This window comes from Pseudomonas sp. 8(2025), from assembly GCF_052665325.1.
On record NZ_JBQOIE010000025.1, the window covers coordinates 1 to 57,671 of the forward strand.

The 57,671-nt window shown below is 65.7% G+C and carries 45 protein-coding genes (1 of these 45 running past the window's edge); 26 read left to right on the forward strand and 19 right to left on the reverse strand.

The window, feature by feature from the left end; all coding sequences use genetic code 11:
- The first annotated feature begins 213 nt into the window (after positions 1 to 213).
- Both rhtA and ACUXVH_RS29390 read left to right on the forward strand, forming a co-directional pair.
- Positions 214 to 1,101 carry a threonine/homoserine exporter RhtA gene (gene rhtA, locus ACUXVH_RS29385; RefSeq protein WP_019092955.1) on the forward strand — a complete coding sequence of 296 codons (888 nt, stop codon included), beginning with the start codon at positions 214 to 216 and terminating at the stop codon, positions 1,099 to 1,101.
- A 158-nt stretch (positions 1,102 to 1,259) separates the two neighbouring features.
- Positions 1,260 to 1,541, forward strand: coding sequence for a hypothetical protein (locus tag ACUXVH_RS29390; RefSeq protein ID WP_011062423.1), 282 nt, complete (start codon positions 1,260 to 1,262; stop codon positions 1,539 to 1,541).
- Between the two features lie 9 nt (positions 1,542 to 1,550).
- On the opposite strand, the gene ACUXVH_RS29395 is transcribed toward ACUXVH_RS29390, so the two are convergent.
- Positions 1,551 to 2,120, reverse strand: coding sequence for a TetR/AcrR family transcriptional regulator (locus tag ACUXVH_RS29395; protein ID WP_065365511.1), 570 nt, complete (start codon positions 2,118 to 2,120; stop codon positions 1,551 to 1,553).
- Positions 2,121 to 2,213: 93 nt separating this feature from the next.
- Here ACUXVH_RS29395 and ACUXVH_RS29400 point away from each other — a divergent pair, with 93 nt between their 5' ends.
- Together ACUXVH_RS29400 and ACUXVH_RS29405 are read left to right on the forward strand one after the other, a co-directional pair.
- Positions 2,214 to 2,954 carry an SDR family oxidoreductase gene (locus tag ACUXVH_RS29400; protein ID WP_019092954.1) on the forward strand — a complete coding sequence of 247 codons (741 nt, stop codon included), beginning with the start codon at positions 2,214 to 2,216 and terminating at the stop codon, positions 2,952 to 2,954.
- 37 nt (positions 2,955 to 2,991) lie between these two features.
- Positions 2,992 to 3,588 (forward strand): 2-hydroxychromene-2-carboxylate isomerase, encoded by a 597-nt coding sequence (locus tag ACUXVH_RS29405; RefSeq protein WP_011062426.1) that lies wholly within the window; start codon positions 2,992 to 2,994, stop codon positions 3,586 to 3,588.
- Positions 3,589 to 3,672: 84 nt separating this feature from the next.
- On the opposite strand, the gene ACUXVH_RS29410 is transcribed toward ACUXVH_RS29405, so the two are convergent.
- From ACUXVH_RS29410 to ACUXVH_RS29430, 5 genes are all read right to left on the reverse strand, one after another.
- Positions 3,673 to 5,481, reverse strand: coding sequence for an aminopeptidase P family protein (locus ACUXVH_RS29410; protein ID WP_065365509.1), 1,809 nt, complete (start codon positions 5,479 to 5,481; stop codon positions 3,673 to 3,675).
- A gap of 55 nt (positions 5,482 to 5,536) precedes the next feature.
- Positions 5,537 to 6,706, reverse strand: coding sequence for a cysteine desulfurase family protein (locus ACUXVH_RS29415; RefSeq protein WP_065365508.1), 1,170 nt, complete (start codon positions 6,704 to 6,706; stop codon positions 5,537 to 5,539).
- A 210-nt stretch (positions 6,707 to 6,916) separates the two neighbouring features.
- Positions 6,917 to 7,531 carry a LysE family translocator gene (locus ACUXVH_RS29420; protein WP_015636467.1) on the reverse strand — a complete coding sequence of 205 codons (615 nt, stop codon included), beginning with the start codon at positions 7,529 to 7,531 and terminating at the stop codon, positions 6,917 to 6,919.
- Positions 7,532 to 7,633: 102 nt separating this feature from the next.
- Positions 7,634 to 7,894, reverse strand: a complete 261-nt coding sequence (locus ACUXVH_RS29425; protein ID WP_019092950.1) for a hypothetical protein — start codon at positions 7,892 to 7,894, stop codon at positions 7,634 to 7,636.
- Between the two features lie 183 nt (positions 7,895 to 8,077).
- Positions 8,078 to 8,296: a hypothetical protein gene (locus ACUXVH_RS29430; RefSeq protein WP_020424227.1), complete on the reverse strand. Its 219-nt coding sequence runs from the start codon at positions 8,294 to 8,296 to the stop codon at positions 8,078 to 8,080.
- Here ACUXVH_RS29430 and msuE point away from each other — a divergent pair.
- From msuE to ACUXVH_RS29450, 4 genes are all read left to right on the forward strand, one after another.
- Positions 8,295 to 8,858 carry an FMN reductase gene (gene msuE / locus ACUXVH_RS29435; RefSeq protein WP_015636469.1) on the forward strand — a complete coding sequence of 188 codons (564 nt, stop codon included), beginning with the start codon at positions 8,295 to 8,297 and terminating at the stop codon, positions 8,856 to 8,858. The two genes, ACUXVH_RS29430 and msuE, sit on opposite strands and share 2 nt — an antisense overlap.
- A gap of 9 nt (positions 8,859 to 8,867) precedes the next feature.
- Positions 8,868 to 10,007, forward strand: coding sequence for an FMNH2-dependent alkanesulfonate monooxygenase (ssuD, locus tag ACUXVH_RS29440; RefSeq protein WP_011062432.1), 1,140 nt, complete (start codon positions 8,868 to 8,870; stop codon positions 10,005 to 10,007).
- A gap of 134 nt (positions 10,008 to 10,141) precedes the next feature.
- Positions 10,142 to 11,329 (forward strand): acyl-CoA dehydrogenase family protein, encoded by a 1,188-nt coding sequence (locus ACUXVH_RS29445; RefSeq protein WP_011062433.1) that lies wholly within the window; start codon positions 10,142 to 10,144, stop codon positions 11,327 to 11,329.
- 24 nt (positions 11,330 to 11,353) lie between these two features.
- On the forward strand, positions 11,354 to 12,454 hold the full coding sequence (locus ACUXVH_RS29450) for a sigma-54 interaction domain-containing protein (RefSeq protein WP_011062434.1): 1,101 nt from the start codon (positions 11,354 to 11,356) through the stop codon (positions 12,452 to 12,454).
- On the opposite strand, the gene ACUXVH_RS29455 is transcribed toward ACUXVH_RS29450, so the two are convergent.
- On the reverse strand, positions 12,451 to 12,816 hold the full coding sequence (locus tag ACUXVH_RS29455) for an antibiotic biosynthesis monooxygenase (RefSeq protein ID WP_011062435.1): 366 nt from the start codon (positions 12,814 to 12,816) through the stop codon (positions 12,451 to 12,453). The genes ACUXVH_RS29450 and ACUXVH_RS29455 overlap by 4 nt on opposite strands.
- Positions 12,817 to 12,924: 108 nt before the next feature.
- Between ACUXVH_RS29455 and soxR the strand changes: the two genes are divergently transcribed.
- From soxR to ACUXVH_RS29480, 5 genes are all read left to right on the forward strand, one after another.
- The gene (soxR, locus tag ACUXVH_RS29460) at positions 12,925 to 13,398 is read left to right on the forward strand and encodes a redox-sensitive transcriptional activator SoxR (protein WP_065365507.1); all 474 of its coding nucleotides are present in this window, start codon (positions 12,925 to 12,927) and stop codon (positions 13,396 to 13,398) included.
- Between the two features lie 258 nt (positions 13,399 to 13,656).
- Positions 13,657 to 15,495 carry an AAA family ATPase gene (locus tag ACUXVH_RS29465; RefSeq protein ID WP_065365506.1) on the forward strand — a complete coding sequence of 613 codons (1,839 nt, stop codon included), beginning with the start codon at positions 13,657 to 13,659 and terminating at the stop codon, positions 15,493 to 15,495.
- Positions 15,492 to 16,136: a 4Fe-4S cluster-binding domain-containing protein gene (locus ACUXVH_RS29470; protein ID WP_019092947.1), complete on the forward strand. Its 645-nt coding sequence runs from the start codon at positions 15,492 to 15,494 to the stop codon at positions 16,134 to 16,136. Before ACUXVH_RS29465 ends, ACUXVH_RS29470 begins: the two co-directional genes overlap by 4 nt.
- Before the next feature lie 15 nt (positions 16,137 to 16,151).
- Positions 16,152 to 22,469 carry an AAA domain-containing protein gene (locus tag ACUXVH_RS29475; RefSeq protein WP_065365505.1) on the forward strand — a complete coding sequence of 2,106 codons (6,318 nt, stop codon included), beginning with the start codon at positions 16,152 to 16,154 and terminating at the stop codon, positions 22,467 to 22,469.
- Positions 22,466 to 23,800: a hypothetical protein gene (locus ACUXVH_RS29480; RefSeq protein ID WP_065365504.1), complete on the forward strand. Its 1,335-nt coding sequence runs from the start codon at positions 22,466 to 22,468 to the stop codon at positions 23,798 to 23,800. The genes ACUXVH_RS29475 and ACUXVH_RS29480 overlap by 4 nt, the downstream gene beginning before the upstream one ends.
- A gap of 168 nt (positions 23,801 to 23,968) precedes the next feature.
- Here ACUXVH_RS29480 and ACUXVH_RS29485 read toward each other — a convergent pair whose 3' ends face one another.
- From ACUXVH_RS29485 to ACUXVH_RS29495, 3 genes are all read right to left on the reverse strand, one after another.
- Positions 23,969 to 24,739: a MetQ/NlpA family ABC transporter substrate-binding protein gene (locus ACUXVH_RS29485; protein WP_011062440.1), complete on the reverse strand. Its 771-nt coding sequence runs from the start codon at positions 24,737 to 24,739 to the stop codon at positions 23,969 to 23,971.
- 82 nt (positions 24,740 to 24,821) lie between these two features.
- The gene (locus ACUXVH_RS29490; protein WP_011062441.1) at positions 24,822 to 25,487 is read right to left on the reverse strand and encodes a methionine ABC transporter permease; all 666 of its coding nucleotides are present in this window, start codon (positions 25,485 to 25,487) and stop codon (positions 24,822 to 24,824) included.
- 3 nt (positions 25,488 to 25,490) lie between these two features.
- Entirely contained in the window at positions 25,491 to 26,714 is a 1,224-nt protein-coding gene (locus tag ACUXVH_RS29495) for an SfnB family sulfur acquisition oxidoreductase (RefSeq protein WP_176707130.1), read from the reverse strand.
- A gap of 283 nt (positions 26,715 to 26,997) precedes the next feature.
- Here ACUXVH_RS29495 and ACUXVH_RS29500 point away from each other — a divergent pair, with 283 nt between their 5' ends.
- From ACUXVH_RS29500 to ACUXVH_RS29545, 10 genes are all read left to right on the forward strand, one after another.
- The gene (locus ACUXVH_RS29500; RefSeq protein ID WP_011062443.1) at positions 26,998 to 27,465 is read left to right on the forward strand and encodes a VOC family protein; all 468 of its coding nucleotides are present in this window, start codon (positions 26,998 to 27,000) and stop codon (positions 27,463 to 27,465) included.
- Positions 27,466 to 27,761: 296 nt separating this feature from the next.
- Complete coding sequence (locus ACUXVH_RS29505) at positions 27,762 to 28,985, forward strand: PepSY-associated TM helix domain-containing protein (RefSeq protein ID WP_011062444.1); 1,224 nt, start codon at positions 27,762 to 27,764, stop codon at positions 28,983 to 28,985.
- A complete protein-coding gene (locus ACUXVH_RS29510) occupies positions 28,982 to 29,524 on the forward strand; it encodes a hypothetical protein (RefSeq protein WP_011062445.1) in 543 nt (180 codons plus the stop codon). The genes ACUXVH_RS29505 and ACUXVH_RS29510 overlap by 4 nt, the downstream gene beginning before the upstream one ends.
- Positions 29,521 to 29,859: a hypothetical protein gene (locus ACUXVH_RS29515; RefSeq protein ID WP_015636478.1), complete on the forward strand. Its 339-nt coding sequence runs from the start codon at positions 29,521 to 29,523 to the stop codon at positions 29,857 to 29,859. Before ACUXVH_RS29510 ends, ACUXVH_RS29515 begins: the two co-directional genes overlap by 4 nt.
- Positions 29,856 to 30,428 carry a DUF6162 family protein gene (locus ACUXVH_RS29520; protein ID WP_011062447.1) on the forward strand — a complete coding sequence of 191 codons (573 nt, stop codon included), beginning with the start codon at positions 29,856 to 29,858 and terminating at the stop codon, positions 30,426 to 30,428. The genes ACUXVH_RS29515 and ACUXVH_RS29520 overlap by 4 nt, the downstream gene beginning before the upstream one ends.
- A gap of 35 nt (positions 30,429 to 30,463) precedes the next feature.
- Entirely contained in the window at positions 30,464 to 31,393 is a 930-nt protein-coding gene (locus tag ACUXVH_RS29525) for a metal ABC transporter substrate-binding protein (protein ID WP_011062448.1), read from the forward strand.
- The gene (locus ACUXVH_RS29530) at positions 31,390 to 32,133 is read left to right on the forward strand and encodes a metal ABC transporter ATP-binding protein (protein WP_065365502.1); all 744 of its coding nucleotides are present in this window, start codon (positions 31,390 to 31,392) and stop codon (positions 32,131 to 32,133) included. The genes ACUXVH_RS29525 and ACUXVH_RS29530 overlap by 4 nt, the downstream gene beginning before the upstream one ends.
- Complete coding sequence (locus ACUXVH_RS29535) at positions 32,133 to 33,032, forward strand: metal ABC transporter permease (protein WP_047288112.1); 900 nt, start codon at positions 32,133 to 32,135, stop codon at positions 33,030 to 33,032. Before ACUXVH_RS29530 ends, ACUXVH_RS29535 begins: the two co-directional genes overlap by 1 nt.
- Entirely contained in the window at positions 33,033 to 34,016 is a 984-nt protein-coding gene (locus ACUXVH_RS29540; RefSeq protein ID WP_065365501.1) for a metal ABC transporter solute-binding protein, Zn/Mn family, read from the forward strand.
- A gap of 211 nt (positions 34,017 to 34,227) precedes the next feature.
- Complete coding sequence (locus ACUXVH_RS29545) at positions 34,228 to 35,055, forward strand: class I SAM-dependent methyltransferase (RefSeq protein ID WP_019092942.1); 828 nt, start codon at positions 34,228 to 34,230, stop codon at positions 35,053 to 35,055.
- Positions 35,056 to 35,210: 155 nt separating this feature from the next.
- On the opposite strand, the gene ACUXVH_RS29550 is transcribed toward ACUXVH_RS29545, so the two are convergent.
- The 4 genes from ACUXVH_RS29550 to ACUXVH_RS29565 all read right to left on the reverse strand — a co-directional run bounded on the left by ACUXVH_RS29550 (position 35,211) and on the right by ACUXVH_RS29565 (position 39,169).
- A complete protein-coding gene (locus tag ACUXVH_RS29550; protein ID WP_011062453.1) occupies positions 35,211 to 35,435 on the reverse strand; it encodes an MbtH family protein in 225 nt (74 codons plus the stop codon).
- Positions 35,436 to 35,517: 82 nt separating this feature from the next.
- Positions 35,518 to 36,930, reverse strand: a complete 1,413-nt coding sequence (locus tag ACUXVH_RS29555; protein ID WP_065365500.1) for an aspartate aminotransferase family protein — start codon at positions 36,928 to 36,930, stop codon at positions 35,518 to 35,520.
- 235 nt (positions 36,931 to 37,165) lie between these two features.
- Positions 37,166 to 38,491: an ATP-binding protein gene (locus ACUXVH_RS29560; RefSeq protein WP_011062455.1), complete on the reverse strand. Its 1,326-nt coding sequence runs from the start codon at positions 38,489 to 38,491 to the stop codon at positions 37,166 to 37,168.
- Entirely contained in the window at positions 38,492 to 39,169 is a 678-nt protein-coding gene (locus ACUXVH_RS29565; protein ID WP_011062456.1) for a response regulator, read from the reverse strand.
- 153 nt (positions 39,170 to 39,322) lie between these two features.
- On the opposite strand from ACUXVH_RS29565, the gene dsbD reads away from it, so the two are divergent.
- Genes dsbD through dsbG form a run of 3 tightly spaced genes read left to right on the forward strand, consistent with a single transcriptional unit; the run spans position 39,323 to position 42,680 of the window.
- Positions 39,323 to 41,074 carry a protein-disulfide reductase DsbD gene (dsbD, locus tag ACUXVH_RS29570; RefSeq protein WP_019092940.1) on the forward strand — a complete coding sequence of 584 codons (1,752 nt, stop codon included), beginning with the start codon at positions 39,323 to 39,325 and terminating at the stop codon, positions 41,072 to 41,074.
- The gene (locus ACUXVH_RS29575) at positions 41,074 to 41,937 is read left to right on the forward strand and encodes a TlpA disulfide reductase family protein (protein ID WP_011062458.1); all 864 of its coding nucleotides are present in this window, start codon (positions 41,074 to 41,076) and stop codon (positions 41,935 to 41,937) included. The genes dsbD and ACUXVH_RS29575 overlap by 1 nt, the downstream gene beginning before the upstream one ends.
- Positions 41,913 to 42,680 carry a thiol:disulfide interchange protein DsbG gene (dsbG, locus tag ACUXVH_RS29580; protein WP_011062459.1) on the forward strand — a complete coding sequence of 256 codons (768 nt, stop codon included), beginning with the start codon at positions 41,913 to 41,915 and terminating at the stop codon, positions 42,678 to 42,680. Before ACUXVH_RS29575 ends, dsbG begins: the two co-directional genes overlap by 25 nt.
- A gap of 411 nt (positions 42,681 to 43,091) precedes the next feature.
- Here the strand turns inward: dsbG and ACUXVH_RS29585 are convergent, their stop codons facing one another.
- The 5 genes from ACUXVH_RS29585 to ACUXVH_RS29605 all read right to left on the reverse strand — a co-directional run.
- Positions 43,092 to 43,904 (reverse strand): alpha/beta fold hydrolase, encoded by an 813-nt coding sequence (locus ACUXVH_RS29585; RefSeq protein ID WP_065365499.1) that lies wholly within the window; start codon positions 43,902 to 43,904, stop codon positions 43,092 to 43,094.
- Positions 43,905 to 44,012: 108 nt separating this feature from the next.
- On the reverse strand, positions 44,013 to 44,369 hold the full coding sequence (locus ACUXVH_RS29590; RefSeq protein WP_065365498.1) for a hypothetical protein: 357 nt from the start codon (positions 44,367 to 44,369) through the stop codon (positions 44,013 to 44,015).
- A gap of 562 nt (positions 44,370 to 44,931) precedes the next feature.
- Positions 44,932 to 45,981: a hypothetical protein gene (locus ACUXVH_RS29595; RefSeq protein WP_081305235.1), complete on the reverse strand. Its 1,050-nt coding sequence runs from the start codon at positions 45,979 to 45,981 to the stop codon at positions 44,932 to 44,934.
- A 119-nt stretch (positions 45,982 to 46,100) separates the two neighbouring features.
- Complete coding sequence (locus tag ACUXVH_RS29600; protein WP_065365496.1) at positions 46,101 to 47,138, reverse strand: ParB/Srx family N-terminal domain-containing protein; 1,038 nt, start codon at positions 47,136 to 47,138, stop codon at positions 46,101 to 46,103.
- Positions 47,139 to 47,365: 227 nt separating this feature from the next.
- Positions 47,366 to 57,671, reverse strand: partial view of a non-ribosomal peptide synthetase gene (locus ACUXVH_RS29605; RefSeq protein ID WP_065365495.1) — the 3' portion only. The gene runs 2,723 nt beyond the window's last position; 10,306 of the gene's 13,029 nt are visible here — the last part of the coding sequence; the start codon falls outside the window, past its right edge; the stop codon is at positions 47,366 to 47,368.

Genomic DNA, 57,671 nt, shown 5'->3' on the forward strand with positions numbered 1-57,671 from the left:
TTTCGACTGCGCCGGAAGTGGGGCGAATTATAGACCTGTAGAATCTGCCGTCAAGACTTAATTTGCATTTTCTATGATCAGCCGCAAAACAGCCCATTCGCAGCTTCTATATAGAGGCGTAAAAAAGACCATGCGCACTATATTGCTCATCCGTGATTAGTTGAGCATCATGTTCTAGGTGCCCCTCCCCCAACACTCTGGATGACCCCTTGCATGAATGACCAACCGCGCAGCCTTGCCTCGACCCTGTTTCCGGTGGGGCTGCTGCTTATTGCCATGGCCTCGATTCAATCAGGAGCCTCACTGGCCAAGAGCATGTTCCCAATCGTTGGCGCACAAGGAACCACAACCCTGCGGCTGATTTTCGCCAGCATCATCATGCTGCTTCTATTAAGACCCTGGCGCGCCAAGTTCACCACCAACACCCTGCGCACCGTGATCATCTACGGCATGGCCCTGGGCGGCATGAACTTCCTCTTCTATATGTCCCTCAGGAGTGTCCCTCTGGGCATCGCCGTCGCCCTCGAGTTCACAGGCCCCCTCGCAGTAGCCATCTATGCGTCACGCAAGGCCATAGACTTCCTGTGGATCGCTCTGGCTATCGTCGGGCTGCTACTGCTTATTCCCACCGGAGCCACAGAAACAGCCATCGACCTGGTCGGTGCAGGTTATGCACTGGGGGCCGGGGTCTGCTGGGCGCTGTACATACTCTTCGGACAGAAGGCCGGAGCCGAGAACGGCATTCAGACCGCCGCCCTGGGCGTCATGATTGCTGCTCTCTTTGTTGCACCCATAGGCATAGTCCATGCCGGCGCCGCACTACTGACTCCCTCCCTGATCCCGGTTGCCCTGGGAGTCGCCATCTTGTCCACAGCCCTCCCCTATAGCCTGGAGATGGTTGCCCTGACTCGCATGCCAGCCCGGACCTTCGGCACCCTGATGAGTATCGAGCCCGCTTTCGGCGCGCTTTCCGGCCTGTTGTTCCTCCACGAGTACCTGTCCCTGTCCCAGTGGACGGCAATCGCCTGCATCATCCTGGCTTCCGTAGGCGCCACCATGACCATGCGCCGCGAGACCAAACCAATAGTTGCAGTTGATTGAGATTCAACTCTGGTAATTGGTGCTCATTTAGGCCATGTTTAGCCGGCTACTCAACGTCGCCCAGGGAGTTGCCGGACAGGGATATCGCACACGCAAAAGACGACAGGTAATGCAGTCACACTCGGACGCCAGATCCGGGGCTAGCGATAAGGACGGGGATGAAACGATTTTTGATACTGTTGGCCGTACTTGCAATTGCAGGCTGCGCGGCTACCGCGAAAACCGAAGTCAAACGGGGCAAGAAAGGACTCCACATCAACTGCTCGGGTTTATCTTCTTCCTGGGAAAAGTGCTACACCAAGGCGACTGAGTCCTGCGGCCCCAAAGGCTACAAGGTCATCGCCAAGTCCGGTGATGCCGTGGAAGACCCAGGCGACTACCCCTTCGGCCTGAACCCTGCCGGCTACACCAGCCGCAGCATGATCGTCATCTGCAAATAGCCTTGCCGGTCAACTTGCGGGCAGCCGCTCCAGCTGCCCGATGATCTGCTCATGGCTGGACGCCAGTACCTGATGCTGAATGCCGGGGTTCACCAGCATTCGCGCTACCACCAACGCGCCAACGCACTGGGACAGGATCGACCAGGCCAGGCTTTCGCTGCCCAGAGTCTGCGCCCAAGCCTGGTGCAAGCGGCAGATCCAGTCCTGCGCCTCCTGCCGCACCTCTAGGCTCCCCCGGGCAATCTCCGCACCCAATGCCGGCAGTGCGCAGCCAGCACCCGGCTGTTGCAGATGCGCCACGCTCAAGTACTGCTTCAGACAGCGACGCAACTTCTCCTGATTCTGCTGCCCCTCCCCGCCCAGGCGCGCCAGGCTCTGGCTCAACTCGCGCTCGACAATCGAGCTGAACAATTCGTCCTTGGAGGTGAAGTGGCTATAGAAAGCCCCGCCACTCAGGCCAATGGCTTTCATCAAGGCATCCACCCCCACAGTGGAAAAACCTTCGTTCTTGGCCTGCGCCGCGCTGCTTTGCAGCAGACGCTCGCGGGTTTCCTGCTTGTGACTAGCTGAATAACGCATTCCCTGACGGGCTCCCCAGTTTTCTTGACGACGGAAAAATCATAGCATAACGTTCGTTTAGTTAACGATCGTTTACCAAAGAGCGAACCTCCCATGACTGCAACCTTGAACAAGAACAAAGTCGTACTGGTAGTGGGTGCCGGCGACGCGACCGGCGGTGCCATTGCCAAGCGTTTCGCCGCCGAAGGCTTTATTGCCTGCATGACCCGCCGCAGCGCGGACAAACTGCAACCCCTGGTGGACGCCATCCAGCAGTCCGGCGGCCAGGCCCATGGTTTTGGCTGTGATGCACGCAAAGAGGAAGACGTGATCGCGCTGATCGAGCAGATCGAAACCCAGATCGGCCCTATCGAGGCCTTTGTCTTCAATATTGGCGCCAATGTGCCCTGCAGCATTCTTGAAGAAACCGCACGCAAGTATTTCAAGATCTGGGAAATGGCCTGCTTTTCGGGCTTTCTCAATGCCCGGGAAGTGGCCAAGCGCATGGCCAAGCGCCAACGCGGCACTATTCTGTTCACCGGCGCCACCGCAGGCGTACGCGGTGCCGCCGGCTTTGCCGCCTTCGCCGGGGCCAAGCACGGCATTCGCGCCCTGGCCCAGAGCATGGCGCGGGAACTGGGCCCCCTGAACATCCATGTCGGCCATGTCATCGTCGACGGTGCCATCGACACCGATTTCATCCGTACCAGCTTTCCCGAAAAATACGCCCTCAAGGACCAGGACGGCATCCTCAACCCCGAGCATATCGCCGAAAACTACTGGTACCTGCACAGCCAGCCCCGGGACGCCTGGACCTTCGAGCTGGACCTGCGCCCGTGGAACGAACGCTGGTAAGGCCTTCTCCAATAACAACAATCAAGGAGTCTGAAACATGAGCAAAAAGGTGGAGTTCTTCTTCGACCTGGGCAGCCCTACCTCATACCTGGCCTATACCCAACTGCCAAAAATCTGCGCCGAAACCGATAGCCAGCTGGTGTATCAGCCCATGCTGCTGGGCGGGGTCTTCAAGACCACCGGCAACGCCTCCCCCATCAGTGTTCCCGCCAAGGGCCGGTATATGCTGCACGACCTGGCGCGCTTTGCCCGGCGCTATGGGGTGGAGCTCAACTTCAATCCGCACTTTCCCATCAATACCCTGCTGCTGATGCGCGCCACCACCGGGGTTCAACTGCGCCTGCCGGAACGTTTCGGTGAATTCCTCGACTGCCTGTTCCGTGCGCTCTGGGTGGACAAACGCAACCTCAACGACCCGGCCACCATCACCCAGGTCCTGGAACAAGGTGGCTTCGACCCGCAGCAGATCCTCGACCTGAGCAATGACGAAGAGGTCAAGGCCGCCCTCAAGGACAAGACCGAACAGGCGTTGCAAAAAGGGGTGTTCGGCGCGCCCAGCATGTTCGTGGGAGACGAACTGTTCTTTGGCCAGGACCGCCTGGATTTCGTCCGCGAAGCCTTGAACGCGCCGTAACCTGCCCTGTCCCTGGCAGCGGCCGCGCCATTGCCAGGAACCCATCGCGTGACGTCACCCGCCTTGCGCGGGTGACATCTTTCCTCAGATAGCCGCAGTACGAACCTGCAACCACTCCAGGGCCGGGCCCTCCAGCAGCGGGCTGAGGCGCCGGCGGACTTCAGCGTGATAGCCGTTGAACCATTCGCGCTCATCCTCGGTGAGCAGCGATGGCTCCAGGCAACGGGTATCGATCGGGCACAGGGTGAGGGTTTCGAAGTTCAGAAACTCACCGAACTCGGTCTTGCCCGCCTCACGGTTGAGCGCCAGGTTCTCGATTCGTACGCCCCAGCGGCCAGGGCGGTAGGTCCCGGGTTCGATCGAAGTGATCATCCCCGGTTGCATCGCGGTCTGCGGCGTCGCTGCGGCCTGATAGGCAATCACCTGCGGGCCTTCGTGAACGTTGAGAAAATAACCAACGCCATGCCCGGTGCCGTGCCCGTAGTCCACACCTTCGGCCCAGATCGGCGCCCGGGCGATGGCATCCAGCAACGGCGACAGAATGCCCCGCGGAAACTGCGCCCGGGACAGCGCGATAACGCCCTTGAGCACCCGGGTGCAATCGCGCTTCTGCTCGGCACTCGGCGTCCCCACCGGCACCATGCGCGTGATATCGGTGGTGCCACCCAGGTACTGGCCGCCGGAATCGATCAGCAACAGGCCATCACCCTCGATGACCGCATGCTCTTCGGGCGTGGCGTGGTAATGGGGCATGGCGCCGTTGGCGTTGAACGCAGCAATGGTATTGAAACTCAGCGAGACATAACCCGGGCGCCGTTCACGGGCGGCCGTCAGGCGCTCATCGATGGTCAGTTCGGTAATGCGTTCACGCCCCAGGGCGCTGTCCAGCCAGGCGAAGAATTCGCAGAGCGCCGCGCCATCCTGCTCCATGGCCTGGCGAATGTGCTCGGCGTCCGCCAGGCTCTTGCGCGACTTGGCCAGGGTGGTGGGGTTGAGCCCCTCCAGCAGCTTCACCCCGGGGTTCAGGTGCTCCAGCAAGCCCGCGGTGACGCGCGCCGGGTCGATCTGCAACGCTACGCCTTCCGGCACTGCCTGCAAGGCCGCGGACACCTCTGAATAGTCGCGCAGGCTGACGCCATCCACCTCCAGTTGCGCGCGCAATGCCTCATCGACCTTGCTCAAGGCCACGAACAAGGTCGCCTGCTGCTGGCTGATCAGGGCAAAGGAGACAAACACCGGGTTGAAGGACACATCGGCGCCGCGCAGGTTGAACAGCCAGGCAATGTCATCGAGGGTAGCGATGAAATGCCAGTCGGCGCCACGCTCCTTGAGAGTTGCGCGCAACGCCGCAAGCTTCTCGACCCGGCTCTGGGTGGCCTGGGGCGGCAGATGCTGATAGACCGGCTGATCGGGCAAAGACGGGCGGTCGCTCCAGGCTTCCTGTAGCAGGTCGGTATCGGTACGCAGGCTGGCCCCGCGTTCCTGCAGCTTGCTGCCCAGGGTACGGGCCGAAGCCAGGGCCATGACCGCGCCGTCCACCGCCACCACCGCACCTTGCGGGGTCTGCTCGGCCAGCCAGTCCAGGGGCCCGGGCTGGCCCGGTTGCAACTTCACCAGTTCGATGCCGCTGCCCTTGAGTTCCTTGGTGGCCTGCTCCCAGTAACGGCTGTCGGCCCATACGCCGGCAAAATCAGCGGTCACGATCAAGGTCCCGACCGACCCATGAAACCCCGACAGCCACTGGCGCCCTTGCCAGTAGCCCGGCAGGTATTCCGACAGGTGCGGGTCGGCCGAAGGCACCAGCAAGGCGTGAATGCCTTCGCGGCTCATCAGCTGACGGACATGCGCCAAGCGCTGGGGGACCACTCCATTGGTCGAAGGCTGGGTACTCATTGTGTCTCCTTAACCGGCTTAATCATTGTTATGGAAGATCGAAGTCACTCGACCCTCAAGGTTGTGTTGTGGCCCAGAACGCAGGGGCTGAGGCGGTCGCCGCCTGGATCAGTTGAGCGGCGCGATCCACATCCTGTTCGCAGGTGAAACGCCCGAGGCTCAAGCGGATGGTCCGCGCGGCCTGCCCGGCATCATGCCCCAGCGCCAGCAATACATGGGAAGGCGCATTGCTTGCCGAGTTGCAGGCCGAAGTCGCGGAAAAGGCCAGGGCCGCGCCCAACGCCGCCCCATCAAAACCTCCCTCGGTGAAGGTCAGGCTCAGGGTGTGGGGAATGCGCTGGGTGACACTGCCATTCAAGCGCAGGCCGGCGATACCCGCCAGTTGCTCCAGCAGGCGCCCGCGCAGACGCACGATGGCGGCGGTTTCTTCCTCGAACAGTTCGCCGGCCAGGGCAAAGGCGGCGCCCATGGCCGCGATCTGGTGGGTGGCCAGGGTTCCGGAGCGCAAGCCGCCCTCATGGCCGCCGCCATGAATCTGCGCCTGCACGTGTTGCTGCGCCCGCGGCCCGACATACAGCGCGCCGATGCCCTTGGGGCCATATAGCTTATGGGCCGAGAACGACATCAGGTCCACCGGCCACCGGGCCAGATCGATGGCCACCTTGCCCGCACCCTGGGCGGCATCCACATGCAACAGGGCGCCACGCTCACGCACCACCTGGCCAATGGCCGGAATGTCGTTGAGGGTGCCCAGTTCGTTGTTTACCAGCATCAGCGACACCAGGAAGGTGTCGTCGCGCAGGGCTTCGCTGACCGCTTGCGCGGTGATCAGGCCATCGGCATCCGGCACCAGGTAGGTCACTGCGACCCCGGCCTCCTGCAGTTGCCGGGCGGTGTCGAGCACCGCCTTGTGTTCGATCTGGCTGGTGATGACATGGCCGCCGCTCACGCCCCGGGCCTGCATCACCCCCTTGAGGGCCAGGTTGTTGGATTCGGTAGCGCCGGAGGTCCAGACAATCTGCTCGGACTGCGCGCCGACCAGTTGTGCCACTTGTTGCCGGGCGCGCTCGACGTAACCCCGCGCTTCCCGGCCAAAGGCGTGTGAACTGGACGCCGGATTGCCGAAATGGGCGTTGAAACCCAGGCACTCCAGCATGACCTGAATGACTCGCTCATCCACCGGCGTGGTGGCGGCGTAGTCGAAATAAAGAGGACGCTTGTTCATGACTGAAAACCCGCAGAGCTTGTTCCAGGGTCGGCATATGCTGGCAAAAAGGCGAGGCAGCCATGCGCCGTGCTTAGGCGGCGCGGCAAATGCTGGCCTTGAGCAATACCCGATCGGATGCAGTTAAAGAAGAACATCTTCGTTTAAAAGTGCGTAGGAACGCTCCTGCATCGCAGCTTACAGGCTCGAGGCAGCGCCATGAAGCGCCGTTCAACTCATCTTTTCGAACAACAGCGGTGCGAGGGAAAGCACCAGCAAGGCGGCCATCAACAAATTGAACAGGCGCAACCAGCGCGGGTTGCGCAACACATTGCGCAGCAGGCTGCCGCACGCAGCCCAGAGGCTCACCGTGGGCGCATTGATCAGCGCGAACACCGCGGCAATCACCAGCACATTGGTGAAGTAGCCCTGCAACGGGGTGTAGGTACTGATGGCCCCCACTGCCATGACCCAGGCCTTGGGATTGACCCACTGGAACGCTGCGGCGCCCCAATAGCCCAGCGGCCGGCCGTGGTGCTGCTGCTCATCGGACAGCGGCCCGGAACGGGCAATCTTCCACGCCAGGTACAGAAGGTACGCTGCGCCAACGTAGCGCAGCACGCTGTACAGCAGCGGGTAGGCCTCGAACACCGCCCCCAGGCCCAGGCCGACCGCCAGCACCAGGACAAAGAAGCCGCAGCTGATGCCGAGGATGTGGGGAATGGAACGGTTGAAGCCGAAGTTCACCCCCGAGGCCAGCAACATGGTGTTGTTGGGACCGGGCGTGATGGAAGTGACCAGGGCAAACAGGGCGAAGGCCAACAGCAGGTCAGGGGAAAGGCTCATGGGGGCAAGATCCGGGGCAGGTCGATCAGGCCTCGACCCTAACCCAGCCTCAGACTGAAACCCACGGACAGTTGCTGAAAACTTGGACCAGTACAGTTCTTCTCAACTGGCAGGTTGATGGCGACTGATATTGCGCTGTGCACTCATTTCACCCTGGCTGTCGAAGCTCGCCGGGCGGCCCAGCAACTCGGCCTTTTTCTGCTGGTATTCATCGAAGGACAAACCGCGCCGGTTCAACGCCTCCATAGCCAGCTCCCGGGTTTCCTGCGCGGTATAGGGCCGCAACTCCGGTGCACCGGGGCTGGCACAACCGGCCAGCACACTGGAAACCAACAACAGCAAGACAGCAGAGAAAGCCTTCATGGCGAGCACCTGGGGCGGGTTGCGAACAATGGACACAGGCTACTCGCGCGCCATCAGCGGCAAAAATCACCTTGCTCGATAGTGGCTATCGATCGTTCCAAGGCCAGGGCGCTGCTCACCCTTATATTCCATAAAACTCTATAAATATGGAAACAAGCTCTTTTGAGGAATAACAACAAGCCTTTATAACAGTCCCATCTCGCCCGCCAACTGTTGCCAGAGCAACTGTTGGCCAGGCAACAGCCGATCAACAAAACAGCGGCTGGGCAACAGCACCCGGCAACTGCAGATCAGCGCAAAACCGCGCCGTACAAGGGCTGCAAGTCTTTGGTACAGCTCTTGCTCCAGAGCCTGGGACCTGCCACTGCTCGTTGAGCCACTGTTTAAAAAGGAACTGATCATGTCCCGCCCCTTGAACGTCGTAGCCCTTTCCGGTGGAACCTGGCGCCCATCGCGCACCCTGGTGCTGACCCAGGCCCTGCTGGCTGAACTGTCCGGGCACCTGTCCTTCAACGCCCACCTGATCGAACTGGGAGATATCGCCCGCCCGGTGGGTGCCGCCCTGTCGCGCCAGGAACTGCCGGCCGAGGTTGAAGCCGAACTCCAGGCCATCGAGAACGCCGACCTGCTGATCGTCGCCGCCCCGGTGTATCGCGGTTCCTATCCCGGCCTGCTCAAGCACCTGTTCGACCTGATCGATCTCAATGCCCTGATCGACACCCCGGTGCTGCTGGCCGCGACGGGTGGCAGCGAACGCCATGCCCTGGTTCTGGATCACCAGCTACGCCCACTGTTCAGTTTCTTCCAGGCCCTGACCCTGCCGATCGGCGTGTACGCCACCGAGGCCGACTTCAGCAATTACCAGATCACCAGCGACCTGCTCAAAGCGCGCATCCAGCTCGCCGCCGAACGGGCCGCGCCGCTGTTTCGCGCCCACCCGACCCACCTGCTGAAAATCGCCTGAGGAGCTGTCATGGATGTGTTCTGGTTTCTTCCGACCCACGGCGACGGCCATTTCCTCGGCACTGCCCAGGGCGCGCGCCCGGTCACCCTCAACTACCTCAAGCAAGTGGCGCAGGCCGCGGACAGCCTGGGCTACCACGGTGTGCTGATTCCCACGGGGCGCTCCTGCGAAGACTCCTGGGTGATCGCCTCGGCCCTGGTGCCCCTGACCGAACGCCTGCGCTACCTGGTGGCGATCCGCCCGGGGATCATCTCCCCCACGGTTTCCGCGCGCATGGCCGCGACCCTGGACCGGCTGTCCAACGGCCGCCTGCTGATCAACGTGGTCACCGGCGGCGACCCGGACGAAAACCGCGGCGACGGCAGCTTCCTCAGCCACAGCGAACGCTATGAAGTCACTGACGAATTCCTGCAGATCTGGCGTCGGGTGCTGCAAGGCGAAGCCGTGGACTTCGAAGGCAAGCACCTGCATGTGCAGAACGCCAAGGCGCTCTACCCGCCCGTGCAGAAGCCCTACCCGCCGCTGTACTTCGGCGGTTCCTCCGAGGCCGCTCATGAACTGGCGGCGGACCAGGTGGATGTCTACCTGACCTGGGGCGAGCCACCGGCGGCGGTGGCGCAGAAACTGGCCGACGTACGCGAACGTGCAGCGCGCAAGGGCCGCACGGTGAAGTTCGGCATCCGCCTGCATGTGATCGTGCGTGAGACCGAGGACGAAGCCTGGAAAGCCGCGGACAAGCTGATCGAGCACATCAGCGACGACACCATCGCCGCCGCCCAGCAGTCCTTTTCCCGCTTCGACTCCGAAGGCCAGCGGCGCATGGCAGCGCTGCACGGCGGGCGCCGCGACCAGTTGCAGATCGCCCCCAACCTCTGGGCCGGGGTCGGCCTGGTGCGCGGTGGCGCCGGTACCGCCCTGGTGGGCAACCCGCAGCAAGTGGCCGAGCGCATCAAGGAGTACGCGGACCTGGGAATCGAGAGCTTCATTTTCTCCGGCTACCCGCACCTGGAAGAAGCCTATCGCTTCGCCGAGCTGGTGTTCCCGCTGCTGCCGGAGCCCTATGCCAGCCTGGCCGGCCGCGGTGTCACCAACCTCACCGGGCCGTTCGGCGAAATGATCGCCAACGACGTGTTGCCCAACAGCCGCTGAAATCCCCAATGCTGTTGCAGGAGCCGGCTTGCCGGCGAAGGCGATCTTCCGGCCCGCTTCGCTGGCAAGCCAGTTCCTGCAGCTCGCAGCACCTTTTCCCGGCCGCCACAACGGCCACGAACGAGGAACACCGCGTGACTGCCAAACCGCAAAGCGCCCTGTTGTCCCCCCTGCAGACCGCCCGCCAACTGGCCGCCGAGTTTGCCCTGACCGCCGTCGAACGCGACGAGCGCGGCGGCACCCCCAAGGCCGAGCGTGACGCGCTGCGCCAAAGCGGCCTGCTGGCCCTGAGCATTCCCAGCCAGTTCGGCGGGCTCGGCGCGCCCTGGAGCGAGACGCTGAACATCGTCCGCGAATTCGCCCGGGTCGATAGCTCCATCGCCCATGTCTTCGGCTTCCACCACCTGATGCTGGCCACCGTGCGCCTGTTTGCCAAACCCGAACAGTGGCAACCCTGGTTCGAACAGACCGCACGCAAGAACTGGTTCTGGGGCAACGCCCTGAACCCACTGGACACCCGCACCGTGGTCCGGAACCTGGGGGGCTGGCGCGAGTTTTCCGGCAAGAAGAGCTTCTGCTCCGGTGCCAGCGACTCGGAAATGCTCATTGCCTCGGCAGTGGATGAAAGCAATGGCGGCAAGTTGCTGATCGCCGCGATCCCCAGCGGCCGCAGCGGCATCACCCTGCACCACGACTGGAACAACATCGGCCAGCGCCAGACCGATAGCGGCAGCGCCACCTTCGAACGGGTACGGGTGGAGGAGTCGGAACTGCTGCTGGACCCCGGCCCGCTGAGCACACCATTCGCCTGCCTGCGCCCGCTGATCGCCCAACTGACCTTCACCCACATGTTCCTCGGCATCGCCGAAGGCGCCTTCGAAGAAGCCCGGCAGTACACCCTCGGCGAAACCCGGGTCTGGCATAAGTCCAGCGCCCAGGACGTGCGCCAGGACCCCTACATACTCAGCCACTACGGCGAATTCTGGGTCGCCCTGGAAGGCATCCGCCTGCTGGTGGAGCGGGCCGCCGCGCTGCTGGACCAGGCCTGGGCCAAGGGCCCGGCCCTCAGCGCCGAAGAGCGCGGGCACCTGGCCACGGCCATCGCCACCGCCAAGGTCGCCGCCAGCCGCCAGGGCCTGGAGCTGTGCAGCCGCCTGTTCGAAGTCACCGGCGCGCGCTCGACCCACGCCTCCCTGGGCCTGGACCGGCACTGGCGCAACCTGCGCACCCAGACCCTGCACGACCCGCTGGACTACAAGCTTCATGAGCTGGGCGACTGGGCGCTGAACCAGTCCCTGCCAACCCCGACTTTCTACTCCTAGCCTTCTGTTCGACGGAGAGTGCCGATGCAGCTTCTGACCCTACCCCCTTCGCCCGCCCTGGCGACCTCGATCCGCGCCACCGCCCAGGTGTTCGAGGACCCGAAATCCCAGGCCCTGCTGGCGCACCTGCAACAGGTGGCACCGAGCGAAGCCAGCGTGCTGATCATTGGCGAAACCGGGACCGGCAAGGAGCTGGTGGCGCGCCATATCCACAACCTCAGTGCCCGGCGCAACCGACCGTTCGTGGCGGTGAACTGCGGTGCCTTCTCCGAATCCCTGGTGGAGGCGGAACTGTTCGGCCATGAGAAAGGCGCCTTTACCGGCGCCCTCAGCGCCAAGGCCGGGTGGTTCGAAGAGGCCGACGGCGGCACCCTGTTCCTCGACGAGATCGGCGACCTGCCCATGGCCATCCAGGTCAAGCTGCTGCGGGTGCTGCAGGAGCGCGAAGTGGTGCGCCTGGGTTCGCGCAAGAGCATTCCCATCGATGTGCGCGTACTGGCCGCCACCAACGTGCAACTGGAAAAGGCCATCAACGCCGGGCATTTTCGCGAAGACCTGTATTACCGCCTGGACGTGGTCAGCCTGGAACTGAGCCCGCTGCGCGAGCGCCCCGGCGACATCCTGCCGCTGACCCGGCACTTCATCGAGGCCTACAGCCAGCGCCTGGGCTACGGCAGCATCAGCATCAGCCCCGAGGCCGAGCACAAGCTCAAGAGCTACAGTTGGCCGGGCAACATCCGCGAGTTGGAAAACGTCATCCACCACACCCTGCTGATCTGCCGCAACGGGGTGATCCAGCGCGACGACCTGCGCCTGTCGAACATGCGCATCGAACGCGCCGACGACAGCCACCCGAGCCACGACGACTCTGCCGAGGCCCTGCTGGAACGGGCCTTTGAAAAACTCTTCGCCGAACAGGCCGGGGCCCTGCACGAAAAGGTCGAGGATGCCTTGCTGCGCGCGGCCTACCGCTTCAGCCACTACAACCAGGTGCACACCGCCAACCTGCTGGGCCTGAGCCGCAACGTCACCCGGACCCGGCTGATCAAGATCGGCGAACTGGCGGTGAACAAGCGGCGCCCCATCGATGCGCCCAACGAGCGCACCCTGCAACTGTCGATCTAGCCCGGCAGGTCGCAGTGCAAGGCATTGTCGTGGCTACGGGCGATGCTGCTGCGCACTTGGAATGAACCGAAGGTCACGGTCTTGGCCTGGTGGGCGAGGATCAACTGCCAGAAATCCTGCTCGCCGTTCTCGAAGCGCCGGAACGCCGCTTCGCCGGCTTCCCGGGATTGCCATTGCAGGTAATTGAGCACCCGCCGGCCATCGTCGCTGGCCTGCACGCTGGCACTCAGAAAACCGCCATAGCCCTGGGCCAGGCGCTCGGTCTGCTCGGCCAGGGCCGATACCAGGGCCTGTTGCTGATGGGGCTCGATCTCGAACTCGATCAATTGGGTAAAGCTGCGGGTCTTTTCAAAGGCGCTCATGGATCACTCTCCACTGGGGGCAAACAGAATATTGCTGTTGAATGCGCCGCAGGGTAAAACCTCTAGTTAAGTCAAGGTCAAGCGTATTTTTCCTCCCGAGGTCCACTGATGATCGAACCCGACTCCCGTCATAAAGAGCTGAGCGTCGGCCAACTGTCGGCCCGCAGTGGCGTAGCCGTCACAGCGCTGCATTTCTACGAAACCAAGGGCCTGATCCACAGCCATCGCAACGCGGGCAACCAGCGCCGCTACCCACGTTCGGAGCTGCGCCGGGTGTCGCTGATCAAGGTGGCCCAGCGCCTGGGCATTCCCCTGGCAGAGATCGGCCAGGCCCTGGCGACCCTGCCCGCCGACCGCGCGCCTACTGCCGCGGACTGGCAGCGCCTGTCGGAACAGTGGAGCCGCGAACTGGACGAACGCATCCGCCAACTGAGCCTGCTGCGCGAGCGGCTGAACCAGTGCATTGGCTGTGGCTGCCTGTCCATGGAAGGGTGCCCGCTGCGCAACTATGGAGATGCCCTGGGAGACGCCGGCCCGGGCGCCCGCCTGCTGGAGCCCGACGCCGCCACCGACACCCCGTAGCCGGCTTCCCTCGCAGGAACCGGCTTGCCGGCCAAGGCTGACTCTCGGGCCTCTTCGCTGGCAAGCCAGCTCCTACAGCCACATCGCCTTCGTACCCGTAGGAGCCGGCTTGCCGGCGAAGGCGATCTCATGGGCATCTTCCCTCGCAAGCCGGATTCCCGCTCAGCGTTGACAGGTAAGAAAACCTGTGGAGCATCGTAAGTAAAAACGTCCCTATGCTAATGTCGCGTCCTGCTTCCTACGACGAGCTCCGCTTCCATGCCAAGGACTGCCACTTTCGAAAAGCCACGCTGGCTGCGCGATCTGCTGCGCTTTCTACCCCTGAAAAGCCAGTTCGTACTGTCCGGCAACGTCCGCGACCTGCAGGCCAGTGAGGTCGCCCCCGGGGTAATCACCCCCCAGCCCTTCAACCTCAACCTGCGCGATGAACTGCTGGCAGCCGGCTATGCCCATGTGCTGAGCTGGGATCCCCTAGGCGGCCTCAGGGTTTTGCTGCCCCCCGGCAGCGAGCCGGCCCAGGCCGACAACCTGCTGCGCGAGCTGGGCCTGACCCCGGTGGACGGGGCCGCGCCGGCCGGCCTCGACCTGTTGTCGGCGACCTTGCCGCGCCTGGTGGAGCGCCAGGGCGCGCCCCTGGCCCTGATTGTCGACTTTGCATCACGCCTGGTGATCCGCAATGACGCCCTGAGCGCCGCAGAACACCAGCTGTTCACCCAGGCCCTAGTGCTGTCCCACCAGGCCCGCAGCCGACCTGCCGGGGAACAGCGCACGCCGTTCTTCAACAGCATTCTCTGGGTGGTGGAAAAGGAAGGCGACCTGCCCGACTGGATGCTGATCGACAACCCACGCCTGCGGCCCATTCCCGTGTCCAAACCCGACCAGCAGGCCCGCCAGGCCCTGGCTCCGGCACTGTTGCGCGGCCTGCCCGGCGCCCAGGAGGCCAGCGAAGAAAGCCGCGACAGCGCGGTGCGGGCCTTCGTCGAAAACACCGAGGGCCTGCTGCTGCTCGACCTCAACGCGATCGTCCAGCTGGCCCGGGTCGAAGGCCTGGCCATGGAACGCATCGGCGATGCCGTACGCCGCTATAAAGTCGGGGTCACCGAAGACCCCTGGCTGAAGATCGACCGCCAGCGCATCCGCCAGGCCGACGGCTTCATTCGCCAGCGGGTCAAGGGCCAGGGCCACGCCGTGACCCACATGCTGGATATCGTCAAGCGCGCCATGACCGGGGTCGGCGCCAGCCGCAAGGGCAACCGGCCCCGGGGCGTGGCCTTTCTTGCCGGGCCCACCGGGGTCGGCAAGACCGAACTGGCCAAGACCATCACCAGCCTGCTGTTTGGCGATGAAAGCGCGTACATCCGCTTCGATATGTCGGAATTCAGCGCCGAACACGCGGACCAGCGCCTGGTAGGCGCGCCACCCGGCTATGTCGGCTACGACGTGGGCGGCGAACTGACCAACGCGATCCGCGAAAAACCCTTCAGCGTGGTGCTGTTCGACGAGATAGAAAAGGCTCACCCGCGGATCCTCGACAAGTTCCTGCAGATCCTTGATGACGGTGTGCTTACCTCAGGCCGGGGCGACCGGGTGTACTTCTCCGAGGCGCTGATCGTCTTCACCTCCAACCTGGGCATCTACCGCCAGGGCGACAACGGCGAGCGAGTCGCCAACGTCCAGCCCGGCGAAGCCTTCGAAGCGGTGCAAGGCAAGGTCCAGGGCGAGATCGAGCGCTATTTCAAACTGGTGCTCAACCGCCCGGAAATCCTCAACCGGATCGGCGAGAACATCATCGTCTTCGACTTCATCCGCCCGGACATCGCCGAGCAGATCTTCCAGCAGATGGTCGGCAATATCCTCGCCGACCTGGCGGCCCAGGCCCTGCATGTGCAGCTCGATGACGACTCGCTGCACAACCTGCGCCAGCTGTGCCTGCAGGACCTGTCCAACGGTGGCCGGGGCATTCGCAACCAGTTGGAGGCGCACCTGCTCAACCCCCTGGCCCGGGCCCTGTTCGACCAGGATGCGCAGCCCGGCCAATCCTTCGAAATCCGCCAACTGCAGGCCGGCGGCCTGCAACTGCTTGCCCGCGCCTCGTGAACATCAGCCTGTCGCGGGTGCACTTCCCGGTCACCACCCTGGGGCCGGGGCAGCGCCTGGGCCTGTGGTTCCAGGGGTGCAGCATCCGCTGTGCAGGCTGCATTTCCGCGGACACCTGGGGGCCGGGCAAGCACCCCTTGCCGTTGGCCCAGGTGCTGGACGACCTGCAACCCTGGTTGGCCCGGGCCGAAGGCATCACCCTGTCCGGCGGCGAGCCCTTCGACCAGCCCGAGGCGCTGCTGGCCCTGCTTCGAGGCCTGCGCGAGCGCACCGGGGTCGACATCCTGGTCTACAGCGGCCACTCCCTGGAAACCCTGCAACCGCTATTGCAACAAGCCGAAGGCCTGCTGGATGCATTGATCTGCGACCCCTTCGAGCAACAACAGGCGCAAACGCTGGTCCTACGGGGCAGCGACAACCAGCGCCTGATCTTCTTGACCGAGCTGGGCCGCCGGCGTCTGTCCACCTACCAGCGCCCGCTGCACCACGAAGACCGCGCGCTGGATGTGATGTTCGACGACGACGGCAGTGTCTGGATGGCTGGAATTCCCCGGCGTGACGACGTGCTGCGTCTGCGCGACCTGCTGCACGACCAGGGCCACCAACTCCAGATCAGCGCCCACACCTCACGCCGCCGTTAACCGGAACCGCTATCGATGATACGTTTTTGCCCCAATTGCCAGACTGAACGCCCACTGGCCGAAATTTTCTGTGAAGGCCAGGTAGACAACCGGGCCTGCGGCTGGGAACTTTCCGCCGAAGCGATTCATCCCGAAGGCTGGCGCCCACAACCGGTAGTCACCCTCGAAGCGCTTGAGCCGCAGCCCCCGGTCGCGGCGGACAGCGGCTCCCCCCTGCTCTGCGGCAACGGTCATGCCATGGCGGACGGCGATTTGATGTGCCTGGTCTGCGGCGCCGACCCGCTCGCCCCGGAGCAACAGCCACCCGCAGCGCCCCCAGCCGCCGACAGTGAAACCGTGATCGAAGGCTGGCGCCTGCTGCGCCAGATCAGCAGCGGCGGCGTGCGCGAGCGCTTTATCGCCGAGCACCGGGAAACCGCGCACCAGGCGGTGCTGACCCTGTACCAGGCCGGCGCCGAACCCGACCCGTCGGTGTACGAAGCCCTCAAGCGCCTGCCCCGGGAACACGTGCCGGAAATCATCCTCACCGGCCGCTGGGACGAGCGCGCCTTCGAAGTGGCTGAAGAACTCACCGGCGGCACCCTGGCCGACCTGGGGATCGTGGTCAGCGACAGGGCCGCGGTGCAGCACATCGTCCGTGAACTGGGCCAGGCCCTGCATGCCTTCAGCGAAGCCGGCCTGCGCCACCGCGACCTGCGTCCCGCGACCTTGCTGGTGCGCAGCCGCGAGCCCCTGGACCTGGTGATCAGCGGCTTCGGTTCGGCGCGGCTGTCGGAGTTCGACCTGGACATCGTCTCGCCCCTGGAAACCAGCCGCTACATGGCCCCCGAAGCCATTGCCGGGGGCGTGGCCGCAGCCTCCGACTGGTGGAGCCTGGGGATGATCCTGCTGGAACAGCTGACCCAGGGAGAATGCTTCGCTGGCATCAATGCCAACGCCTACCTGATCCACATTCTGGCCAATGGCGTACTGCTGCCGGACGACCTCGACCCGCGCCTGGAGCTGTTGCTGCGCGGCCTGCTGGCCCGGGACCGCCACCAGCGCTGGCAATGGCCCCAGGTGCAGGCCTGGCTCCAGGGCGAAAGCCCCAGCGTCCCGGCCTCGGTCGCCAGTGAAGAGGACGCCGAGGAAGGCGCCAGCATCGCCCTGGGCAGCCGGCGCTTTCGCCGGCCAGGGCCGTTCGCCCTGGCTGCCGCCGAAGTCGAACACTGGCCCCAGGCCCTGGATCATCTGCTGCGCGGGGTGATCGTCACCTGGGCCGAACAGGCCGGTTTGCCCGCACGGCAGCTGGCGGGCCTGCGCCAGGTGGCCCAGCACGAAGGGCTGGACGATGACACCCGGCTGATGCTCGCCTTGAAACTGCTGAACCCGGAAATGCCCCTGATCCAGCGCGGCGAGATCGTCACCCCCGGCTGGTTGCTGGAGCATCCCCTGGACGGTTACCGCTTGATCAGCGGCCCGGCCCCGGACCTGCTGGAACGCCTGGAGACCGAGCACTGGCTGTCGCGGCTCAAGCTGCGGGCCGAACAGGTACGCCAGCGCGCCCAGCACCAGGCCATCGAACTGGACGAGGAGCAACTGCGCATCTACCTGCTCTCCAGCTCCCGCGCCCGTCTGGCCGCACAGTGGGAAGAACGCCAGCGCCTGCTGCCGGACAGCGAGCACAACGGCATCCTGTCCCTGGCGGACCGCCGCTCCATCAGCGAAGAAGACCTGATCGTGCTGCTCAGCGCCGCCATCGGGCAGTTCCGCTCGGTGGACGCGATCCTCGAAGAAGCCGCCACCCTGGCCCGCGAGGCCGTGGTCCTGAGCTTCGATGCGGCCAGTGCGCGTGCCCTGCTGGGGCTGCCGCGCCCGGCCTTGTACCGTGAAGTCGATGAGCGCATCAGCGGCTTCGCCCGTTGTGGCGTGCCGAGCGTCGATGAATGGGCCGAGCAGTTCCGCCTGGAACGGCGCATGCCCCTGGCCAGGGCCCTGGTGCTGCTGGCCATCGGCGCAGAGCAGTGGCTGGAGCCGCAAAAGCAGCACTACGTGTCGCAGATCCTCGACTTCTTCGAGAAGAAGGTCGCCAGCGTGGTGCTGCGCGGCCCGCTGGTGCGCATGAGCATCGGCAAGACCACCGCCCGGGTCGACCTCAACGAATTGCACAGTGAGCGCAGCCCGGCCCCGGCGCTGCTGGATCACCTGGTGGCGCGCAACGCCCAGCCCATCAGCCTCGACCCGGCGTGCTTCGCCGAAAACCTGCAGTTGGATGCACGGCTCAACAGCCTGTACCGCCAGAGTTCGCTGTACAAGCGCGACACCGGGATCGATGGCCTGTACCTGGGCTTCCCTTTCCTCCTGACCCGGGACGCGCGTGGCACCACTCGCACTCGCATCGCGCCGTTGCTGCTGTGGCCGGTCAAGCTGCTGCTGGAAGTCGGCAGCCGCGGCAAGGTGGCCCTGGTCTTCGACAGCGAGCGTGAAGAGGTGCGCCTCAATCCGGGGCTCGACACCTTGCTGGGCATCGATGCCGCCAAGCTCTGGCGCAAGGCCGCCGATGAACTGCTGGGGCGTTCGGCGCTCAAGGCCGCCGACGTGATGGACGCCTTCGGCATGCTGGCCACTGCCAGCTCCCGGGTGCTCGGCAGCCTGCCACCGCCGAGCACCGAAGTGCAGCCCTACCAGGATCAACTGGCCTGTGCCGCCGTGCTGTTCCATGTGGCCTTCATGGGCCAGGCCATCGGCGAGGACCTGCGCCAGCTCAAGGCCCTGCCCCCCGGCGGCACCGGCCTGGAAACCGCCCTGCGCCTGAGTCCGACGGAACCAGACAGCAGCGAAAGCCAGGCCACCCCGCTCCCGCCTGAACTGCAGCGCTTCTTTACCGTGGCCAGCGACCCTTCCCAGGAAGCCGCGGTGCTCCAGGCCCGCCACGCCCCTGGGTTGCTGGTGGAAGGCCCGCCCGGCACCGGCAAGAGCCAGACCATCGTCAACATGGTGGCCGACGCCATCGGCCGCCAGCGCAGCCTGCTGATCGTCTGCCAGAAGCACGCCGCCCTGGAAGTGGTGCACAAGCGCCTGGTGGCAGAAGGCCTGGGCAACCGGGTGGTGATGCTCAACGACATCAACCGTGACCGCGAACCGGTGATCCGCAGTGTCCGCGAACAGCTTGAGGCCCTGTTCAAGGACGATGCCGTCCAGCAACCCTGGCTGCACCAGCGTGAACGCCTGGCGGCACGCATCGAAGCCCTGGAGGGCGAACTGGATCGCTTCCACCAGAGCCTGCACCGCATCGATGAACACTGTGGCTTGAGCTACCGCCAGTTGATCGGCGAGCTGATCGGCCTGGAACAGGGGCCAGCGGCCCTGGATGTCCCGGTATTGCGCCAGCACCTGGCGGCCCTGGACATCGCCAGCCTGACCCGCCTGGAAGAGGCCTGCGCGCCGCTGATCCGCCTGTGGCTGCCGGCCCGCTATGAACACAGCGCCCTGGCCCAGCTCCAGCCCTTCCCCACCGACGCCGCCACGGTGCAAGCGTTCAACCAGGGCTTCGAGCGCCTGCTGAGCTGCGAGGAACAGCGCCTGGAAACCCTGCAGGCGCACCCGGCCGACTTCGAAGTCGACGACCCGGCGCCCTACCGCGCCTGGCTCGACCAGCACCTGCACAGCCTGCTGGGCCTGGACGATGAGCGTCGCCAACGGCTGGCACGCTGGCTCCCGCTGTTTCGTGGCAGCAACGGCCAGGCCGCAGAAGGCGACGGGCTGATCCAGGCCCTGCAGGCACTGGCTCAACAACTGGAACAGTGCGACGCCGCCGCTTACCAGGCCGACCTGGCGCCGGGCCTCAGCGCCCTGCCCGCGGCCCAACTGCGCACCCTGCAGCAACGCGCCCGCGCCGTTATCCAGGGTCGCTCCTGGCTGGCGCGGCTCAATCCGCTGCGCCTGATCCGCCAGCGCCAGTTGCTGGCCTTCCTCGCCGAACAGGGCGCCGCGGCCCAGCCGCAGCGCCTGCCGGAACTGCTGGCGGCGGCCCTGCTGGAAAGCCAGTGGCGGCCCTTGCGCGCGCAGTTGCAACACCTGCATCAGCAACTGAGCCTTGCACAAATCGCCAGCGATTGCGGCCCGGGCCTGCTGCCGCAGGTACGCCAGGACCTCGGGCAACTGCAAGAAATGCGCGCCCTGGCCATGACCCTGGCGCAAGCCCCCCGGGTGGAGCAGTTGGATGCGGTGGTACTGACCGGCGAGCGGCGCTCTCTGGACAGCCTGCTGGCCGGCTACGACGCCGCGTTTATCCGCCACAGCGTGCGCCAGGACAGCCTGAATGCCCTGCAGCGCCTGGATCAGTGGCTGCAACCCGAGCTGCTGGGCCAACTGCGCCAGCGCGTGGAGCACAACCAGGGCAATCAGTCGGCCCTCAACCGCCTGCGCGACGCCTTGCCGACCCTGAGCGCCTACCAGGCTTTCCGGGCCCGGGCCGGCCAGCTGTCGCCGGCGGACCTGGAGTTGCTGGTAGTCCTGCGCGATTACCAGGACGCGCTCGACGCCATTCCCGCCGAGCAACTGGAAGCCGTGGTGCGGCGCATGCTCAACCGCGAAGCACGGCTGGGCTGGAAGCGCCAGATCGAACAACGCCAACCCGAGCTGATGCTGGAGCACAGCGAAACCGCGGCGAAGATCGCCAGCCTGGGCGAAGCCGACACCCAGATGCGCAACCTCAACCGTCAGTTGCTCAGTGAAGGCATCGAGCTGTCGCGCCTGGGCACCCGCAAACAGTGGGAGGACGTCACCCGCCTCACCGGACGGCGTTCGCGACGCTTGCGCGAGTTCATGGAAATGGGCGCCGGCCTGGGGCTGATGAGCCTGCGACCGGTGTGGCTGATGAACCCGGACGTAGCCAGCCGGGTGCTGCCGCTCAAGCCCGGGCTGTTCGATACGGTGATCTACGACGAAGCCTCGCAGATGCCGGTGGAGTTCGCCCTGCCGACCCTGTACCGGGGCCGAGTCACAGTGGTCAGCGGCGACGAGAAGCAGATGCCGCCCACCGCCTTCTTCTCCAGCCGGGTGGAAAGCGACGAGGCCGAACTGTTCGATGGCGACCAGCCGGACGCCGATGCCGACGAGGAACAACGGGAGGCCTTCGAAGACACCTGGAACCGCCGCGAAATCAAGGACTGCCCGGACCTGCTGCAACTGGCTCGCAGCTCGCTACCCTCCACCACCCTGCAGATCCACTACCGCTCGGCCTACCGCGAGCTGATCGGTTTCTCCAACGCCTCGTTCTACGGCAACCGCCTGAGCATCCCGGTACGCCATCCCCAGGCCAATATCCTCGCCATCAAGCCGCTGGAGCTGATCCGCGTGGACGGCGTCTACCAGCAGCAGGTCAACCCCGACGAGGCCGAACGGGTGGTCGACTACCTGGCCGAGCTCTGGCAGGCGCCCTATGCCGAACGCCCCTCGGTGGGGGTGGTGACCTTCAACCGCAAGCAGGCCGACCTGATCGAAGAGCGCCTGGAGCTGCGCGCCGAGCAGGACCCGGCGTTTCGTGCGGCCTACAGCCAGGAGCGCGAACGCAGCGAGGACGGCGAGGACATGTCGGTGTTCGTCAAGAACGTCGAAAACGTCCAGGGCGATGAACGCGACATCATCGTGTTCTCCTCGACCTTCGGGCGTAACAGCCAGGGCAGTTTCCGGCGCAACTTCGGGGTCCTGGGACAAACCGGCGGTGAACGCCGGCTCAATGTGGCGGTGACCCGGGCCCGGCGCAAAGTGGTGATGATCACCTCGATGCCGATTGCCGATATCTCCGACATGCTCACCACCCAGCGCCCACCCGCCAGCCCGCGAGACTACCTGCAAGGCTACCTGGAGTACGCCCGTGCCCTGTCGGCCGGTGAGTTCGCCAGCGGCCACAACCTGCTGGGGCGCCTGGTCACCGAGCGCCAGGATGCAAAGGTCCAGCACAACGCCCACAGCGACGGTTTCACCCAGGCGGTGGCGGCGTACATCCGCACCCTGGGCTGGAGCCCGGTCAGCGCCAACGAAGGGGATGCCTTCGGCCTGGACTTTGCCATCGAGCACCCCGATACCGGGCTCTACGCCCTGGGCATCGAATGCGATACCCCGCGCCACGGCCTCCTGGCCCGCGCTCGCTCCCGGGAAATCTGGCGCCCTTCGGTGCTGCGCCGGGCCATTCCCCACCTGCACCGGGTCTCGTCGCAGGCCTGGTACCACGACCCGCAAAGCGAGCGCGCTCGCCTGCAGGCCGCCATCGAGCAGGCCCTGCAGCCGCTGGCCGGTGCCGATTCGGTGACGCAGCCCCAAGCCCTGGCAGACACGGAGCAAACCCCATGAGCGGCCCGAAAGTGGTGCGTATCGTCACCCGTGAAGAAATCCTGGAGATCTGCGCCGGTCACCTGCGGCGCCTGGAACAGGCGATTGCCCGCTGGGAAGAACAGGCCCAGCGCCTGGGGCAACTGACCGAACAGGAGCGGGCCGCCACCCACGAGCGGTTCAAACAATTGCGCCAATTGATCGAGGCCGATCGCCTGCAGGACCTGCAACAGCAGGTACCGATCGAGATCGAGTTCCTCAAGGACGATCTGCAACAACGGGAAAACCGCGCGGTGCAGCAAGCCACGCAACAGCGCCAACTGGCCCGCCGCCAGCGGGAAAACGCCGCCACCCTGTTGGGCGCCCTGCAAGGCAAGCCGCTCGCAGCCCAATTGCTGGAGCCGTTGCGGGCGATTGCCGATGGGCAGCCGGTGCCGGCTGTGGAGTCGATCCTGGCCCAGGGTTTCGCCAGCCTGGGGGCGGCAGTCGAAGAACAGGGCCTGAGCGAGGCCCAGCAGCAACTGGCCCGGCGCCTGCAAGGCGAAACCCCAACCCAGACCCTGGCGCAGTGGCGCGCCGCCCATGAGCAAGCGGAACCCAGACTGGAACGCATCGAGCAGCACATTGCCCAGTTGCTGACCCTCGATGATCAGGCCAGCGCCGAACCCTACCTGGCCAAGTTGCGCCAGATAGATGCAGAAACCCGCGTGCAGCAGCGCAACCTGCTGCTGGACAGCCTGGTGCTGGAGCTGGCCCAGGCCACCCGCGACAGCCAGGAGCGCCGCGCGCGCCTGGCGCGCCTTGAGGAACTGGCCAGCGAAGTGGCGACCTTGTGCCCCGCAAGCGCCGAAAACGAGCTGGCCCAGGCCGGCCAATGCAGCCTGGCCCATATGGCGCCAGTGGATGGGCTGGTTGCCCGTTTCAGTGCGCTGATCGAAGCCGAGCTGCAACAACGCGCCGCCCTGGCCCGCCGCCAGGCGGTACTCGAAGGGTTGGCCAGCCTGGGCTACGAAGTTCGCGAGGGCATGGCCACCGCCTGGGCCCAGGACGGCAGGGTGGTGCTGCGCAAGGGCGCCACTCCGGGGTATGGCGTGGAGGTGGGCGGCAATGCCGATAACGGCCGGTTGCAGGTACGCGCGGTAGCCCTCAGCGCCCAGCGCGATACCCAGCGCGACAAAGACATCGAGACCATCTGGTGCGGTGAGTTCCAGCGACTGCAAGCCCTGCTGGCGGCCCGTGGTGACGACCTGAGCATCGAGAAAGCCCTGGCCGTAGGGGCGGTGCCGCTCAGGGAGGTGCTGCTGGACGACACCCGGCAGCAATACCGGGAGCAGGCGCAACAGCGCACCTGACCCGCCTCGCCCTGTGGGAGCCGGCTTGCCAGCGAAGGCGGTCTCGCGGGCCTCTTCGCTGGCAAGCCAGCTCCTACAATCCGCCTCCCCGTAGGAGCCGGCTTGCCGGCGAAGGCGATCTCGCGGGCCCGTTCGCTGGCAAGCCAGCTCCTACAAGGGGGCAGATGCTCAGAAGCCGGGGGCGATCTGGCCTTTGTAGCGGGTCAGGATGAACTGGCGCACGGCGTCGGAGTTCAGCGCCTTGGCCAGTTTCTGGATCCGCGGGTCGTTGATGTTGTCCGGGCGCGCCACCAGAAATTCGATGTACAGGTCCTTGCCCTTCTCCACGATCAAGGCGCTGTTGGTATCGATCCCGGCTTCCAGGGCGTAGTTGGCGAAGACAAACGCCAGGTCCACCTGGCTTACCGAGCGGGCCAGCAAGGCGCCTTCCAGTTCACGGATCTTCAGGTGCTTGGGGTTCTCGACAATGTCGCGCTGGGTGGCCAGGGTGTTGCTCGGGTCCTTGAGCTTGATCAGCCCCGCTTCATCCAGCAGCACCAGGGCCCGGCCGGTGTTCACCGGGTCGTTGGGAATCGACACGCTGGCCCCGTCCTTGAGCTCGGCGATGCTCTTGATCCTGGTGGAATAGGCGCCGAACGGTTCGATGTGCACCCCCACCACGGGCACCAGGTCGGTGTGCCGGGTCTTGTTGAAGTCATCGAGGAACGGCCGGTACTGGTAGTAGTTGGCGTCGAGGTTCTTCAGCGCCAGCTGCTGGTTGGGCTGGATGAAGTCGGTGAACACCTTGATCTGCAGGTCCACGCCTTCCTTGGCCAGTTGCGGTTTGACGAATTCGAGGATCTCGGCGTGGGGCACCGGGGTCGCGCCCACCAGCAGCTTTTCGTTGGCGTTGACGCTCAGGGACAGTACGGCGGCCAATACGGCCAGGGTCTTCTTCATGGGTTGCTCCTAAGGCAGAGGCAGGCAGCCGTCGTGGGGCGTACGTGGGGCCGTGTTTCGGGTTGGGTTCGAAGAAATCGCTTCAACGGCGGCTGTAGTGCGCCACCAGGCGGTCGCCGGTCATCTGCAGGGCCTGCACCAGCACCAGCAGCAGGACCACGGTGACCACCATCACATCGGTCTGGAAACGCTGGTAGCCGTAGCGGATCGCCAGGTCGCCCAGGCCGCCGCCACCGATCACCCCGGCCATGGCGGTGTAGTCCACCAGCACGATGGCGGTCACCGTGACCGCCGCCAGCAGACCGCCCCGGGCTTCGGGCAGCAAGGTGTGGCGAATGATCTGCCAGGTGCTGCCGCCCATGGCCTGGGTCGCTTCCACCACCCCGCGGTCCACTTCCCGCAGGGCGGTTTCCACCAGCCGGGCAAAGAACGGCGTGCAGCCCACCACCAGCGGCGGGATGGTGCCCGGCACGCCAAGCGAGGTGCCCACCAGCAAGGTGGTCAGGGGAATCAGCACGATCAGCAAGATGATGAAGGGCAAGGAGCGCAGCATGTTGACCAGCACCGACAGCACCCGATACAGGCCCACCGCTTCATGCAACTGGCGCTTGCCGGTGAGAAACAGCAGCACGCCCAGGGGCAGCCCCAGCAGCACGGTAAAACCCAGGGCCGCGCCGAGCATGCTCAGGGTATCGACGCAGGCCTGGGCGATATCGGCCCAGTAAATGTTCTTGAACAGTTCGGCCATGGTTCAGGACCAGTCATGGCGCGGTGGCTTGATGTCGTTGAGCAGCCAGTTGCCCACCACGTGGTATTTCCAGCGCACCGGGTCGTGCAGGGTATGCACCCGGGCGTTGCGCCAGTGGCGGTCGAAGTTGTGGCGCTTGAGGGTGGAACGGGTGCCCCCCAGTTCGAACAGTTTGTTGCTGGCCTCGATGGCGATTTCGGTGGTCAGCACCTTGGCCTTGGCCACCGCCAGGGAGGCCCGGGCCACATTGTCTTCATCGGGTACCGGGCGGGCCGCGTCCAGGGCCAGGCCGGCCCGTTCCAGCAGGGCCTCGGCGGCTTCCAGGCGAATGTCCAGGGCCCCCACCTGGATGATGGTCAGCGGGTCTTCACTGGCCTTCTCCACCCCGGCATCGATCCACGGCCGGGCATGCTCACGCACGAAGGCGATGGTGTCGCGCAGCGCCGCCCGGGCAATCCCGGCGTCAATGGCGGCCGTGGTCAGCTGGGCGAAGGGCCCGGCCAGGGTCGGGCTTTCGTAGGAACGGTAGGTGGGAAACAGGTTGAAGGCCGGCACCTTGAGGTCCTGGGCCAGTACGGTGCCACTGGAGGTGGTGCGCTGGCCGATGCTGTCCCAGTCGTCGATCACCGCTAGCCCCTCGCTGCCCCGGGGCACGAAGGCCAGCTGGCCCCTGCCCTGCTCGTCCAGCGCCAGCACTCCCAGCCAATGGGCATACAGCGAACCGGTGCAGTAGCCCTTGCGGCCATTGATCACATAACCGTCACCCGAGCGGCGGACAGTGGCCTGGATGTCCTGGACGTTCTTGCCGCCGGTTTCCGACAACGCATTGGCAAAGCGATGGCCTTGCAGGGCCAGGGCGAAAAAGTGCGCCTGTTGCTCCAGCGTGCCCTGCAGGCGGATGTCTTCCAGCAGGCAGTAGTGGTTCTGCGGGATCTGCCCCAGGGACGGGTCGGCAGCGGAAATGATCGCGATGACCTCGGCCAGCACCGCATAGGACACCTGGGCGCCGCCGAATTCGCGAGGCACGCTGATGCCCCACAAGCCACTGTTGGAGTACAGGTCGACCACCTGCGCCGGTACTTCCCGGGTACGGTCGCGCTCGGCGTCCTGCTCCAGCAGGATCGCGGCCACTTGCCGGGCCACGGCCAGGGCTTCGGCGCCATCGCGGATCACATGGGCAGCGGGAGTGTGCAGGGGATAAACGGCAGATTCAGGCAATGCAGGCATACGGCGCTCTCGGGCGAATGAAGGTGACTGCCGCTCATTGCAGCTTCTGTGCCTAAAGCCGGCCCCCATGAATTCAAGGACTTGGGTGGTTATTTCGCCCCGGCATGAGGCCCTCTGCCGGGCAGATTGCTGGAACGCTGTTGATGGGCCAACAGTAGGCCAGTGTTGCCTGGACGACACCTCGTCGGCCCGTGCCGGGCAGGCAAGGGCCCGGGTATAGAGTGAAGCCTGCTCCACGCGGCGTCAGCGTCGCCCCCAACAACAAGATCAAGGAGAAACCCTGATGAGCGTCAATCCCATTCCCGAAGGTTTCAGCGGCGTCACCCCCTACCTGGGCATCCAGCGCGCCGCCGAGGCCATCGAGTTCTACAAGAAGGCCTTCGACGCGGTGCAGATCATGCGCCTGGACATGCCCGACGGCAGGGTCGGCCATGCCGAACTGCGCATCGGCGGTTCGGCCATCATGCTCGGCAGCCCTTGCGAACAAACCCCGATGGGCAGCCCGGAAGCCCACAAGACGTCGGTCGGGCTGCACCTGTATGTGGAAGATGTCGACAGCCGCTTTGCCCAGGCGATCGCCGCGGGCGGCACCGAAGTGTCGGCGGTCAAGGACCAGTTCTACGGCGATCGCAGCGGCAGCCTGCGCGACCCTTTCGGGCATGTGTGGTTCCTCGCCAGCCGCAAGGAGGAATTGAGCGCCGAGGAAATCGGCCGAAGGGCCCGGGAAATGTTCCAGCAACAGGCCGGCTGAGCCTGCCCCTGTAGGAGCCGGCTTGCCGGCGAAGGCGTCTCGCGGACCCGTTCGCGGGCAAGCCCGCTCCTACGGGGCCATGGGCATTGACCAAACCAGTCAAGCAGCGGCTTTCACGAGGGTTTCGCAGCTTCGTAACATTTACTTTCATATCGCCTTTCGGGATTTACGATTCTCATTCGTCTTAATTAGATGCAGCAGGCCGCGTTGGCCCAGGCTATGCCCGGCGCTTTTTGTCCCGGGCCCGGTCCCGGGTTCCAGTGCCGCTCCATTCCTCGAATCAAGACGCCCATTCAATGTCGAAGAAGTCCCGTTCAAAAATCTGGTTTCTGGTGCACAGCTGGCTGGCCCTGCCCATCTGGTTCTTTGTGCTGATTGTCTGCGTCACCGGCACCCTGGCGGTGGTCAGCCAGGAGATCGTGTGGCTGGCCAACCCCGACGTGCGCGCCAGCAAGCCCAGCGATGATGCACAACCGCTGAATTACGACCAGATCGTCCAAGCCATCAAGCGTGCCGAACCCCAGACCCGGGTGGACACCATCGTCACCCCGGATGAAAGCCACTTCGCCCTGAGTGTCAGTGTCAGCTACCCGGACGGCCGCTCGCCGACGCTCTACGTCAACCCCTACACCGGGGTGATCCAGGGCACCAGCCCGCAGTTCGATTTCCAGGGCTTCACCCGCGCCCTGCACGGCTGGTGGCTGGTGCCCTTCACCAACGGCTACAGCTGGGGCTGGTACCTGGTGTCCTTGCTGGGCCTGCCCATGCTGGTGTCGCTGATCACCGGGCTGGTGGTCTACAAGAAGTTCTGGAAAGGCTTTCTCAAGCCAACCCTGCGCCTGCGCCATGGCGCACGGATCTTCTGGGGTGATTTCCATCGCCTGAGCGGCATCTGGTCAATCTGGTTCATCGCGGTGATCTCCATCACCGGCACCTGGTTCATGATCGAAGCGATTCTTTCGGACAACCACATCAGTATCTCCAGCGAACCCGTGGTCCCGGTGATCGCCCGCGAGCAAGTGCCGACCACGGGCGATGGCAGCCCGGCGCCGATGATCGGCCTGGACCAGGCCATCGGCATTGCCACACAGAAAATCCCCGGCTTCGACATCAGCTTCGTCAGCCTGCCGAGCAACGCCTACAGCCACCTGTATGTCGGCGGCCGCGGCTGGTATCCGCTGATGTACCAGACTGCCAACATCAACCCCTATACCGGCTCCCTGGACACCTCGCACCTGCTGGCGGACCGCAACACCCTGGAGTTCGTCACCGAATCCATGCGCCCGTTGCACACCGGTGATTTCGGCGGCCTCTGGATCAAGCTGATCTGGTTCTTCTTCGGCCTGGTGCTGAGCATGATGGTCCTCAGCGGCCTGCTGATCTGGACCAAGCGCACCGCCCTGGCCACCGCCAACGCCCTCAAGCGCGAAGAAAAGGCCGCCCGTGCGCGCCCCGCCAGCAAACCCGCCCAGGCACCCGCCCCGGCCATGCGCGCCGAAACCTCGGAGAGCACCCTGTGAGCCAGACCAGCACCGCCGCCGCGCCTTCGAACCTGAGCCGGCTCTGGCACAAGTGGCGCTTTCACCTGAACATCCTGCTGTTGCTGATTCCCCTGGGCTTCATGCCCAAATACTTCGCCGACGTTGCCCTGTTTCGCGGCGAAAGCGGCCTGGGTGAACGGGAGATCGGCGAAATCCAGGTCGGCCCCTGGAGCCTGCGCCTGGCGGAAATGCGCAACGAAGCGCCACGCAGCGATGGCCCCGCCGGTTACCTGAAAAGCTTCAACGCCGCCCTGTGCCAGGCCTGCATCGAGCCGGTCAAAGCCACCTACCTGCGCATCGGCAAGCCCCGCAGCCTGCGGGCCGCCGGGGTGATTTTCTTCGGCAGCCCGTACCGCATGGGCGCCAGCCTGCCCATCCCGGAAAAGACCAAGGCCGATTCCGAGCTGTGGATCACCATGGAAGGCTGGGACGGCAGCATGCACCAGGCATCCATTCCCCTGAGCCAGGCGTCACCCGCCACCGTGGCCTGGCTCGAAAAACAAGGAGGCAAACGATGAGTTGCGCAGTATCCCCTCGACGCCTTGGCGCCCTGGCCCTGTTGTTGCTAGGCGGCGCCTTCAGCCACAGCGCCCTGGCCCACAACCCGATGTGCGAGTGCAAGGCCATAGACGCCGAGCAGATCCGCTGCACCGGTGGTTTTTCCGATGGCAGCGGCGCCCCGGGGGTGACCCTGGACGTGATCGGCTACGACGAAACCATCCTGGTGCCGGGCAAGCTGGGGGCCGACTCGACCCTGACCTTCAAGAAACCTTCCAGCGAGTTCTACGTACTCTTCGATGCGGGCCCCGGCCACGTGGTCGAGATCGACCAAGCGGATATCGAGGCCCCATGACTCCTGCCACCACCCAGGTCGTGCGCCCCGCCGGCGCCGGCCATGAAACCCTCTATGTGCTGTTGCTGTGTGCACTGATTCTGAGTGTGGCTGCCACCGTGGTGCTGTGGCGCGGCGAAGAAACCGCGACCGGCAGTGTCGCCAGCCACCAGTTGGACGCGCGCCGCGACCTCAGCGCCGGCGAGCAGGGCATCTATGCCGACCTGCGGGTGACCCTCGACGAAATCCACCTGCTGCGCGCCGAAAGCCAGGACCTGCCGACCCCCGAGGAACTGGCCGGCGAAGGCTTCGCACCCTTCGCCCAGGACGCCAGCTCGGTGAGCCGCGGTGGCCATATCTGGACAGTGCAGAACCAGGCCTACCTGGGTCTGAGCCAGAACCTGCAAGTGGCCGGCTCCTTTCTGATGCGCATCGACGCCGAAGATGACACCCAGGTGGATATCTGGCTCAACCGCGCCCCTTCCGCCGCCCTGCCCGCTGACCTGGGCGACGAACCACTGGCCGCCGCCGGCTGGCAACAGGTGGTGGCGCAATTCGATGCCGGAGTGACCCGCCAGCATCGCCACTGATCATTCGCATTCACCCGAGAGAAGACCGCTTGCCCATGCCTATTTCATCTCAACGCCGCCCCTTTCTGCAGGTGCTGCTGGTCAGTCTGCTGGCCCTGATGCTCAGCCCCCTGGCCAGCGCCGACCCGGCCAAGCGCCTGCGCATCGGCATCACCCTGCACCCCTACTACAGCTACGTGGCCAATATCGTCGGTGACAAGGCCGAGGTGGTGCCGCTGATTCCCGCCGGCTTCAACCCCCACGCCTACGAACCCCGGGCCGAGGACATCAAGCGCATCGGCACCCTGGACGTGATAGTGCTCAACGGCGTGGGCCACGATGACTTCGCCGACCGCATGATCGCCGCCAGCGAGCGCCCGGACATCCCGGTGATCGAAGCCAACGAAAACGTGCCGCTGCTGGCCGCCACCGGGGTGGCCGCGCGAGGCGCCGGCAAAGTGGTCAACCCGCACACCTTCCTCTCCATCAGCGCCTCCATCGCCCAGGTCAACAACATCGCCCGGGAGCTGGGCAAGATGGACCCGGCCAACGCCAAGACCTACACCCAGAACGCCCGCGCCTACGGCAAGCGCCTGCGGCAGATGCGCGCCGACGCCCTGGCCAAGCTGACCCAGGCGCCCAATGCCGACCTGCGGGTGGCCACGGTGCATGCAGCCTACGACTACCTGTTGCGCGAGTTCGGCCTGCAAGTCACCGCGGTGGTGGAGCCGGCCCACGGCATCGAACCCAGCCCCAGCCAGTTGAAGAAGACCATCGACCAACTGCGCGAGCTGGACGTCAAGGTGATCTTCTCGGAGATGGACTTCCCCTCCACCTACGTCGACACCATCCAGCGTGAATCCGGGGTCAAGCTCTACCCGCTGTCACACATTTCCTACGGCGACTACAGCGCCGACAAGTACGAGAAGGAAATGAAGGGCAACCTCGACACCGTGGTCCGGGCCATCCAGGAGGCCGGGGCATGACCGCCATCGAGACCCTGCTGCGGGGCCCGGCCATCGAGTTCGACCAGGTCAGCCTGACCCTGGGCCGCACCACCATCCTCGACCGGGTGACCTTCCAGGTGCAGCCCGGCAGCGTGCACGCACTGGTGGGCCCCAACGGCGGCGGCAAGAGTTCGCTGATCAAGACCCTGCTGGGGCAGATGCCGCACCAGGGCCAATTGCGCCTGCAATGGCCGGATGCGCCCGGCACCATCGGCTACGTGCCCCAGGCCCTGGAGTTCGACCGTGGCCTACCGATGACCGTGGACGATTTCATGGCTGCCATGTGCCAGCGCCGCCCGGCCTTTCTCGGCCTCAGCCGGCATTACGCCCAGGCCATAGGCGAGGCCCTGGAACGGGTCGGCATGCAAGACAAGCGCAAACGGCGCATGGGCGCTCTGTCCGGCGGTGAACGCCAGCGGGTGCTGCTGGCCCAGGGCCTGATCCCGGCCCCGCAACTGCTGGTATTGGACGAACCGATGTCGGCCCTGGACGAGGCCGGGATCCAGGTCTTCGAACGACTGCTCCACGACTGGCGCCAGAGTGGCATCACCCTGCTGTGGATCGAGCACGACCTGGAAGCAGTGGGTCGCCTGGCGGACCGGGTCACCGGCCTCAACCGTCGGGTGCTGTTCGACGGCCCGGCGCAGCAGACCCTGACCCCGGAGCGCCTGCTCAGCCTGTTCTCCACCCATCCACGAGCCGCCGGGAGCGCCGCCTGATGACCTATGAAGCTTTTCGCCTGATGGTCCAGGGCTGGGCTTCGGCCGGCTACCTGCCCGAAGCCCTGGCCTACGGGTTCGTGGTCAACGCCCTGCTGGCCGGGCTGCTGATCGGCCCGGTGCTGGGCGGCCTGGGTACCCTGGTGGTGGTCAAGCGCTTCGCCTTCTTCTCCGAAGCCGTGGGCCACGCGGCGCTGACCGGGGTGGCCATCGGCATTCTCCTGGGCGAACCCTATACCGGCCCCTATGGCAGCCTGTTCGGCTACTGCCTGCTGTTCGGCATCCTGCTCAACTACCTGCGCAACCGCACCGGCCTGGCGCCGGACACCCTGATCGGCGTGTTCCTTTCGGTGTCCCTGGCCCTGGGCGCCAGCCTGCTGCTGATCCTCGCCGGCAAGATCAACGTGCACATCCTGGAAAACGTGCTGTTCGGCTCGGTGCTCACGGTCAACGGCAGCGACCTCTTGGTGCTGCTGATCGTCGGCGCCCTGGTGCTGGGCCTGAGCCTGCCGTTGTACAACCGCATCATGCTGGCCAGCTTCAACCCGCAGCTGGCGGCGGTACGCGGCGTAGCGGTGAAGGCCCTGGACTACCTGTTCGTGATCCTGGTGACCCTGATCACCGTGGCCGCGGTCAAAGTCATCGGCGCCATCCTGGTAGGCGCCCTGCTGGTGATTCCGGCCGCCGCGGCACGCCTGCTGAGCCAGTCGCTCAAGGGCTTCTTCTGGATCTCGGTGAGCATCGCCACCGTCAGCACCCTGTGCGGCATCCTGCTACCCATCGTCTTCGACCTGCCGGTGCCCTCCGGCGCCGCGATCATCCTGGTGGCCGGTGTCGCCTTCGCCCTGGCCGCCATCGCTCGCGGCACTGTCCCCAGCCTGAAAGGGAATATCGGATAAATGCACAGTTCATTGCCTCACCTGTCACTGCGTCGCCTGACCCTGGCCCTGGCCCTCGGCGGCCTGATCAGTACTCCGGCCCTGGCCGAGCGCGACCACTTCGAACCGATGCGCGTGGTCGCCAACCACGGCATGGGCAACACCGCGCTGCACAGCGCCACCTCAAGCAAATCACCGACGGTGCTGGCTTCCCTACCGGTAACTTTCGGCCTGGGGCAGATCCTGCTGCAGGGTACCGACATCAAGCTGGAACGGGCCGCCCCGGCCAACCTGCCGGGCTCGCGGCAGACTGCCTATTTCACCGGGCGTGGCGCTCCGGCCCTGGCCAAGCTGGCACTCAATGCCGACGCAGTGATCGGCCTGCGTTCGATCTGGCCGGACGACCCGCTGTACCCCAACGCCCGGCGCAGCAACATCCGCATCGTCGAGATCGACGCTGCACGCCCGGTGGACGGCGCCCTGCCCGGGGTGGCCCTGCAACCGGGCAAGAGCGACGGGCTCAACGCCCAGCCCTGGCTGTCCAGCAACAATCTGGGGCGCATGGCCGACGTGCTGGCGGCGGACCTCGCGCGACTGGCGCCCGAAGCCAAACCGCAGATCGAAAGCAACCTGGCGGGCCTCAAACAGCGCCTGCTGAAACTCAGCGCCGACAGCGAAGCGCGCCTGGCGGAGGCCGACAACCTCAGCGTGCTGAGCCTCTCCGAGCACTTCGGGTACCTGGTCAGTGGCCTGAACCTGGAACTGCTGGAAGTGGACGCCCGGGCGGACAACGAATGGACCCCCGAGGCCCTGAAAAAGCTGCAAGCCCGGCTCAAGGACAACGATGTGGCCCTGGTCCTGCACCACCGCCAGCCGTCCGATGCACTGAAAGCGGCCGTCAGCGCCGGCGGCAGCCAGCTACTGGTGCTGGAAACCGACAGCGCCGACCCGCTCGCCGAACTGGAAGGCAACCTGCAGAAAGTCACCCAGGCCCTGAGCCTGTAGCCGCTGCCGCAGGCTGCGAACGGCTGTGCAGGAGACGCTGCTCTTGAGATCGCTGAAGGTCCTGCGGACCTTGGCGCAGCTTCGCCATGGCTCAGCAGCGGCTACAGTCGGGGTCAGGGGGCCGGGGCCGATTACATATTCCCTCAAGATCGCGCGCATTTCCCGGTGCTAGTCTGCGCTTCGCCAAAAGCCCAGAGAAGAAGCCCGCGCCATGAGCGACTACGTAAAACTCAACAAGACCAACTGGGACGAACGCGCGCCCCTGCATGCCGCCTCGGCGGACTACGCGGTGCAGCGTTTTGTCGACGAAGCCGGCTATCTGTCCGACGTGGTGCAGTTCGACCGGCCCTTGCTGGGGAATATCCGAGGCCTGCGCGGGGTGCATCTGCAATGCCATATCGGCACCGACACCCTGTCCCTGGCCCGCCTCGGCGCGCAGATGAGCGGCGTGGATTTTTCCCCGGCGTCCCTGGCGGAAGCCCGGACCCTGGCCCGACGCTGCAATACGCCTATCGACTACCACGAGTCCGACGTGTTCCTGGCCGCCGAGGTACTGCCCCAAGGCAACTTCGATCTGGTCTACACCGGCATCGGTGCCCTGTGCTGGCTGCCGAGCATCGAGCGCTGGGCGCAGACCGTCGGCGCCCTGCTCAAGCCCGGTGGCCGGCTGTTCATCCGCGAAGGCCACCCGATGCTCTGGGCCATCAACGAAGATCACCACGACTCATTGCGGGTGGAACTGCCCTACTTCGAAACCCGCGAGCCTCTGGTCTGGGACGACGAAAACACCTACGTGGAAACCGACAGCCCCCTCAAGGCCACCATGACCCACGAATGGAACCACGGCCTGGGAGAGATCATCAGCGCCTTGCTGGCCCAGGGCCTGGACATCACGGGACTGGTGGAGCACCAGAGCATCCCCTGGGAAGCCCTGCCCGGGCAGATGGTGGTGGATGAACGCGGCGAATGGCGACTCAAGGAAGCGCCATGGCGCCTGCCACTGAGCTACACCTTGCAGGCCGTCAAGCGCGGGGGCTGATCGCCCGGCGTGAAAAACCGCCAAGCTCAAGAAGGCAGCGCCTCTGTAGCCGCTGCCGCAGGCTGCGAACGGCTCCGCAGGAGGCGCTGCTTTTGAGATCGCTGAAGGTCCTGCGGCCCTTTGCGCAGCCTCGCAGGCTCGGCAGCGGCTACAGGTCAGCCGGCGACGGCCTGCTGGTCCATCTTCTGGCGCAGGCTCAGGGGACGCATGTCGGTCCAGACTTCTTCGATGTAGGCCAGGCAGTCCTTCTTGAAACCGCTCTTGCCCACAGTGCGCCAGCCCTGGGGCACGGCCTTGTAGTCGGGCCAGATCGAGTATTGCTCTTCATGGTTGACCACCACCTGGAACAGGATGTCCTCACGGTCGAATACTGAAGTCATTGCTTGTCTCCATCACTGATAAGGTTCGCCGCGCTCAGCGCACGGCGGTTGTGTAGAAGGAACGAAACGGCGGGGCAAAAAATTAGAGGCTGGCCACTGCCGCCGCTACGGCTTTGCTGAAGATCTGGGCCACCTGGTCGATCTGCGCTGCGGTGATTACCAGCGGCGGCAGGAAACGCACCACGGCGCCGTGGCGCCCGCCCAGCTCCAGGATCAGCCCGCGCTTGAGGCATTCGCGCTGCACCAGCGGTGCCAGGCGCGCATGCTGGGGTGGATGGCCCTGGGCATCCGGCACGCCGGCCGGGTCCACCAGCTCCACCCCGAGCATCAGGCCACGACCACGGATATCCCCCAGTTGCGGGAAGTCGCGCTGCAGGATCAGCAGGTGCTCGCGCAAGCGCTCGCCCATGGCCGCCGCGTGCTCGGGCACCCGGTGTTCCTTGAGGTAGCGCATCACCGCGGAACCGGTGGCCATGGCCATCTGATTGCCGCGGAAGGTGCCGGCGTGGGCACCCGGCTGCCAGGTGTCGAGCCAGTCGCGATAGACCATCACCGCCAGCGGCAGGCTGCCGCCGATGGCCTTGGACATCACCACCACATCGGGAATGATCCCCGCGTGCTCAAAGGCGAACATCTTGCCGGTGCGACCGAAGCCGCTCTGGATTTCATCGACGATCAATGCCACCCCGGCCTTCTCGGTGATGCGGCGCACACCTTGCAGCCATTCCAGGTCGGCCGGGATCACCCCACCCTCGCCCTGCACCGCCTCGACAATCACTGCTGCTGGCAGGGCCACCCCGGCTTCCGGATCGGTGAGCAGGTTTTCCAGGTAATGCAGGTTGACCTTGACCCCTTCGGCGCCCCCCAGCCCGAACGGGCAGCGGTAGTCATAGGGGAACGGCAGGAACTGCACGCCGTTGTTCAGCAGCCCGGCCAGGGCGCGCTTGGGCCCCAGGCTGCCCATCAGGCTCAGCGCACCCTGGCTCATGCCGTGGTAACCGCCCTGGAACGACAGCACGGTGCTGCGCCCGGTAGCGGTGCGCGTAAGCTTCAGCGCGGCTTCCACGGCATCGGTGCCGGTGGGACCGCAGAACTGGATCTTGGCCTCCGCGGCCAGGGCCTCGGGCAACAGGCCGAACAGGTCCTGGACGAACTGATCCTTGACCGGGGTGGTCAGGTCCAGGGTCAACAGCGGCAACTCATCGGCCAGCACCTGCTGGATCGCGGCGATCACCACCGGGTGATTGTGGCCCAGGGCCAAAGTCCCGGCACCGGCCAGGCAATCGATGAAACGCCGGCCCTCGACGTCTTCGACGTGAATGCCGCTGGCCCGCTTCAGGGCCAGGGGAATGCGCCGTGGATAACTGCGGGCATTGGATTCCTGGCGGCTCTGGCGGGCCAGCAGGGGCGACTCGTCGAACTGGTAAAGCGTCTCTTGCGGGGCGGCGCCAAGGCCCACCGGCGAATCTTCCATCAGGCTGGTAACGGCTGACATGTCTCGAACCCTCACGCTGCAATTTGAGCAAAACGGCCACCGGCCGGATGCGCAGCCCAAGCGCGGGCGCGCACTGACAGGTTTTCCTGTTCTAAAAACGCTTCAGCGCGGTGGGGATTTACACCCCGGGGCGAGGAAATTGCACATGCCGCCCCGTAGGAGCCAGCTTGCTGGCGAAGGCGGTCTCAAGGGCCCCTTCGCTGGCAAGCCAGCTCCTACAGTGGACGGTGATGGGTCAGGCGCGGTGGGCAGGCAGGGTCAGCTCGACTCGCAGGCCATCGGGGCGGCTATCGAAATTCAGCTCGCAACCGCAACGCTGGACGATGGCCTGGACAATCGCCAGGCCCAGGCCACAGCCACTGCTCTGGCTGTCGCGCCAGAAGCGCTGGGTCAGGTGCTGCAAGTCTTGCGCGGGAATGCCCGAACCATGGTCGCGGACCTGGAAACGCACCCGGGCGCCGACTGTCTCCAGGTTCAGCTCCACCGGGCATTCTTCAGGGGTGTGGCGCAGTGCGTTGTCCAGCAAGTTGCGCAAGGCAGCGATGGCCAGGGTCGAGGGCATTTCCACCGCAGCCTCGCCGGCCTTGCCGTGCATATGCAGCTTGACCCGGGCCCGAGCGCCCACGGCGGCGTCCTGGATCGCCAGGCGCGCCACCTGTTCGGCAGTGCAGTGCACGCCGTCGTCGAACGACAGGCTGCCCTCGACCCGGGCCAGCAACAGCAACTGCTCCAGGGTCCGGTGCATGCGGTCGGCGCCCTCCTCGGCCCGGGCCAGGGACTGATCCCGGGCCGCACCTTCGGTCATGCGCGCCACTTGCAGGTGGGTCTTGATCGCGGTCAGCGGGCTGCGCAATTCGTGGGCGGCGTCACCGGTCAGGCGCCGTTCGCGCTCGATGGTCTTGGCAATGCGCTGGAACAGCTGGTTCTGGGTTTCCAGCAGCGGCCGCAGCTCGCTGGGCATGGGCTGGATCTGCAACGGTTCCAGGGAGTCGGCGCTGCGGCGCATCAGCGCGTCACGAATCCGGTTCAGCGGGGCCAGGCTCTGGCCGATGCCCAGCCACAGCAGCCACAGGCAGCCGAGCAAGGCCACGCCCACCGGCACCGAAGCCGCCAGCAGCACCGACATGTTCAGGGCTTCGCGCTCGACCTGGCGATCCGCGGTGGTGATGCGCATGTCGCCGCGCACCAGGGTGAAGGTGCGCCAGGGCGCGCCGTCGATCATCTGGTCGTGAAAGCCCAGCTTCTCGGCTTCCAGCGGGTGCTCCGGAGTGCTATGGCTGCGGGCCAGGATCTGCCCGCGCAGGGAACTGACCTGGCAGGCCATGCCGCCGGGGATGGTCAGGGCCGCGCTGTTGATCTGGTTGCTCGGGCCATGGGACGGCAGCGCCGGCATCTGCTCCAGCAGCCCGGCGACCATGCGCGCCGAAGCGACCAGGCGCTGGTCCAGGGAAAACATCATCTGGTTGCGCAGGTCACTGAGCATCCAGGCCGCGGCCAGGGCCCAGATCAGGATGAAGGCAGCGCCCAGGGTCATGCTCAGGCGCAGGCGCAGGCTTCTCACTTAGCGGTTCTCCTCACCGTCGGCCGGGCCCAGGCGATAGCCGAGGCCGCGCACGGTTTCGACGATGCCGTTGCCGAGTTTGCGCCGCAGGTGGTGGATGTGCACATTCAGCGCGTTGCTCTCCAGCTCATCGTTGAAACCGTAGACGCTGTCCTTGAGTTGCTCGCTGGACAGCACCCGGCCACGGTTGTGCAGCAGCGCCTGGAGCAGGGATTGCTCGCGCCGCGAGAGGTCCACCGGTTGGCCGCCGAGCAGGGTTTCCCGGGTGCTCGGGTCATAGGTCAGGCGCCCGTGCTCGATCAGGTTGACGCTGCGCCCCGCCACCCGGCGCAGCAGGGTGTGCAGGCGCGCCGCCAGTTCCCGCAGGTCGAAGGGCTTGAGCAGGTAATCGTCGGCACCGGCCTGCAAGCCATCGACCCGGTCGGTCACCGAGTCGCGGGCGGTGAGGATCAGCACCGGAATCTCCAGGCCCTGCTGGCGCTGCTGCTTGAGCAGCTTCAAACCGTCTTCATCCGGCAGGCCAAGATCCAGTACCATCACGTCGAAATCGGCCACGCCGAGCATGGCCCGCGCTGCCGAAGCGGTGGCCACATGCTCGACCGTCAGGCCCTGGGCCGTGAGGCCGGCGACTATCCCGCTGGCAATCAGCTCATCATCTTCACAGACAAGTACGTGCATGGTCGGTCCTGTACAAAGGCGTTGATTAAGCGGGCTGCGGATTAAGCGGACATTATGCCCGCCGTTTCCTGGCCACAAGCCAAGTATGGTTAATCATCGGTTAATCAGGACCGGCCATTGTGCTCGCAACTTGCACCGGTTTAAGGCTTGGCCATGCGTCGATTGTTTCTCCTGTTGTTCATGCTCTTCACCACACTGGCGCACGCCGGCAACAACCCGTTCGAGGTCAAGCCCGACTTCCTGCCGGTGGGCAAGGCCTTCGTCTTCACCTCCGAGCGCCTGCCTTCAGGGGAAACCCAGCTGTTCTGGCAGATCGCCGACGGCTACTACCTGTATCAGAAGCGCCTGAAATTCGACGGCGTGGCGCCAGAGCTGCAACCCACCCTGCCGGCCGGTGAAGACCACAGCGACGAATTCTTCGGCCAGCAGACGGTGTATCGCCAGGGCCTGGAAGTGAAGCTGCCGGCCGCCGCCAGCGGCAAGGTCAAGCTGGGCTGGCAAGGCTGCGCCGACGCCGGCCTGTGCTACCCGCCGCAAACCCTGGAAGTGGACCTGGGCGGTGCGCCGGCAGTGGCCGCCAGCAACGTCGCGACCACCAGCAATGGCTCGGCCCAGGACCAGTTGCTGGCCAATGACCTGCAACACAAATCCTGGGGCCTGGGCCTGCTGGCCTTCTTCGGTTTCGGCCTGCTGCTGGCCTTCGCCCCCTGCTCGCTGCCGATGCTGCCGATTCTGGCCGGCATGGTGGTGGGCAGCGGCGCCAGCCCGCGCCGGGGCCTGGCCCTGGCCTCTAGCTATGTGCTGTGCATGGCCCTGGTGTATGCCGGCATGGGGGTAATCGCCGCCCTTTTGGGCAGCAACCTGCAAGCCTGGCTGCAACAACCCTGGGTCCTGGGCAGCTTCGCCGCGCTGTTCGTGCTGCTGTCGCTGCCGATGTTCGGCTTCTTCGAGCTGCAGATGCCGGCCCTGCTGCGCGACCGCCTGGAAGGCGCCAGCCGCCAGCGCCAGGGCGGCAGCCTGATTGGCTGCGGCATTCTCGGCGCGCTGTCGGCCCTGTTGGTGGGCCCGTGCATGACCGCGCCACTGGCCGGCGGCCTGCTGTACATCGCCCAGACCGGTAACGCGCTGTTTGGCGGCCTGGCCCTGTTCGCCCTGGGCCTGGGCATCGGCCTGCCGCTGTTGCTGCTGGTGACCCTGGGCAACCGCTTCCTGCCCAAGCCCGGCCCGTGGATGAACCTGCTCAAGGGTGTATTCGGCATCCTGTTCCTGGGCACCGCCATCTACATGCTGCGTCCGGTACTGAACCCCGGCCTGTGGATGGGGCTGTGGGGGGCCCTGGCCCTGGTGGTGGCCTACTGCGCCTGGCAGCAACGGGCGATTGCCGGCCGCTTGCTGCACCTGTTCGGTGCCGGCGCGCTGCTGTTCGCGGCCTGGGGCGGCATGCTGCTGGTGGGTGCCGCCGGTGGCGGCGACGACCTGTGGCGGCCGCTTAAGGTCTACAGCGGTGGCCCTGTGGCCAATAGCGTCACGGCCCATGATGCCTTCACCACGGTGAAGTCCCCCGCCGAGCTGCAAGGCGCCCTGGACAGCGCCCGGGCCCAGGGCCAGTGGGTGCTGCTGGACTACTACGCCGACTGGTGCGTGTCCTGCAAGATCATGGAGAAAACCGTGTTCGGCCAGCCTCAGGTGCTGGAGGCCCTGAAGGATGTGCGCCTGCTGCGCCTGGACGTGACCCTGGACAACGCCGACGGCCGCGAACTCCTGAGCCGCTACAAGGTGCCGGGGCCACCGAGCATGCTGTGGATCGGCCCGGACGGCAGTGAACGCCGCAGCCAGCGCATCACCGGCGAAGTGGATGCCAACGCCTTCCTGCAACGCTGGACCCAGACCCGGGAAGCCCGTTGATGCTGACCTTTACCATCGGCACCTTTGCCATCGCCCTCAACCACCTGCTGCTGATCAGTGCCCTGGCCCTGGCCACCCTGGTGGGCTGGCGCGTGGCCAAGCGCGGCGGTGACAACCCCGAATCCGTGCTGTTCAGCCTGTTCCTTTTGGGCATGCTCGCCGCCCGGGTCAGTTTCGTGCTCGCTTACTGGAAGCACTACCAGCACGACCTGTGGATGATCATCGACCTGCGCGACGGCGGCTTCCTGGCCTGGCCGGGGGTGATCGTCATGCTCCTGGCGGCCCTGGCCTGGGGCTGGAAACGCCCGGCGCTGCGCCGCCCATTGGGTGCCGGGGTGGCCAGCGGCCTGGCCTTCTGGCTGCTGGCGACCCTGGCCCTGACCCTCTACGACCAGGGCACGCGCCTGCCGGAAGTGGCCCTGCGCAACGCCGCCGGCGAAACCGTGCAACTCACCGACTACCAGGGTGGCCCGCTGGTGATCAACCTCTGGGCCACCTGGTGCCCACCGTGCCGGCGGGAGATGCCAGTGCTGGAGAGAGCCCAGCAGCAACGCCCGGACCTGACCTTCCTGTTCGTCAACCAGGCTGAAAGCATGCAAAGCGTCAGCACCTTCCTGGCCACCCAGGACCTGAACCTGAACAACGTGCTGTTCGACGGCAGTGGCCGCCTGGGCAAGGCCGTGGGCTCCATGGCCCTGCCGACTACGCTGTTTTATAGCGCCGATGGCCGCCTGCTGGGCAGCCACCTGGGGGAACTCTCGGAAGCCAGCCTGGCCCGGGCCCTGGAAAACTTCGACGGCGCCCACCCGACCTCGGTCGCCCCTTCAAGGAAACTGCCATGCCCTTCATCCGCCACTTGCTGAGCCTGTCTTTGGGCGCGGCGTTGCTCAACGCTCCGCTGCTACAGGCCGAGGAACTGCCTGCGCCCATCCGCAAGATCGAAGAAAAAGGTGCCAAGATCATCGGCAGCTTCGACGCCCCGGACGGCCTCAAGGGCTACGCCGCGCAGTACCAGAACCGCGGCATGACCCTGTACCTCACCCCTGACGGCAAGCACGTGCTGCTGGGCAACCTCTACGATGCCGACGGCAAGGACCTGAGCGCCGAACCGTTGCAGAAACTGGTCTACGCGCCCATGGCCAAGGAAGTCTGGGGCAACCTGGAAAAGAGCAACTGGATCGCCGACGGCAAGGCCGATGCACCACGCATCGTCTACCTGTTCAGCGACCCCAACTGCCCCTACTGCAACATGTTCTGGGAACAGGCGCGGCCCTGGGTCAAGGCTGGCAAAGTGCAGTTGCGGCATATCATGGTGGGCATCATCCGCGAAGACAGCCCGGGCAAATCTGCCGCCCTGCTGGCCGCCAAGGACCCGCAGCAGGCCCTGCAGGATCACGAAAAGGCCGGCAAGGGCAGCGCCCTGAAACCCCTGGCCAGCATTCCCGCAGCGGTGCAGGCCAAGCTCGACGCCAACATGAAACTGATGGAAGAGCTGGAGCTGTCGGCGACCCCGGCGATCTTCTACCTCGACGACAAGGGCGAGTTGCAACAGCAGCAAGGCGCCCCGGCCCCGGGCAAGCTGACGCAGATCCTCGGCCCCAAATAACCCCGCCCCTTCCCCGTAGGAGCCGGCTTGCCGGCGACGGCGTCCGTCAGGCTGGCGCCCGGCTTGCGGGCCTCTTCGCTGGCAAGCCAGCTCCTACAACGCGTATCCCCAAACCGTAGGAGCCGGCTTGCCGGCGAAAGCGTCCGTCAGGCGGGCACCTGGCTTGCGGGCCCCTTCGCTGGCAAGCCAGCTCCTACAACGCGCATCCCACCCGTAGGAGCCGGCTTGCCGGCGAAAGCGCCCTTCAGGCTAGCGCATGGCTCGCGGACCTCTTCGCTGGCAAGCCAGCTCCTACAACGCGCATCCCCACCCGTAGGAGCCGGCTTGCCGGCGAAAGCGTCCGTCAGGCGGGCGCCTGGCTTACGGGCCTCTTCGCTGGCAAGCCAGCTCCTACAACGGAAGAATCAGGCTTCAGCCGTTGCGCTGTAAAAACGCCAGCAAGGCCCGGGTCACGAACTCCGGGTTTTCCCGGCTGGATATATGCCCCGCGTCAGGAACCCACTGGTAAGGGCAGCCGATGCGCTCGGCCATCTCGAGGGTTTCCGCAGGTGGCCGCGGCTGGTCCTGGTTGCCACACAGCAGCAAGGTGTTCGGCCCATCCAGGTGCTGCAGCTGATCCAGCACATCCGCCCGGCTGAAAGTGATGCGCCCCATGGGAATCACGCTCTGGCGCAGGCGCTCGGCCGGCAGTGCCGCGAGGCTGGCACGAAAATCCTGGAACAGCGCCGAGTGCCGATCGATCCCCGGACGGAAGAAGATCGGCACCACGATATCCAGCAGCGCTTCGGCGATCAGGCCGCTGTCCTCGATCTGTTGGAACAGGGAAAAGTAATACTGCCGGGTCGGCTCAGGCTCGGCGCCCAGGTAAGTGTCCATCAGCACCAACCCGTCGATGCGCTGCGGCGCCGCTAGGGCCAGGCGCGCGCCCCACATGCCGCCCACCGACAAGCCCACCAGGGTCACCCGTTCGATCTGCAAATGATCGAGCAAGGCCAGCATCTGCCGCGCCACATCGTCCAGCGACGCGGTGCCTGCCGGCAACGGCCCGGACTGGCCGTGGCCCCACAGGTCCACCGCGATCACCCGGTACTGCGCCGACAACGCCTCGATCTGCGGTGCCCACATGCTCGTGTCCCACAAATAACTGCCGGCCAGGAACACCACCGGCCCCTGGCCCTGGTCAAGGTAGTGCAACGGTTGTCCATCGATGGTGGCGAACGGCATGGGCTAGCTCCTGCAAGGAAATGACGAAAAAGGTCCGACAGACTGTGCCGTGAAAAAAGCCCAGTCAATCGGACCCGTCCGACAAAACGTATCAGGAGATGCCCGGATTCAAGGCCCGCGCTGACCGTCGAGCAAGGCCTCCACCACGGTGCGGGCCATCTCCACCGAATGCACCATGGACCAGATCAGCCCGCGCTCCAGGCCGCTGCCCTGTTGGGTGATTTCATCGCACGCCTCCTCGGCACATTTGAGCAGCAGCGCCACATGTACCAGGGCCTCTTCGGCGCTGACGCCTTCGCGCACGCTGAACAGCGAGTCGGGGGAAACGGGTGTGGCTTGGGTCGTGAGCTGGAACAGCGCGGGGTCCAGCGGTTGCTGAGCCAGGGCCACGCGCAGGGTGGCGTTGGCGACCTTGAGGGCGGGATCGCGATAGGACGAGGGGGGATCGGGGACGAGCTTTTTCATGGTGTAACTCCGATATGAACTCAAAGGAGCCGTCACCGTTCGCTTGCACACGAATAGGGTGGCAGCCGTACGCAGGTGTGCAAGACCGGGCATATCGGAACCCGGCAGACTCGAAAGTCTCCCACGCACGGCTGCCATAACGCAGAAACAACGGGCAAAAAACCCCGAACTGCTTTTGACAACGATGCGCCGACATGACCGGACTTGCACATCCGAGCCATCGATTGGGCGATGGCTCCGGAACCCTAGCCCGCCGACCCGACGCATTCAAGCGGCCCGCAGTTTCTCGGAAATGCCTTACAAAAGAAAGCGACTAAACGCCATCCCAGCGACCTTTCAACCGGCTTGCCGGCGAAGGCGTCCGTCAGTTTGGCGCATGGCTTGTGGGCCTCTTCGCTGGCAAGCCAGCTCCTACAACACGTATCCCCACCCATCACACGTATCTACACCCGTAGGAGCCGGCTTGCCGGCGAAGGCGTCCTTCAGGCTGGCGTATGGCTTACGGGCCTGTTCGCTGGCAAGCCAGCTCCTACAGAGGGCGCGTCCGCCTTAGGGCGGGGCGTCACCGATATTCTTCCGGCGCTTCGCGTTCGAGGATTTCTTCGAGATCGCTCAGGTCACCGCGTTCTTTGAGAATGCCGCTGACCTGGTCGATCCACACTTGCTCCGAGGCAATCCCCGCCCAGGACTGGCTGCCGAAGCCGTGATACGGCCGGTCATCGAAGGTGCTGATCAGCAACTGGTTGAAGCGCCCGGTGTCCAGTTTTTTGCGCTGGATTTGCACTTGCAGCGCCCCCAGCACCTTCTGCTGCTCTTGCGGGTTGGGGCGATAGCGGTAGAGCCGCGGCGAGCTGAGCACCAGAAACTCCGGCGGCAGGTTTTCATCGATGGCCGCCTGCAGGCGGTAATGGCCATCGAGAATCAGATAGCAGCTCAGACCGGTGACGTACCACACCAGGATCGGCGGCAAGCTGCCTTCGCGGGCTTTTTTGCGCCACCACTTCAAGCGCCCGGAATGCGGGTCCACGGCATGCAGGCCGACTACTGCGCCACCGTACTCCCCCAACCCGACCCAGCGCGCCGTACCGGCCTGTTGGTTGTCGAGGATGTTACGACCATAGATCGCCCACTGCGGCATATGGCTCAGGGCGTCTTCACCGCCCTTGAAGTACCAGGCTTCGGTGCCGCTGAGCAGCGGCCGCATCGGTTTCTGCGATGCCGGGCGCAGGGCCCGCACCAGCCAGTAGCCGGGGTAAAAGAAGTCCGGCTGGTGCTGCATCAATTGCTCGACGAAGAAGCGGCTCCAGGCCTTGAGGCGCAGCGCCGGGTCGAGGCGCGCCTGTTGTTCCACCTGAGGCGAGTCGATGGGGCCCACCAGGGTTTGCGGCAGTTGCTCCGGCAGGTGATTGCGCACCAGCCATACGCCATACAGGCAGCGGGACATGGTGCCCCAGAGCAGGGTCTGGTCGCCGAGCACCAACTGCATACGGCTGTTGTTGCCACTGAGCAGACACAGGTTGGGCTTGCCGCTGGCCGGGCGTTTGACGTCCACGCCGAGGCCGTTCCAGTGGCCGGCCAAATCCTCGATATCACGCCAGAAAATCTGTTCCACGATTGTCCCTAATCCTTGATCAATGACCGGCCCTGCGGCGGGCAGGCGCGACTATAGCAGAGGGCTGGAGGGCCCATTCGCCTGTAGGAGCTGGCTTGCCAGCGAAGGCGGCCAGCGCCTTACCCATGGCGGCCAATGACCGCGTCTACTTCGTCTGCCAACCCTTGCCCGCCCAGGCACTGACGCACCTCGTCGCACCACTGCGACTCCGGCTCATTGCCGGCCCAGGCCGGGGTAGCGCTGCGGTACTGCGGCCGGTCATCGAACGCCTGGATCAGCACCCGGTTGAGGTTCTCGGTGCTCAGGGCCGGGTTGCGCGGCACCGCGTCGCCGCGCTTGCGCAGTGAATCCATGACCCGTTGCTGATGCTCCAGGCTCGGTGCGAAGCCGCGCTCGCGGGTGGCGCTAAGGACGATGAATGATGGCGCGAGGTTTTCCGCGATGGCCGCCTGCAAACGGTAATGGCCGTCGATCACCACGTAGGACGCCAACCCGCCGACGTACCACAGCAGGATCGGCGGCAGGCTGCCTTCGCGGGCCTTCTTGCGCCACCACTTCAGGCGCCCGGCCTCGGGGTCGACACGGTGCAGGCCGATGAGCTTGCCGCCGCCATGCCACCAGTCGATCCACTCCAGGGTCTGGGGTTGCAGGTTGTCGAGAAAATCCTCGCCGTACAGGTGCCAGTTGGGCACATGGGTCAAAGGGTCGATCACCGAGGTGAAGCGCCAGTGGTCCAGGCCGCTCGCGGTGCTGGAGGGCTCCGGCAGCAGGCCCTGGGCCAGCCAGAAACCGGGGGTGAGGAAGTGCCGGGCGCTTTCACTGAGACGGCTGACGAAATAGCGGCTCCAGGCCTTGATCCGCAGCTCGGGCGCCAGGGCGGCGTGCTGCTCCACGGTGGGTGAGTCGATGGGTGCCAGCAACCGGCATTCGGCGCCGTCCGCCAGCGGGTTGCGCACCAGCCAGACGCCGCAGTGGTCACGGGCCAGGGTGGCCCAGAACAACGGCGTGTCGTGGTGCATCAGCTTGATCCGGGCATTGGCGCCGGTGCGCAGGTACAACGGCGGTCTGTTCGTGGGGCCCGGTTCGACCTCAACACCGAGGCCACTCCAGTTGCCCAGGGAATCTTCGATGTCGCGCCAGTAGAGCTGTTCTGCCATGATTCCGGTCCTTGAATGAAAACGCCCGGCGCAGGTGCTTGGACCTGGGCCGGGCGCGATCATAGCAGAGGACCTGCGGGCCTCTTCGCCCGTAGGAGCTGGCTTGCCAGCGAAGGCGTCGACCAGGACGATGCAAGGCTTGCGGGCCTCTTCGCCGGCAAGCCGGCTCCTACGCCAAATGTCGGTCCTCCTGCTGCGCGAACAACGCCCCACCGCTCATCCGTCGATCACAGCCCCTCCAGCTCGGCCATCAGATCACTCAGCCGGTCGACCTTCTCCTCGCTGATCTCACTCCCGGCCAAACCGTCGATGTACGCGGCCAGCTCCTGCACCGTGCTGCATTCGAACATGGCTCGCAGCGGCACGTTGCGTTGCAGGGTCTTCTGTACCCGTGAAGCGATCTGGGTCGCCAGCAGGGAATGCCCGCCCAACTCGAAGAAGTTGTCGCGTACCCCCACCCGTTCGACCTTGAGCACCTCGGCCCAGATGTCCGCCAGGGTTTGCTCCAGTTCATTGCCCGGCGCTTGATAGTCCTGGCTCTGCAGCTGGCCGATTTCCAGGGCCGGAAGGGCCTTGCGATCGAGCTTGCCGTTGGCGTTGAGCGGCAGGCGCTCCAGCCACAGCCAGTGCAGCGGCACCATGTATTCCGGCAGTTCGGCACGCAGCCGCGGTTTGATCCGCTCCAGGCGTTCGCTCGGGCTCAGGCTTGAGTCACCGGCGACCAGATACCCCACCAGATGCTTGCCGTTGACCCCTTCCTGCACCCCCACGGCGGCATCGCGCAATTCCGGCTGTTCATGCAGGCGCGCTTCGATCTCGCCCAGTTCGATGCGATAGCCACGGATCTTCACCTGATGGTCGATCCGGCCGACGTATTCCAATACGCCGTCGCTGCGCCGGCGCGCCAGGTCGCCGGTGCGGTACAGGCGTTCGCCCGCAGCACCGAACGGATGGGGCACGAAGGCCAGCGCGGTACGCAACGGGTCGCTGACGTAGCCACGGCCAACACCGGTGCCGGCCACGCACAACTCGCCGACGGCGCCCAGGGGAACCAGCTCCTGGGCTTCGTCCATCAGGTACAGCCGGTTGTTGTCGGTGGGCGTACCGATGGGCAGGTAGGCGCCCCGGGTCGAAGCCATATCGACACGGAAGAAGGCCACGTCATCGGAGCACTCCGCCGGGCCGTAGGCGTTGACCAGGCCGATCTGTGGATAACGCAGCAGCCACTGGTGCGCCAGCTCGGGCGGCATGGCCTCGCCGGTGGGCAGCATCCAGCGCAGGCCATCGAGGGCGATGGCGTCCTGGGCGAGCATGCCCTGGATCAGCGACGGCACGCTCTCCAGCACCGTGATGCCCTGCTCCTGGACGTGAGCCAACAGGCCCTGGGGATCGTGGGCGATGGTGTTGGGCACGATGTCCACCCGAGCGCCGAACAGCGGTGCGGCAAGGAACTGCCAGACCGAAATGTCGAAGCTCTGGGACGCGGTCTGGGCGATCACGTCGGCCTCACTCAGTTGCAGGTACGGCACCTTGCTCAACTGGTTGTTGAGCATGCCGCGCTGCTCCACCATCACGCCCTTGGGCAGGCCGGTGGAACCGGAGGTGTAGATCACGTAGGCCAGGTTGTCCGGCGCGCTGTAGCGGCCCGGGTTGTGCTCGGCATGCCCGGCGGCTTGCAGCTCTTCCCAGACCAGCAGCCGCGGACGCCCGGCACAGCCGAACTCGTCCAGCAGGGCCTGGGCCTGTTCGCGGCAGGCCGCGCTGCACACCAGGATCGGCGTGCGGCTGAGCTCGATGATACGGCCCAGGCGCTGGCCCGGCAGGCCCGGGTCCAGGGGCAGGTAGCCGGCCCCGGCCTTGAAGCTGCCGATGATCATGCCCAAGAGTTCCAGGCCGCGCTCGGCCAGCAGGGCCACCGGCTGATCAAAGCCTACGCCGTTGGCAACCAGGGCGTGGCCCAGGCGGTTGCTGCAGCAGTTCAACTCGGCATAGCTGTAGCGCCGGTCCAGGCAACTGGCGGCGATGCGTTGCGAATGGGCCGCCACCTGGGCCTCGAACAGTTCCACGTAGCTGCGCTCCAGCGGGTACTCATGCTCGCTCTGGTTGCAGCCGGCCAGCAGGAAGTCCTGCTCCTCTTCACCCAGCAGCGGCAGTTCGGCCATGTCGCCATGAAAGCCCTGCATCAGCGCCAGCAGCAGGCGCTTGAACTCGCCGAGCATGCGCTCGATGGTCGCCTGCTCGAAGTAGCGCTGGTCGTAGGACAGGTGCAGGCCCAGGTCATCCCCCGGGTAGCACACCGCGGTGATCGGGAAGTTGGTGTGGGTACGGCCGGAATCCGAACTGGCGTTCAGGCTCTGGGCACGGTCCAGCACCGAGACTTCCACCGGCGCGTTCTCGAACACGAACAGGCTGTCGAACAGCGGCTGGCCCTTGGGCAGTTCGCTGGTTTCCTGGATCGCCACCAGCGGCAGGTACTCGTATTCGCGCAGCTGCATGTTGCTGTCGAGCAAGCCGCTGAGCCACTGGCGCACACTGCAGCGCTCACCGTCCTGGGGCAGCTTGACCCGCAGGGCGATGCTGTTGATGAACAGGCCGACGGTGCGTTGCATCTCCGGCATTTCCACCGGGCGCCCGGCCACGGTAACGCCGAACAGTACGTCGCGATCGCCGCTCATGCGCCGCAGCACCAGGGCCCAGGCCGCCTGGGCGAAGGTGTTGACGGTCAGCTGGTGCTGCTGCGCCAGTTCCCGCAGTTGCGCGCCGTCCCGGGCATCGAGGCGGGTGTAACAGTCGCCGACGATCATGCCGCCGCTGTCACCGGCGTGTTCACGCAGGAACGGCCGGTCGCTGGGGATCGGCGTGGTGCGTTCAAAGCCCTCAAGGTTCTGCCGCCACCACTGCCGCGCCTCGGACAGGCTCTGGTGTTGCAGCCAGCCGATGTAGTCGCGGTAACGCGGTGGCACCGCCAGTTGCGCCTCGCGACCTTCACCGAGGGCGGTGTAGATCTCGAAGAAGTCGTTCATCAGCAGCGAGCGGCACCAGGCATCGATGAGGATGTGGTGGTTGCTCATCATGAACCAGTAACGGGCCGCACCAACGCGGATCAGCCGCAGGTGGAACGGCGCCTGGTTGAGCAGATCGAAACCGGCCTCACGCTCCTGTTTGTGCAGGGCTTGCAGCTTGGCTTCCTGCTCGGCCTCGGGCACCGCGCTCCAGTCGAGAAACTCGATCGGGGTGCGGCCCGGCTTGTGGATAACTTGCAGCATGTCTTCGCCGACGTTCCAGCAAAAAGACGCGCGCAAGGCTTCGTGGCGCGCCACCACCGCCTGCCAGGCCTGGGCGAAACGCTCCGGGTCCAGTTCGCTGTTGATGCGGTAGCGGTCCTGCATGTAATACAGGCCGGTGCCCGGCTCCAGCAGGGTGTGCAACAGCATGCCCTCCTGCATCGGGGTCAGCGGGTAGACGTCTTCGATCTGCGCCGCCGGTACCGGCAGGCCATCGAGCTGGGCCTGGGTCAGGCGCGCCAGGGGGAAGTCGGACGGCGTCAGGCCACCGGCATCGTCCTTCAGGCAATGGCCGATCAGGCTGTGCAGCTCGCCCAGGTAGGCGCCCGCCAGCTCGCTGATCAGCTCGGCGTCGAAACGTTCGCTGCTGTAGGTCCAGCGCAGCACCAGCTCGCCGCCATACACCTGGCTGTCGATGCTCAGTTCGTTGGGCAACGGTGCTTCCGGTGCATGGGCCGGGCCGACGGATTCATCCAACGGGCGCAACAGTGCATCGGTACCGAAACTCTGGTCGAACTGCCCCAGGTAGTTGAAGGTCACCGGCGCCAGCGGCAGCGCCGCCAGGGCCTCGCGGCAGCTTTCATCCGCCAGGTAGCGCAGCACGCCGTAACCCAGGCCCTTGTGCGGCACGGCCCGCAGTTGTTCCTTGATGGCCTTGATCGAGGCGCCCTGCCCGGCCGCTTCTTCCACCTGCAACGGCGTCAGGCGCAGCGGATAGGCGCTGGTGAACCAACCCACGGTGCGAGTCAGGTCGATCTCGTCAAACAGCGCCTCGCGGCCGTGGCCTTCCAGTTGCACCAGGGCCGAAGGCTGCCCGCTCCAGCGACACAGCACCCGGGCCAGGGCGGTCAGCAGCAGGTCGTTGACCTGGGTGCGGTAGGCCGCTGGAGCCTGTTGCAGCAACTGACGGGTGCGCTCGGCATCCAGGGTCACGCTGTGGCTTTGAGCCTGTTGATGCTGCTGGCTGCCAGTGGCCTTGAGCCCCGGCAGTTGCGCGGCCGGGCCGGCCAATTGCTGCTGCCACCAGCCGAGCTCTTCACGCAGGGACTCGCTGCCGGCATAGGCTTGCAGGCGGCTCGACCAGTCCCGCAGGGCACTGGTCTTGGCCGGCAGCTTCAGGGCCTGCCCGGCTTGCAACTGACGATAGGCGTTTTGCAGATCTTCCAGCAGCACGCGCCAGGACACACCGTCCACCACCAGGTGGTGGATGGCCAGCAACAGGCGTTGCTCGCCTTCAGGGCCGTCCACCAGCACCGCCCGCAGCAGCGGCCCGTGTTCCAGGTCGAGGCTGCGCTGGGCATCGGCGAACAGTGCCTCGCAGGTGGCCATGGACGGCACCCGCACCTGCCACAATAAGGGAGCATCGGACAACGGCAGGTACTCGGCGCGCCACTGCCCGCCTGCCTGCCCGCCTGCCTGAGAGAAACGCAGGCGCAGGGCGTCGTGTTGCTCCAGCACCGCCAGCAGCGCTTGCTCCAGCAACGACGCATCCAGGGTGCCCAGCGGTTCCAGCAACAAGGCCTGGTTCCAGTGCTGCGGCTGGGGAATGCGGCTGTCGAAGAACCAGTGCTGGATCGGCGTCAGTGGCGCTTCGCCACTGAGCTGACCCTGCTCGGCGCTAACGCGCTGAGTGTGGCTGGCAACCCGCGCCAGGGTTTGCACCGTCTGGTGCTGGAACAGGTCCCGCGGGGTGAAGTGAATCCCCAACTGGCGGGCACGGCTGACCACCTGGATCGACAGGATCGAGTCGCCCCCCAGTTCGAAGAAGTTGTCGTTGAGGCCCACTTGCTGCACGTTCAGCACTTCGCCCCAGACCCCGGCCAGGGTCTGTTCCAGCTCATTGCTCGGCGCCACGTACTGCTGGCGATTGAGCTCCGGATCGGGCATCGGCAGGGCTCGGCGATCGAGCTTGCCGTTGGCGGTCAACGGCATGCTGGCCAGGAGGATCAGGTGGGTCGGCACCATGTAGTCCGGCAACTGGGTTTTCAGTTGCTGCTTGAGGGCTTCACGCAGGTTGGCCTGCTGCACCTCGTTGCGCTCGGCCACCTCGGTCACCAGGTAACCAGCCAGCTGCTTGCCGGCCGGGGTGTCGAGAGCCAGCACCACCGTTTCACGCACGGCCGGATGATCCAGCAGACGGGTTTCGATCTCCCCCAGTTCAATGCGGAAACCGCGAATCTTCACCTGATGGTCCACCCGGCCGATGTATTCCACCTGGCCGTCGGCGCACTGGCGCACCAGGTCCCCGGTGCGGTACAGGCGCCCGCCATCGGTGGCGAACGGATCGGCGACAAAACGCTCGGCACTCATCCCCGGACGACGGTGATAACCCTGGGCCAGACCGGCGCCGCCGACATACAGCTCACCGGTCGCCCCTTGGGGCACCAGCGCCAGATCGGCATCGAGGATATAGGCCACCCGGGCCCCGACGATGCTGCCGATGGGTACGCTGGCCACGCCTTCGGCCAACTGCTGCGGCGCCAGGCTGGCTAGGGGCATGACCACGGTTTCGGTGGGGCCGTAGGCGTTGAAGAACAGGTTCGGCTGGAAGGCCGCACGGATGCGCTGCAGGTGTTCGCCGGTCAGGGCCTCGCCGCCGGTGATGCACATGCGCACCGGCAGGGTCTGCTGCTGGGTCGCCAGATGCTGGGCCAACTGGCTGCCGTAGCTGGGGGTGAAACCGAGGATGCTGATGCGGTGCTGACGGATCAGTTGGCAGATCTCTTCGGCGTCCCACTGGCCCTGGGCCCGCAGTACCACCTGGGCGCCGCTGAGCAGCGGCACCAGCAAGCGCTCGGTGGCGGCGTCGAAGTTGATGGAATAGAAGTGCAGCTCGCAGTCGTCCGGGCGCATGCCGAAGCGGCGGATCACCGCCTGGCAGTGCATGGCGATTTCCCCGTGGGACACCACCACGCCCTTGGGCTGGCCGGTGGAACCGGAGGTGTAGATCAGATACGCCTGATGCTGGGGCAGGCTGATGAAGGGCAACTCGCTGGCCGGGTAGTCGGCCAGCAGCGCACCGTCCTCTTCCAGGCACCAGCGGCCGACTCCGGCCGGCAGCTCGCCCAGGGCGGCGAACATCCGCGCATCGCTGAGCAGCAGGCCGATGCCGCTGTCTTCGATCATGTAGTGCAGGCGGTCCAGGGGGTATTCCGGGTCCAGGGGCACGTAGGCGCCGCCGGCCTTGAGAATCGCCAGCAGGCCGACGACCATTTCCAGGGAACGCTCCAGGGCCAGGCCGACTCGCACCTGCGGGCCCACGCCACGCTCACGAAGCATCCAGGCCAGGCGGTTGGCGCGGCTGTCCAGCTCGCTGTAGCTCAGGGTCTGCCCGGCGAAGGTCAGGGCCGGGGCGTCCTTGCGGGCCAGGGCCTGTTCGCTGAACAGGTGGTGGATGCACTGGTCCAGACGTTGCTCGCCGGGCTCGACGCTCAAACTGTCCAGCAGGTGCTGCTGTTCATCGGCCTGCAGCAGGGGCAATTCGCACAGACGCCGTTGCGGGTCGTCGATCAGGGCCTGCAGCAGATTGCGCCAATGGCCGGCCATGCGCGCAATGCGCGGCTCGTCGAACAGGTCGGTGCTGTAGGTCAGGCAACAGCCCAGGCGCTGGTCCAGGTCGGTGACTTCCAGGTTGAGGTCGAACTTGGTGGCCCGGGCATCGTTGACCAGGTATTCCACGGTCATGCCCGCCAGTTGCCGGCTTTGCTGGAATTCCCAGCGCTGGACGTTGCACATCACCTGGAACAGCGGGTTGTAGGCGGTGCTGCGCGGCGGTTGCAAGGCTTCCACCAGATGATCGAACGGCAGGTCCTGGTGTGACTGGCCCTCGATCACGGTGTGGCGTACCTGCTCCAGCAACTGGCCGACGCTCATCTGCCCGTCGAGCTGGCAACGCAGCACCTGGGTGTTGAGAAAGGCGCCAATCAGCCCTTCGCTTTCCGGGCGGATGCGGTTGGCCACCGGCGCGCCGATGCGCAGGTCGCTCTGGCCGCTGTAGCGATAGAGCAGCAGCGACAACGCGGCGGTCATGGTCATGAACAGGGTCAGGCCGTGCTCGGCATTGAAGGCGCGCACCCGGGCCGCCAGTTCGTCGCTCAAGTCGAAGCGGTACAGCTCGCCCTGGTGGCTTTGCACCGCGGGCCGTGGCCGGTCGCTGGGCAGCTCCAGCAAGGGGTGTTCGCGGCCCAGTTGCCCGGTCCAGTAGTCCAGCTGGCGCTGGCGCTCGCCGGATTCCAGCCACTGGCGCTGCCACACGCTGTAGTCCAGGTACTGCACCGGCAAGGGTTCCAGGGGCGATTCGCGGTCGTCGAGGAAGGCTTCGTACAGCGCGCCCAGCTCGCGGGCGAAGATGTCCATGGCCCAGCCTTCGGTGACGATGTGGTGCAGGGTCAGGACGAAGTAATGCTCCTGCTCGCCGGCCTTGACCAGGCAGGCGCGCAGCAAGGGGCCGGTCTCCAGGTCGAAGGGTTGATGCGCTTCGCTGTCCGCCAATTGTTGCAGGCGCTGCTGCCGGGCATCCGGGGCCAGGGCCGAGAAGTCCTTCCAGGCCATGCGCAGGCCGGTGTCGGCATGCACCTGCTGGTGGGCCACGCCATTGACGCTGGGGAAGGTGGTGCGCAGGGTTTCGTGACGCAGGATCAGCGCTTGCAGCGCGGCCTCGAAGCGGCCCACGTCGAGCACGCCAGACAGCCGCGCCATGCCACCGACGTTGTAGGCCGGGCTGTCGGGCTCCATCTGCCAGAGGAACCACATGCGCTGCTGGGAATAGGACAGCGGCACCGGCTGGCTGCGGTCTACCCGGGCAATCGGCGGTTGCTGGTTGCGCGCGCCGGACTCCTGGATCAGCAGCACCTGCTCGGCAAAGGCCCCCAGTTCGCTGGCTTCGAACAGCGCCCGCAGCGGCAGTTCGACGTCGCAGGCCTGGCGGGTGCGGGAAATGATCTGGGTCGCCAGCAGCGAATGCCCGCCCAGGGCGAAGAAGTCATCCTTGAGGCCGATCCGTGGCTGACCCAGCACTTCGCGCCAGATCTGGGCGATCTGCCGTTCCAGATCGGTGCTCGGTTCGACGTGCTCGCGCACCTGCCATTGCGGCTCCGGCAGGGCCCGGCGATCCAGCTTGCCGCTGGGGCTCAGGGGCATGGCGTCCAGGCGCAGCAGTTGCGCCGGCACCATGTACTCCGGCAGCTCGGCGGCCAGGGCGGTTGTCAGCCGAGCGCGTTGCTCGGTTTCATCTTCGTCGCTGGCCTGGGCGGTGTAGTAGCCGATCAACTGCGGGCCGGCGACGGTGTCCCGCACCAGCACCGCGGCCTGGGCCACGCCGTCCTGGGCCAGCAGCCGCGCTTCGATTTCCTGAGGCTCGACCCGAAAGCCCCGCAGCTTGACCTGCTGGTCGAGGCGGCCGAGGTATTCCAGCACGCCGTCGGCGCACCAGCGTACGCGGTCACCGGTGCGGTACAGGCGCGCGCCCTCCTCACTCAGGGGGTCGACCACAAAGCGTTCGGCGGTCAGCGCCGGGCGTCCCAGGTAACCCCGGGCCAGGCCCTGGCCGCTGATGCACAGCTCGCCGGGCACCCCGGCGGGCATCAGATTGAGCTCGGCATCCAGCACCCGGCACAGCACATTGCCCAGCGGCCGGCCAATGGGCGAGCGCTCGCCGTCATCCACCGAACACTGCCAATGGGTGACGTTGATCGCGGTTTCGGTGGGGCCGTAGCGGTTGTGCAGTTGCGCGTTGGGCAACTGCTGCAATAGGCGATTGCGCAGCTCGGCCGGCAGGGCTTCGCCACCGGAGAACACCCGGCGCAGGCTGTGGCATTCGGCGCTCAGCGGCTCATCGACGAACAACTGCAACAGCGGCGGCACGAAGTGCAGCGTGGTGACGCCGTACTCCTGCACCAGCTGGGCGATGCGATGGGGATCGCGGTGCTCGCCGGGGGCGGCGATCAGCAGGCGGCAGCCGGTGATCAACGGCCAGAAGCACTCCCACACCGACACGTCGAAGCTGATGGGGGCTTTTTGCATCAGCACATCGTCGGCTTGCAGCTGGTAGCTGTCCTGCATCCATTGCAGGCGCTCCATCAGCGCGCGATGGGTGTTGCCGACGCCCTTGGGCTGGCCGGTGGAACCGGAGGTGTAGATCACGTAGGCCAGGTGTTCGCCGTGCAGGTGCAGGCCCGGCGCGTGGCTCGGCCAGCTGTCGAGCTTGAGGCTGTCCATGGCGATGGCGCTGACACCCGGGGCTTCGGGCATCCGGCCCAGCAGATGGGTCTGGGTCAGCAGCAGTTGCACGCCGCTGTCGCCGAGCATGTAGGCCAGGCGTTCGGCGGGGTAGTCCGGGTCCAGGGGCACGTAGGCGCCACCGGCCTTGATGATTGCCAGAAGGCCGATCAGCAGTTGCGGCGAACGTTCGGCGGCGATGGCCACGCACACGTCCGGCCCGACGCCCTTGTCCCGCAGGTAGTGGGCCAGGCGGTTGGCCTGGGCGTGCAGTTCGGCAAAGCCCAGTTGCCCGCCGTCCCAGACCAGCGCGGTGCGTTCCGGGCTCTGGCGCAGTTGTTCGTGCAGGCGCTCCGGCAGCCACTGCTCGGCCGGCGCGCAGGGGGCCACGCTCCATTGCTGCAGTTGCGCCGCTTCGGCGTTGCCGAGCAACGGCAAGTCGCCCAGGGCGCAGTCCGGTTGCAGGCAGGCATGCTCCAGCAGGCTGATGAAATGCCCGGCCAGACGCTCGATGCTGGCCGCGTCGAACAGCTCGTCGGCGTAGTCGAAGGCCAGGCTCAGGCGGCCGTTGCGGTCCTCTTCGCTGTGCAGTTGCAGGTCGAACTTGGCCTCGCGGCTGTGCCACGGCAGCTCTTCGGCCAGCAGCCCCGGCAGGCGGCGCAAGGCACTGAGGTCGCGCTGCTGGTGGTTGAACATGACCTGGAACAGGCCCTGCTCACGGGCTTCGGGGAAGGCTTCGAGCAATTGTTCGAAAGGCAGGTCCTGGTGGGCCTGGGCCTCCAGGGCGGTGCGGCGGGTCTGCTGCAGCAGGTCGGCGAAGGACTGGCGCGAATCCAACTGCCCGCGCAATACCTGGGTGTTGATGAAAAAGCCCAGCAGGCCCTGGGTCTCCAGGCGCGGGCGGTTGGCGTTGGGCACACCGATGCGGATATCGCCCTGCCCGCTGTAGCGGTGCAGCAGGGTCTGGAACGCCGCCAGCAACAGCATGAACGGCGTGGCCTGCCGAGCCTGGGCGGTCTGGCGCACGGCTTCA

Coding starts and splice junctions, on each gene's coding strand:
- rhtA (WP_019092955.1), top strand. CDS start 214: ATGAATGACCAACCGCGCAGCCTTGCCTCGACCCTGTTTCCGGTGGGG.
- ACUXVH_RS29390 (WP_011062423.1), top strand. CDS start 1,260: ATGAAACGATTTTTGATACTGTTGGCCGTACTTGCAATTGCAGGCTGC.
- ACUXVH_RS29395 (WP_065365511.1), bottom strand. CDS start 2,120: ATGCGTTATTCAGCTAGTCACAAGCAGGAAACCCGCGAGCGTCTGCTG.
- ACUXVH_RS29400 (WP_019092954.1), top strand. CDS start 2,214: ATGACTGCAACCTTGAACAAGAACAAAGTCGTACTGGTAGTGGGTGCC.
- ACUXVH_RS29405 (WP_011062426.1), top strand. CDS start 2,992: ATGAGCAAAAAGGTGGAGTTCTTCTTCGACCTGGGCAGCCCTACCTCA.
- ACUXVH_RS29410 (WP_065365509.1), bottom strand. CDS start 5,481: ATGAGTACCCAGCCTTCGACCAATGGAGTGGTCCCCCAGCGCTTGGCG.
- ACUXVH_RS29415 (WP_065365508.1), bottom strand. CDS start 6,706: ATGAACAAGCGTCCTCTTTATTTCGACTACGCCGCCACCACGCCGGTG.
- ACUXVH_RS29420 (WP_015636467.1), bottom strand. CDS start 7,531: ATGAGCCTTTCCCCTGACCTGCTGTTGGCCTTCGCCCTGTTTGCCCTG.
- ACUXVH_RS29425 (WP_019092950.1), bottom strand. CDS start 7,894: ATGAAGGCTTTCTCTGCTGTCTTGCTGTTGTTGGTTTCCAGTGTGCTG.
- msuE (WP_015636469.1), top strand. CDS start 8,295: ATGTCCCGCCCCTTGAACGTCGTAGCCCTTTCCGGTGGAACCTGGCGC.
- ACUXVH_RS29430 (WP_020424227.1), bottom strand. CDS start 8,296: ATGATCAGTTCCTTTTTAAACAGTGGCTCAACGAGCAGTGGCAGGTCC.
- ssuD (WP_011062432.1), top strand. CDS start 8,868: ATGGATGTGTTCTGGTTTCTTCCGACCCACGGCGACGGCCATTTCCTC.
- ACUXVH_RS29450 (WP_011062434.1), top strand. CDS start 11,354: ATGCAGCTTCTGACCCTACCCCCTTCGCCCGCCCTGGCGACCTCGATC.
- ACUXVH_RS29455 (WP_011062435.1), bottom strand. CDS start 12,816: ATGAGCGCCTTTGAAAAGACCCGCAGCTTTACCCAATTGATCGAGTTC.
- soxR (WP_065365507.1), top strand. CDS start 12,925: ATGATCGAACCCGACTCCCGTCATAAAGAGCTGAGCGTCGGCCAACTG.
- ACUXVH_RS29465 (WP_065365506.1), top strand. CDS start 13,657: ATGCCAAGGACTGCCACTTTCGAAAAGCCACGCTGGCTGCGCGATCTG.
- ACUXVH_RS29475 (WP_065365505.1), top strand. CDS start 16,152: ATGATACGTTTTTGCCCCAATTGCCAGACTGAACGCCCACTGGCCGAA.
- ACUXVH_RS29480 (WP_065365504.1), top strand. CDS start 22,466: ATGAGCGGCCCGAAAGTGGTGCGTATCGTCACCCGTGAAGAAATCCTG.
- ACUXVH_RS29485 (WP_011062440.1), bottom strand. CDS start 24,739: ATGAAGAAGACCCTGGCCGTATTGGCCGCCGTACTGTCCCTGAGCGTC.
- ACUXVH_RS29490 (WP_011062441.1), bottom strand. CDS start 25,487: ATGGCCGAACTGTTCAAGAACATTTACTGGGCCGATATCGCCCAGGCC.
- ACUXVH_RS29495 (WP_176707130.1), bottom strand. CDS start 26,714: ATGCCTGCATTGCCTGAATCTGCCGTTTATCCCCTGCACACTCCCGCT.
- ACUXVH_RS29500 (WP_011062443.1), top strand. CDS start 26,998: ATGAGCGTCAATCCCATTCCCGAAGGTTTCAGCGGCGTCACCCCCTAC.
- ACUXVH_RS29505 (WP_011062444.1), top strand. CDS start 27,762: ATGTCGAAGAAGTCCCGTTCAAAAATCTGGTTTCTGGTGCACAGCTGG.
- ACUXVH_RS29515 (WP_015636478.1), top strand. CDS start 29,521: ATGAGTTGCGCAGTATCCCCTCGACGCCTTGGCGCCCTGGCCCTGTTG.
- ACUXVH_RS29520 (WP_011062447.1), top strand. CDS start 29,856: ATGACTCCTGCCACCACCCAGGTCGTGCGCCCCGCCGGCGCCGGCCAT.
- ACUXVH_RS29525 (WP_011062448.1), top strand. CDS start 30,464: ATGCCTATTTCATCTCAACGCCGCCCCTTTCTGCAGGTGCTGCTGGTC.
- ACUXVH_RS29530 (WP_065365502.1), top strand. CDS start 31,390: ATGACCGCCATCGAGACCCTGCTGCGGGGCCCGGCCATCGAGTTCGAC.
- ACUXVH_RS29535 (WP_047288112.1), top strand. CDS start 32,133: ATGACCTATGAAGCTTTTCGCCTGATGGTCCAGGGCTGGGCTTCGGCC.
- ACUXVH_RS29540 (WP_065365501.1), top strand. CDS start 33,033: ATGCACAGTTCATTGCCTCACCTGTCACTGCGTCGCCTGACCCTGGCC.
- ACUXVH_RS29545 (WP_019092942.1), top strand. CDS start 34,228: ATGAGCGACTACGTAAAACTCAACAAGACCAACTGGGACGAACGCGCG.
- ACUXVH_RS29550 (WP_011062453.1), bottom strand. CDS start 35,435: ATGACTTCAGTATTCGACCGTGAGGACATCCTGTTCCAGGTGGTGGTC.
- ACUXVH_RS29555 (WP_065365500.1), bottom strand. CDS start 36,930: ATGTCAGCCGTTACCAGCCTGATGGAAGATTCGCCGGTGGGCCTTGGC.
- ACUXVH_RS29565 (WP_011062456.1), bottom strand. CDS start 39,169: ATGCACGTACTTGTCTGTGAAGATGATGAGCTGATTGCCAGCGGGATA.
- dsbD (WP_019092940.1), top strand. CDS start 39,323: ATGCGTCGATTGTTTCTCCTGTTGTTCATGCTCTTCACCACACTGGCG.
- ACUXVH_RS29575 (WP_011062458.1), top strand. CDS start 41,074: ATGCTGACCTTTACCATCGGCACCTTTGCCATCGCCCTCAACCACCTG.
- dsbG (WP_011062459.1), top strand. CDS start 41,913: ATGCCCTTCATCCGCCACTTGCTGAGCCTGTCTTTGGGCGCGGCGTTG.
- ACUXVH_RS29585 (WP_065365499.1), bottom strand. CDS start 43,904: ATGCCGTTCGCCACCATCGATGGACAACCGTTGCACTACCTTGACCAG.
- ACUXVH_RS29590 (WP_065365498.1), bottom strand. CDS start 44,369: ATGAAAAAGCTCGTCCCCGATCCCCCCTCGTCCTATCGCGATCCCGCC.
- ACUXVH_RS29600 (WP_065365496.1), bottom strand. CDS start 47,138: ATGGCAGAACAGCTCTACTGGCGCGACATCGAAGATTCCCTGGGCAAC.